Origin of the sequence: Bacteroides sp. An19 (assembly GCF_002160215.1) — a bacterium.
Classification (GTDB): Bacteria; Bacteroidota; Bacteroidia; order Bacteroidales; family Bacteroidaceae; genus Phocaeicola; species Phocaeicola intestinalis.
Map to the genome: position 1 here is coordinate 115,343 of NZ_NFKD01000004.1, position 44,242 is coordinate 159,584.

Consider the following 44,242-nt stretch of genomic DNA (forward strand, 5'->3'; position numbering starts at 1 on the left):
CCAGCCGGACATCTTCCGTGAATTTATCGGTACGTATGATGAAGAGCGCATCAAATTTATGGTAGCACAGAAAGTGGACGACGAACTGGAAGAAGGCATGAAGATTCTGCGGGACCTGTATGCCAAATGCAAGCAGGATATCCGCACCGATGTCCCACTCTCGGAACTGCGCGTAGGACTAAAATGTGGAGGCTCGGACGGATTCTCGGGCATTACAGCCAATCCGCTGCTGGGCATGTTCTCTGACTACCTCATCGCACAAGGCGGCACTTCTGTCCTGACCGAAGTACCGGAAATGTTCGGTGCCGAAACCATCCTGATGAACCGCTGTAAAACTCCGGAACTGTTCGAACAGACCGTACACCTGATAAATGACTTCAAAGAATACTTTTTGTCACACGGCGAACCTGTAGGCGAAAATCCATCTCCAGGAAACAAGGCTGGAGGCATTTCCACTCTGGAAGAAAAAGCTTTGGGATGCACACAAAAGTGCGGAAAGAGTTATGTGTCGGGGGTATTGCCTTACGGCGAACGCTTGCAGACGAAAGGCTTAAGCCTACTGTCGGCACCAGGCAACGACTTAGTAGCAGCTACAGCTCTGGCTTCATGCGGCTGCCACCTCGTACTCTTTACTACTGGACGCGGTACACCTTTCGGCACTTACGTCCCCACAATGAAAATATCCACCAATTCCCGCCTTGCTGCCCACAAGCCCGGATGGATTGACTTTAATGCTGGAGTAATCGTAGAAAACGAACCGATGGAAGTAACTTGCCGCCGTTTTACCGACTATGTCATCCAAGTGGCAAGCGGAGAATGGGTAAACAATGAAAAGAAAAACTACCGCGAAATAGCCATCTTCAAGACTGGAGTTACGCTATAAGGAATGAAAAATAAAGCAATGAAACAAATAACGGAGGGTGCAGAAGCATTGCTCCGTTATTTGTTTTGAATATCCGCAAACATCCCAATGGATGAAAAGGAGTTATGCCCGCTTCGCTCACAGGAGTTAAACGCCAATAGTCCTGCTATGGTTTCCATTAGTAAAAGTATTGGCTTCTAACTCCCTTTAACTCCCTGAAATAACTCCTTATTGGTGAAATGCGGACATTCATATAAAAATATTATCTTTGCACCAGCTTTCATTTTACAGATTTTTCGACTCATGGACTATAACAAACTGACTCCCATTGTAAACAAGCCGAACGGATGGGCACTGATGCCGCTCGTCGTTTTTCTGTGCCTGTACCTGATAACCTCCATCATCGTCAACGACTTTTACAAAGTTCCCATAACCGTGGCGTTCCTGGTAGCTTCGGTTTATGCCGTCGCCACAACCAAAGGGCTTTCGCTGAACGACCGCATCCTGCAATACTCTTCGGGAGCCGCCAATACCAACATCATGCTGATGATTTGGATATTTATCCTTGCCGGAGCCTTTGCCCAGTCGGCAAAAGCCATGGGGGCCATTGATGCTACCGTCAATCTTACCCTCTGGCTCCTTCCGGAAAACCTGTTGCTTGCCGGCGTATTTCTCGCCTCGTGCTTTATCTCGCTCTCCATCGGCACCTCGGTAGGCACCATTGTCGCCCTTGCTCCGGTAGCTGCAGGCATTGCCGCCAAGACCGACATCAGCATGGCGTTTATGACGGCAATCGTCGTTGGAGGGGCTTTCTTTGGTGACAATCTTTCTTTTATTTCCGATACCACCATTGCCGCGACACGCACCCAAGGCTGCGTGATGCGAGACAAGTTCCGTGTCAATTTTCTGATTGCTCTCCCGGCAGCCCTGCTGGTATTGATATACTACATTGTATACGGAATGCAAACCGAAGCCCATCCCGACATCTCTCCCATCGAATGGGTGAAAATCATCCCCTACCTTATCGTGCTGGGAACTTCCATCGCCGGAATGAATGTCACACTGGTATTGATCTTAGGCTTGCTGTCGACCGGCATCATCGGATGGGGATACGGCACATTCGACCTTTTCGGATGGTTTGGCGCAATGGGAGAAGGTGTACTGGGAATGGGGGAACTGATTATCATCACGCTGATGGCAGGTGGTATGCTGGAACTCATCCGGTTCAATGGAGGCATCGACTATATCCTGCACCGGCTGACCGAACGCATCAACAACAAACGGGGAGCCGAATTCAGCATTGCCGCCCTCGTCAGCCTTGCCAATTTCTGTACCGCCAACAATACGATTGCCATCATCACAGTGGGTCCACTCGCCAGCCGCATAGCGGAAGAATACCGGGTAGACAAGCGGAAAAGTGCCAGCATACTCGACACATTCTCGTGCGTAATACAGGGCATTATCCCCTATGGAGCACAGCTGCTGATTGCAGCCGGACTGACCCAATTGTCTCCACTCGACATTATTCCCTACCTTTATTATCCGATGGCATTAGGAATATTCGCCATCCTAAGCATCGCATTCCGTTTCCCGCGACGGTACTCCTGATGAAATATTATAAAAAGCACCACAGATTACACGGATATTCAATTTTTCGATTTACGAAGTACGATTTTAGAAGCTGTTTTGAATTTCTCCAAAAAGTTTTTCTTGGCTTGATGTATCCGTTTTCGTGTGTGCTTTGGGCGATTTTTTGGTCCTTTCCGCTCCTGTTCTTCGTCAGATAGCCCGCTATCTTCCTCATCACAAAAGCGAAAATGCCTCAAAAACTCATCCCAAATCATCGCACGATAAATTCAAAACAGCTTCTTAATATCAAAAATAGTAAATTATCAAATCGTAAATTGATTAATCTGTGTAATCTGTGGTGAAAAAGCGTCAACGCGCTGCCGTGGCATTGCTGAATGCACTGGTCACCTCATCGAAGAAAACCGGGTCGGGATTTGCCTGAAGCAACTGCATCATCAAATCATATACATCGGCATGGCTGTCCAATTTCATCGCCATCTGCAAATCGGCCAATGACTCTTCATACTTGCCGTTGTTCATATAAACTTCTGCACGTGCCTTATAGTTTTCCACATCCGAAGGAGTCAGGCGGATAGCCTCATCCAAATCGTCTTCCGCTTCGGCGTATGCCTTGGCATTCATCAGCAGCATGCCTCGCGTATAATACGCAAACGCACGATACTCGGTATCCGCTTCGGGTATAAAGCGTAAGCTTTCGTTTACTGCATGGAAAGCCAACTTGGCATCTCCGCAAAAATTACAGACCAAAGCCATATAGCAATGGGCATAGCCATTCTCCGGATTGGCGTTCAGTTCGTTAGTCAGATAAGTATAAGCCTGTTCGATATTACCTTCGTTCAAAGCCTCTACTCCTTTTTGATAATCGGCCGTAACCGGACGCTCGAAACCTTTTGCAAAAAGGGAATTTACCGCCAGCAGCCCGCAAATCAATGTTATAATCAGTGTCTTCATGATACCATTAGGTTGTTTTTGATTGTTGGCTGCGAAATTACAAGCTTTTCTCCGAACAACAAATACCTTTTTTTATGTTCTGCATCAGCTTTTTAACACTTTCCTGCTCAATGACCACAAACCTAAGAAGGTCAGCAGCCCGTTGAACATCAACATTTCATAACCGAAAGCATATCCTGCCAGGTAAAAACACAGGCGGTCGGTGGCATAACACACCAGCGGAGAGAGCAACGCCACATAAGGAACAAACCGGTCGCGAGGCAACCTGCGGGTAAACATTCCGAAAGCAAACATGCCCAACAGCGGCCCGTACGTATAGGCTGCCAGTACATAAATCGTATCGATAATACTCTGACTGCCTACCGCCTTGAACACCAACATACAGCCGATAAAAACAACAGAAATACCTATATGTACACACCGGCGGATGCGTTGTGCCTTACCCTCCGAAAACTGTCCTACCTCCAGAATGTCAATACAGAAACTGGTGGTCAATGCCGCCAATGCCGAATCGGCACTGGAAAAAGCCGCAGCGATTATGCCGATGGTAAAGAGCACCAGCACCACCGGACCTAAATATCCCTCGGCGGCAAACATCGGAAGAATATCATCCCCCTTGGCTGGCAAGTCTACCCCCAACCGGGAAGAAGCCAGCAACAACAATATCCCCAACACCAGAAACAGGAAATTGACCGGCAAAAACGAGAAACCGTAACAATACATATTCTTCTGCGCCTCCTTCAGGTTGCGGCACGAAAGGTTCTTCTGCATCATATCCTGATCCAGCCCTGTCATAACGATGGTAATGAAAATGCCGCTGAAGAACTGCTTGAAAAAGTTTTGCTTCGAATGCCAGTCGTCGAGCACAAAGATACGGCTGTGCGCATTATCCGCCACAGCACCGGCAACCGATGGCCAGTCGCCACCGAGCATCGCCACTACCTTGTATATAATAAGGACTAAAGCCGCCAGCAGGCAGAAGGTCTGCAGGCTATCGGTCCAGACAATGGTACGTATCCCGCTCTTATGCGTGTATAGCCAGATGAGGACTACCGTACCGATGGCAGTCAGCAAAAAAGGGACACCGTATGCTTCGAACACATAATGCTGCAAAATCAGACAGACCAAGTACAGACGCGCGGACGCTCCCAGCAATTTAGAGACCAGAAAAAAAGAAGCGCCCGTCTTATAAGAACAGACACCGAAACGTTCTTTCAAATAAGTATAAATGGAAATCAGGTTCAGCCGGTAATAAAGCGGAAGCAGCACATGGGCTATCAGCAGATAACCGACAAAAAAGCCCAGACAGGTCTGCATATACGTCATATCAATGCTCCGCACCATGCCGGGCACCGAAACAAACGTCACGCCCGAAAGCGAAGCCCCTATCATACCGAACGACACAATGTACCACGGTGACTGGCGGTTGCCCCGGAAAAAAGCATCGTTGTCGCTGCTGCGAACCGACGTGATATGCGCCACCAGCAAAAGGATGCCGAAATAAACCGCTATGGTAACAAGGATGAATATGCCGTTCATTGTCATTTCAATCTATTTAACCGAAGCAGTTCTTCGATTTCTTTCTTGCTGATAGAAGAACGCTCCGCCTTATTGTAAATGTAAAGCAAGTTGATTTCGCTCTCTTCCACCGCTACCACTACCGTAAAGGTAATAACCCGCGCGCCGCCGCTCTTGCCTTTCCCTTTCGAGGTGATAGCCATGCGAATCTTGCGCAATCCGCCGCCCAAGTCGGTACCGAGGTGCGGATTGGCTGAAATCTCAAGAAGCAGTTTCGCATAATCGTCAGCAATGGACGCATAACGTTTACCTAATCTTTTAATTTCCTTATCAAAAGATTTTGCCGTTTTTATCTTATAGTCCATTCCGAAGCTCCTCTAATAATTCTTCGGCAGGCCGTGTTCGTCCAGCCTTCATATCTTTCAGCCCCGCGTCAATCCCGGCAAGGATTTCCTCCTTGCTGATATACTCGGTTTCCTCTTCCTCCTTGCGGGTGCCTTCCAGCAATTTGTCGGCAAGCCATATACGGTTCCGCTCGCTAAGCGAAAGCGACTGGATATATTGCCAAAGACTTTCCATCGATGCTGATACTCTCATAGCGTATTCCTCCTTATATGATTAAGTGACAAGGCAAAGATAGCAAAATATCTTCAAACTCCGCTGCAAACGCACGAAAAAGACACTATTTGAAACGGGACGTATCCACTGCTTCCCGACGCTTCTCCTGATAGCCGCCGAACTTCCACGTAAACGACAAGCCTACGGAACGGTAGCACGAATAATCGTTCGTCACCCACTGGCGGGCAAGACGGATATACGGGTCGATGCCTGCGGTCTCGAAGATGTCCTTGCACCAAGCCGACAGGATGCAGTTCTTGCCGGCGAAAGCATAACGCAACGCGATGTCCACATTGCCGCTGGCTGGCAAATCATACGTGCCCTGATGCGCTTTGCTGCGCACAAACCCGTTCAGCGTCAGACGCAAGTCCGGACGGGTGGAAAGCATAACCGTATTGTTCCATACCGCCATGCCATAGCAGATGCGGCGGTCGAAAGGCATGTCGTAGAAATCGTTGTCTTTCTCGCGCATCCATACGCCTATCAGCGTGAGGCGCGAATCGAGCCATTTCTTTATCTTGAACGGAAGGGAAGCCTGAATGCCCGCCTGACGCTGGAAATCAAAATTCAGATAACGGTAAATCTCCACCAAGCGTTCGGGCGACTGGTAAAGCGTCTGCGTGGCATAATCTTCCGTATGGCTGAACCAGGCAGAAAAGATATACTTCGATTTCAAGACATACACCAACCTCACATCGTAATCTTTCGAAGGCTTCAGCAACGGATTGCCCTGCACTTCCGAATAACCTCCGCCCAGATAAGACACCGCGTCCTGCACCGCCCAATAATCGGGATAACGCTTGCCGCTGCTGAAAGAAAGCTGCACAAGATGGCTGGTAGAAGGTTTATACGTAGCCGTCAGATTCGGATACCAGTCCCATTCGTTCCACACCGGAGTCTGATAATGCTCGGCTGCCAGTGAGAAGTCTACCGACAAGTCTTCGCCGAACGACTTGCTGAAGCCCGCATATACATTCAGCGTCTGTTCCCTTCGCCGTGAAGCCATGTCCGAAGGCAATCCTTCATCCCCCGAATACCGCTGGTACGAATTATCCACACTCGTCGTATAAACCGCCCCGTAGTTCAGCCCCCAGCCGTGCTTCAGCTGATGCTCTTGCCCGAGATAAAACTTCCAGGCATTGATGCGCTGCGCGTCTTCGGTATAAAAGTCCATACCCGTCCCGTCCATTTCGCTGGCGAGGCGTTGGCTGCCCGGCGCATGATACCACGTAAACTCCGTGCCCGCCTTCAGCCCGAACGGAGCCTGATAGTCCAGCCGCCCGTTATGAAGCCACGATTCCTGATTGCCCAAGGTCGTCGCCGTCTGCGTGCCCGTGGTGTATTGGTTATAATGGCTCGTGTCGTAACTCCCGTTGTAAACAAAGCCCAACGTATGGTTCTCGGCAAAGCGGTAATCGGCGCCGAGGCGGAACGTATGCGTATGGTTCCGTCCGCGTCCCGTCTCGTGATTGCGGACGAGATAGGTTTCGTCCTCCGCCTCTTGCCAATGGCGGGCTTCTTTGTCGGTCGTGTTGTAACTCTTGCCGTGCGTATGCGAGTAAAGGAAATCCATCGAGAGTTTCCCTCCATTATATAATAAGGAGGCACGCTCCTCGAACGAAGCCTCGTGCTGCTGGTCGTACTTGGCAAACGCTTCGCCCTGCACCGAACCGGGGTCGCCGATGCGGTGGCGCAGGCGGACGTTTATCAGCGCGCCCCGCACCTGATAGCGTGCCGGAGCATTGTACATCACTTCCACCCGCTCGATGCGGCTGGCAGGCATCGACTTCAATAAGGAATAAAGCTGCTCGACACTCATATTCGTCACCTTTCCGTCCAAGATGACAGTGACGCCCCGTGCCCCCAACGTCAGTCCGCCGTTCATCTCCACCACGCCCGGAAGTTCCTTCAAGGCATCATATACATTGTCTATCGGTTTCTGTGCTATCATCCGCGGCAGGTCGTATTCCAACCGTCCGGGCAACGCCTTCACTACGGGACGCTCGCCCTCCACCATGACTTCGGGCAACGCCTGAAAGAGGCTGTCCGCCTGCACGTCTCCCGTCAGCAGGCTGTCTGCCCGCTCTTGCGCCGGAAGCTTTGCTACGAAAGCCGCCAGCCCTGCAATCAAAATCAGTTGTCTCATCGTTTTTCCGTTTTTTATATTGAACGCAGAGGCGCAAAAACACGGAGGAAATAAACTCTGCGATTCTGCGTCTCTGCGTTCCATTCCATTTTTCGTATCTACTTATAATCTGATGCGGCAAAGTTCGGCATTCGAAACGGAATCTGCCCTATCCTCCGGCTTACCGAGTGTTACCGAAAGTGTTATTTAGTCTTACCGTTTCCTCTCCCATTATATAAAAAGGTGTATCTTTGCCCTGCGAAAGCTTCCTGCAGCATGCAGCGAGAAATTGCAACCCTGCGAAAGTTTCCTGCACGTTGCAGCACGCAATCGCAAGGGAAAAAAACGAATCAAAAAAAGACTGACGCATGAAACTGCCCCTGAAATACATCGCCCTGCTGGTCATCCTCTCACTGACGGGCGTATTCGCCTACCAGACCTATTGGCTGACGAACCTTTACCGCACCCAGCGCAGCCAAATGGAAAGGAACATCCGCGAAGCCATGCGCATGAGCGATTACAACGAAATGATTGTGCGCGTCAGGCGGCTGCAGAACGACCCGTCGGTACAGACCGAAGTGACCGTCTCGACCGGATACGACAACGAGCGGGCGTTTACGAAGACGCATACCATCCGGAGCGTCAAGCAGGGCGACAGCACCCGCATCTCCATCTGGGAACGCGACGCCTCCGATACCACCCGTACCCCACAAGCCGCCCTGCAAGCCAATATGGCTTCCATCCTTTTCGAAAAGAAGAACTCGACCGCCGAGCTTGCCTCCAACTTCCAGCAAGGGCTGCACGCAGGCATGGACCTATTGAACGAGCCTGATTTCGCCGTTTTCGACAGCCTGCTGAGAAGGGAGCTTCACCGCATTGGCATCGATGCGCCCTACCGGCTGATGTACCTGCACCGGGGAAGCAGCGTTGATTCGAGCTATACGTTCACCGACACACTTGCCGTAGAAGGCACCGCCGGCTACCGCCCTTCCCCGCAAGCCGTCACCTACAGTTACAGCTACGACATGCACGGGCATTGGAACTACCTCCTCATCCTGGAGCCGACCGAAAGCCTCGTGCTCGCCCAAATGACAGGTATCCTGACTGCCTCGGCATTGATACTGGCCATTCTGGGACTGTCGTTCGGGTTTCTCATCCGCACCCTCCTGCGCCAAAAGACGCTGGAAGAAATGACAAGCGACTTCACCAACAACATCACCCACGAACTGAAGACCCCCATCGCCGTGGCATACGCCGCCAGCGATGCCCTGCTCAATTTCGGAACCGGAACCGACCCGGCTAAGCGGGAACGCTACCTGCGCATCTGCCAGGAACAGCTCTGGAGACTAAGCGGGCTGGTAGAGCAGATACTCGGCATGTCGATGGAACGCCGGAAGACCTTCCGCCTGCACGTAGAGACCTTCCCGCCCGAAGAAGTCATCACGCCCCTCATCGAGCAGCACAAGTTGAAGGCAGACAAACCCGTCGGCATCACCCTCCGCATCGAGCCGGAAGGACTCGCCGTATGTGCCGACCGCACCCATTTCGGCAACATCGTGAGCAACCTCATCGACAATGCCATTAAATATTCGCCCAGCGAGGCACGGGTCGAAATAAGATGCCGCACCGAAAACGGTTGGTTCATCCTCTCCGTCCGCGACCAAGGCATCGGCATCCCACACGACAAGCAACGCCACGTGTTCGACAAATTCTACCGTGTGCCTACCGGAAACCTGCACGACGTAAAGGGCTACGGGCTCGGGCTGTATTACGTGAAGACCATGACCGAAAAACACGGCGGAACGGTGGAAGTGAAAAGCGAACCGGGACGAGGAAGCGAATTCACGATTAAATTAAGAATGAAGAATTAAGAATGAAGAATAGAGAAGCAATAATCGATGTACTGCTGGTGGAAGACGAGGAGACACTCGCCCTTATCATCAAGGACACGCTGGAAGGGCAAGGCTTCGCTATCCGTTTGGCGGAAAACGGGGAAGAAGGAATCGAAAAGTTCTTCGGCCAAAAGCCGGACGTGGTAGTGGCAGACGTGATGATGCCCCGCATGGACGGATTTGAAATGGTGCGCCGCATCCGGCGCAAGGACAAGCAGACCCCCGTGCTCTTCCTTACCGCCCGTTCCGCCACGAACGACGTGGTAGAGGGCTTCGAATTAGGGGGAAACGATTACCTGAAGAAACCGTTCGGGATGCAGGAACTTATCGTGCGCATCAAAGCCCTCTTGGGACGGGCTTCCAACTATTCCGCCCCGGAAAAGCAAACGTCCGTAACAGAATTCGAAATAGGCAGGTACCGCTTCAACGCCATCACCCAACGCCTCTCCTACCTCGGAAACGAGACCGAACTTTCTTACCGCGAAAGCGAAATCTTGCGCCGCCTCTGTGAAAACCGGAACGAAGTGACCCTGATGCAAGACATCCTGATTGAGTTATGGGGCAACGATACGTTCTTCAACCAGCGCAGCCTGCACGTATTCATCACCAAACTCCGCCACAAGCTCTCGCGCGACGAGCGCATCCGCATCGTAAATGTCCGAGGCATCGGGTACAAACTCATCATCAACTGAAAAAGCCCACAATCACACAGACAACCAATCGCCACCCGCGAAACTTCCAGCCGCTTCAGGAGTTTCAACAGGTTGAAACTGCAGTTTTCACCGATTAAAACCATCGTTTCAGCCTGACAAAAGCCGCAAGGGCTGCGTTTGAAAGTTTTCCTTGCCGCATCGCTTAAAGAAGCCGGATTTTTCGTACATTTGCGCCCCAGAAACAGATAAGGAAATTAGAAACGATGAACCAACAATATCCGTCCGCATTACTCGAAAAGGCAGTAGACGAGTTTGCCAAGCTGCCCGGCATCGGCCGAAAGACCGCCATGAGACTGGTGCTCTACCTGCTGCGGCAGGACACGCAGGCAGTGGAATCATTCGGCAATGCGCTTATCCGCCTGAAACATGAAGTGAAGTATTGCAAGGTGTGCCACAACATTTCGGACACGGACGTCTGCCAGATTTGCTCCAATCCCTCGCGCGATGCCTCGACCATCTGCGTGGTAGAAAACATCCGCGACGTAATGGCAATCGAAAACACCCAGCAATACCGCGGACTGTACCACGTGCTGGGCGGAGTCATCTCGCCGATGGACGGCATCGGTCCCTCGGACCTGCAGATAGAAAGCCTGGTGGAACGCGTGAAGGCAGGCACCGTGTCGGAAGTCATCCTGGCGCTCAGCTCGACCATGGAGGGCGACACAACCAATTTTTACATCTTCCGCAAACTGGCACCCTACAACGTGAAACTGACCATCATCGCCCGGGGCATCTCCATCGGCGACGAGCTGGAATATACCGATGAGGTCACGCTAGGACGATCCATCGCCAACCGGATTGTGTTCACGGGCACCACGATTTGAATTTACGATTTAACGATTTACGATTTTACGATTTATGGAAAAAGAACTGAAACGCCTGATACGGATATTGAAAGCCGAATATGCCCTGATGTGGGTGCTGACTGTGTTGCTCGCCGCGCTATATGAATGCGACATCTTGCCTCAAGGGCTTTTTGCAGGCGATGCCCAAATGGAATACATCATGCAGGTAACCAGCATCCTGCTCACGATATGCCTCATCCCCCTGTCGCTGCGCCTCTTCAACCTGTCACTTACACGGCACATCGCTGCCCTTCCTCTCAAGAATGCCCTAAAGAGTTACCGCCGGTGGAGCGAAATACGCATCGCCCTGCTCACAGTAGCCTCTCTTGCAAGTCTGTCTGCTTACTATTGGACGATGGACACCACCGGATTGCTCTGCACCGGTATGACCGTAATAGCCTCACTGTTTTGCGTTCCAGGCAAAGAACGCCTGCTGAGTGAATTAAACCTCTCTGATACCTCTCTGTCCGAATGAACCCGTCCTTGCATTCCAGTAAAATCAGCCTACGCGCTCCAGAGCCTGAGGATATTGATGAAATGATGTTTTTCGAAAACGATGCCTCGTTTTGGGAAAACGGCCCTGCCACAGGTCCCTATTCGCGTTACCAGTTGAAAAAATACATCGCCGAAAACCAAAACGACCTGTTCGCCGACGGTCAACTCCGCCTCATGATTGAACATGCATCAGGAGAAGTGGCAGGCATTATAGATGTGTTCGCCTTTGACGCGCGTCACCGGCGCGCCGAGACAGGCATTGTTGTAAAACCTGCTTACCGCCGCCAAGGCATTGCCTTTGAGGCACTCTGCTTACTGGAACAACATTGTTTCGGGCTGTTGGGCATTCACCAGCTGTATGCCTACATCCGGAGTGACAATACAGCCAGTTTCCGCCTGTTCAAAAAGCTGGGCTACAGCCTCACCGGTACCCTGAAAGACTGGGTTCATACCGGGGAAGGCTATCGGGATGTATATTTGATGCAAAAATTGGCGACACAATCAGTCCAGTCATTCTAGAAGCTGTTTTGAATTTCTCCAAAAGTTTTTCTTGGCTTGATGTATCCGTTTTCGTGTGTGCTTTGGGCGATAAATTCAAAATAGCTTCTTAAGAAATATATCCCACGTATTTCCCGACAAACCTCCGGAAGGCTGGTATACGCGTCAAACCCTGCTCAAAAAGAAGAATCCCTAAAAGTGCACACAAGATACCTAACATCACATCTATCAGATAATGATGTCCGGAATAGACAGCCGTAAACCATATTCCGCACATGATAACGGTAAACGTCAACCGAAGCCAACAGGCACAATGCGCCCTGAAAGCATAAAACAGGGTAACTACCATATAGGCGGAATGCAAAGAAGGTACCGCAGCAAAGACATTGGCATTACGGCCGTACAACCCATGAAAGACCGTAAGTCCCGTCATCTCATCAAAGCGTCCCAACCCAGCCACATCGCCCGGTGTGTTGAGAACCGGTTCGAAACCATAATGCATGACATACCAGGGTGGAGCTGCAGGATGAATATAATAACCGACAAAACCCAACAGATTGACAAAGAGGAATACCAGTGCAAAATGAAGATAGACCCGGCGCTGGCGCGTAAAATAAAGTCCCAGCCCGAACAAGACCGGCACCGGCACCCAGCACAAATAAAACACTCCTGCCATAAAATCCATAACCGCACAATGGTGAACCGCAAAAAATTCATTAGGTGTCAGTATCCCTTGTGCAGTAGCAATGCCGAAGAGATGCTTCTCGGCTTCGTACAATCCTTTCACATCAATCGGATTAACCTCATAGTTAGGCACGATACGCATCCAGTCATACGATATGGCAAAAACGACAAACGGCAATAAGGCAATTGCCAGCTTACGTGTAAAAGAACCGGAAAAAAACAAAATTACCAGCAAAAGTGTCATTAACCAATGTTCGGGACGTATCCCTACAAACACAGCAGTAACACCCATCCACACCGCAAGTGCCGCCACAAGCGTAATGATTTCCCTGACAGAAGGGAAACCTGCCTTCAATTGTCTCTTAAAATCCATATCAAAATCACTTTATCAGCTGACGACGGCTATATTCGATACGTGCCAATGCTGTAATATTGGCAAAAACTGCAATAAATGCCATCGGTATAATCAGAATCAGCATGGCATCAAACGAAAGCCCGCGGGCACAAGTCGCCGTGATACCACATACCAGCAAAGCTACACTGGTCAGCACGACACGTTCGGGACGTTGCATAAACCCGATTTTACATTCCAGCCCCAATCCTTCGGCACGGGCACGCACGTAACTTACCATCAGCGAACCGATTAAAGCGGCAAAAGTTATAACGGCACCTGCCAGATAGCCATGCCCGATAAGACAAAAACAAATACCTCCCAATGTCACCAGTTCACTATACCGGTCAAGTACCGAATCGTACATGGCTCCGAAAGTAGATGCCATCTTCCCGATGCGTGCCACCTGCCCGTCCATCATGTCAAACAAAGAAGATACCAATATCACTCCACCTGCCCAGGCAATAAGCCGATAGGGCGTTTCGTCCGGATGAGCCCCTGCATAAATCAAAATACAGGCTCCTGCAAGGTTTCCCAGGAAACCGATAGTTGTCACCATATTAGGCGTAATACCTATCTTTATCATTCCATGAACCAGCGGGTCTATCACTTTATAAATAAACTGCTGTAATGCGTCCCGCATCTTTTTAGCTTGTTTTTTTATTTCCATGTCGGTGTTTGATTTGTTTTATTCTGTTTTTCAATCGATTATTTATTTGAGCATCTTTAAATACGAACATACGGTGCAGATTGTAATTCCAACACACAGCTACCGTTACCGAAGTAATAACCTTCGAAAGAATAAAAGCGGTAGAGTCTGTCAGATGCAGACGACTTTGTTGCATCGTCAGAAATTCGGTCAGCAGGTATGTGCCCCACAAATTAAGCCCAATACTTCCCAACCAGACCAGAAGATATTTAAACAACACATACATCGGACCGCAATCTTCAGTATGGAAAGTCCATTTATAATTAATGGCGCAATTCACCAATCCTCCGCTGACCGAGCCTGTCAAGGTAGCATAAACATAATAGATGCCGAATCCCTGATTCAGTACAATACTGACCAGAAAATCGACAACAGTCGCTACCTGTGCCGAAAGCTGGGCACGGATAAACATAAACAAACCTTTCCCCTGAGTGAAACCTATAAGCCAGTCCTTCACGTCACAATCCATCTATAAAAATAAATAACTATCAGCCCATAAATGCCCGACAATATATCATCTGCCATAATACCATATCCTCCCCGGAAACGCTCCATCTTCCGGATGCCTAACGGCTTGAGGATATCAAAAAAGCGGAATAACAGAAACGCCGCAACCATGTATCCCCAATGCCCATGAGCAGGCACAGCCAAGAGAGCGATCCAGGTTCCCACCATCTCATCAATGACTACCCGTGACGGGTCGGCTCCCCAATATTTCTCGGATACGCCAGCCGACCATACACCTAATACAGTAAAGACAACGACCAACGATGCTGTTATAACCTGTATAAATACATAATCGAGCAAAGACGCATATCCCCACCATACCAACATTGCCAAAAGGGCACCTGCCGTACCTGGAGCCACCGGACTGTATCCGCTACCGAATCCACTTGCTATCAACTGATGAAAAAAAGGTATCTTCTGCATACTCTTGTTTATTAACCGACAAGCTGTCACCTTGAAGTCTCTTCTGTAAGAGCCTACAAAAGTACGGTTTTTCTTTGAAATGTCTTTCCTTAAAATCTAAATTAATAATGGTTAATACTACATAAAAGTCGGTTTATTTATCAGTTTTCAACGTTCTTCATTTGTCAGAAACAAGAAAGTGGTGTAATTTCGCCTTCGTTTTCAAATTTAATAAAAAGCGTAGTAAGATTATTGATATGGTGAAACGATTACTCCTTATATTTATAGGTTGGTTCTGTATGATGGAGATTGCAGCCCAGATTCATGGGGTGGTTGTCGACGCAAATACAGGCGAACCTATTCCTTATTTAAATATATATTACGACGGGAAAGGAGTGGGAACTGTAACAAATAATGATGGCGAATATTCGATTGCATACCATGCAGGATGGACTAAACTGACTTTTTCCATGGTAGGATACGAAACACAAGAAATCATCGTATCAGCAAAAACAAGCGAACTGAACGTCAGCATGAAAGAAATAGACCAGATGCTTGACGAAATCATCATACGGCCTAAAAAAGAAAAATACTCCCGCAAGAACAATCCTGCCGTAGAAATGATAAAGAAAGTCATTGCTTCGAAGCGGAGAACAGACTTGAAGCAAAAGGACTTCTACCAATATTACAAATACCAGAAAATCATGTTTGCCAAAAACAACATCACGGCAGACACTTTACGCGAATCCTGGCTATTCAAGCAATATCCTTTCTTCCGCGACCAGGTAGAGGTATGCGACGTAACAGGCAAGAACATCCTTCCCCTTTCGGTCGACGAAACCGTCTATGAAAACGTATACCGTAAAGAACCGCATTCGGAAAAGACCTATGTACGTGGCATCAACTCTACGGGGGTGAACGAGCTGTTCAGTACCGGCGAAATGCTTACAACTGTCCTGAAAGACGTCTTTCAGGATATTGACATCTACCAAGACCGTTTCCGTTTTCTTCAATATCCGTTCGACAGCCCGATATCGGAAGCAGGTATCCGGTTTTACAAGTTCTATATCATGGATACCATTTATGTGGAGCGCGACAAGTGTTTCCGCCTCTCGTTCGTGCCCAACAACTCACAAGACTTCGGATTTACAGGAAGCCTGTATATCCTTGCCGACTCTACCTATCGTGTCAAACAATGCCAGTTGAACCTGCCAAAGAAAACCGATATCAACTTTGTCGACCACATGGTGATTGACCAGAAGTTCGGCGAACTGCCCACAGGAGAATGGACCTTGCTGGAAGATGATATGCTGTGCGAAATGTCTTACCTGAAAAAAGTACTGGGAAGCTTTCTAGTAAGACGGACCACCCGGTATTTCGACTTCAACTTTGACCCTTTACCCAACAGACTTTTCAAACAAAAAGGAAAAGAAATAAAGGATGTAAATGCCATGATGCGCGACAATGAATTCTGGAGCAAGTACAGGCAAGAAGACTTGACCCAATCGGAACAACGTATGGGCAGTTTTGTGGACGACCTGACCAAAATAAAAGGTTTCAAATACTTCATGTTTTTCTTAAAAGCACTTATCGAGAATTTTGTGGAAACCAGTACCCCCGACAGCAAGGTAGATATAGGTCCTATCAATACCATGATTACCTCTAACTACATTGACGGGTTACGCCTGCGTGCATCGGCACAAACTACAGCCAACTTGAATCCACACCTTTTCCTGAAAGGATATTATGCTTACGGATTCAAAGACAAGCGGTCGAAGTATATGGGTGAAGTGGAATATTCGTTCGACAAGAAAGAATACCTTCCGCGCGAATTTCCGAAACATTCGATGACGTTCACCTACCAGTATGACAACATGCTGCCTTCCGACAAATTTATCCATACCGACAAAGACAACGTGTTTACATCACTGAAAGTATGTACGGTAGACCAATACAATTACGAACGGAAAGCCACCATTAAATACGAACGCGAACGCGAATTCGGCTTCAAGACTACCGCCTTTGTACGCTATGCCAATTATGAGCCATGCGGAAAATTGTTCTACCGCACCATGGCTGGCGAATCGCAACTGCAATCTGCCATTGCAAACGGCAGGCTATCGGGTACGGAATGGGTACATTCACCATTCAACACACACGATATTACCGTTGCCGAAGCTTCGATAGCTTTCCGCTATGCACCGGGAGAAACATTTGTCAATACCAAACAACGCCGCCTGCCGGTAAATCTGGATGCACCGGTATTCTCCATTCAGCATACCCTTTCCGTGAAAGGTATACTGGGAAGTGACTATACATACAATATGACCGATTTCAGTGCCTACAAACGCTTTTGGCTCAACTCTTGGGGAAATATTGATGTATACCTGAAAGGCGGCATCCAGTGGAACAAGGTACCTTTCCCCCTCTTGATTATGCCGGCAGCCAACTTGTCGTACATCATTCAAGAAGAAACATTCAATCTTATCAATAACATGGAGTTTCTGAACGACCGCTATGCCTCGCTTGATGTATCGTGGAACATGCAAGGCAAGCTGTTCAACCGCATTCCTCTGCTCAAAAAGCTGAAATGGCGTGAATTTATCGGCGTGAAATGCCTTTGGGGAAAACTGACCGACAAAAACAATCCATTCCTGGAACAAAACCGCAACGATAACGTCTTAATGATGTTTCCAGGACATTACAATGCCGCCGGAGGATACGATTACTCCAGTTATGTGATGGATCCACATAAGCCGTATGTAGAAATCACAGCAGGTATACACAATATCTTCAAGTTACTGCATATAGAATATGTACGCCGGCTGAATTATAATAACCTGCCTACCGCCAATAAATGGGGCATCCGTTTCATGATTCGTACCGTATTCTAAAAAGGTGACCAGGCTCTTAACACCAAATAAAAAGCTGCCAAAATTGCTGGATATAACAAGATTTTTGTAATTTTGTCATATAAAGAAGTCACCCATATGAATAAGACAGAAATCCAAAGCGTAAAACTCAGGTTCGGCATCATCGGAAATACCGAGGGGCTGAACCGTGCCATTGATATAGCTATACAAGTAGCTCCTACCGACCTGTCGGTATTAGTAACCGGTGAAAGCGGTGTAGGTAAGGAAAGTTTTCCTCAAATCATCCATCAGTTCAGCCGCCGTAAACACGGCCCTTACATAGCCGTCAATTGTGGCGCCATCCCCGAAGGAACAATCGATTCCGAATTGTTCGGACACGAAAAAGGAGCCTTTACAGGTGCTATCAGCGACCGTAACGGATACTTTGCCGAAGCAAACGGAGGAACAATTTTTCTTGATGAAGTAGGCGAACTCCCCTTATCGACACAGGCACGCCTTCTCCGGGTACTCGAATCAGGCGAGTACATCAAGGTAGGTTCATCAAAAGTACAAAAAACAGATGTACGCATTGTAGCAGCGACCAATGTCAATTTCACCGATGCCATTGCCGAAGGAAGATTCCGTGAAGACCTTTACTATCGCCTGAACACAGTGCCTATCAAAGTCCCGCCTTTGCGGGAACGTACAGAAGATATTGTCTTGTTGTTCCGGAAATTTTCCTCAGACTTTGGCGAAAAATACCATATGCCCGCCATCCAACTTACGGAAGAAGCCAAGCAGCTTTTGGTTCACTATCCGTGGCCAGGCAATATCCGCCAGCTGAAGAACATCACCGAACAGATATCCATCCTGGAAACCAATCGGGATATCACTCCCGCCATATTGCAGAGCTACCTGCCTCCACAGCCAGAGTCACGCCTGCCTGTCTTATTAGGCATCCATGCATCTGAGAAAAAAGGATTCGAAAGCGAACGCGAAATCCTGTATCAGGTCTTGTTTGACATGCGCCGGGATGTAACCGAACTGAAAAAACTAGTTCATGACATTATGGCCGAACACCCCAGCTCTACCGTGTCACACCCCACTGAGGTGCCGGTACACTATCTGCAAAATACAGTAAATGTCATACCCGAATCGCCTGTGGTAGTCAAACCTGTATCTGCAACAGAGCACCCTATCAACGTCACCCCCGTAGAGCCTTCAGAGGTACAAGATGCCGAAGAATATGTAAAAGAAAACCTGGCATTGGAAGACGTGGAAAAAGAAATGATCCGCAAAGCTTTGGAGCGACATCATGGCAGACGCAAAAACGCTGCTGCCGACTTGAAAATATCAGAACGTACACTTTACCGAAAAATCAAAGAATATGGACTTGAATAAAAAACGCAGTAAACTTATAGGCATGTGTGCAGTCTTTGCCTGCATACTGACAGCTTGCTCCATCTCGTATAAGTTTAATGGAGCATCTATCAACTACGACAAAGTAAAAACCATTTCATTCGAAAACTTTCCCAACCGTTCGGCAGCCTTTGTCTGGGGTCCGATGGAATCGATGTTCAACACGGCTTTGCAAGACATCTATATGCGGCAAACCCGTTTAAAACAGGCACGTCAGGGAGGCGACCTGGAACTTTCGGGCGAAATAACCAATTACGACGCATATAATAAAGGTGTAGGTTCTGACGGTTATTCTACAATGGCAGAATTGCGCATGACCGTCAATGTGCGTTTTGTCAACAATACCAATCATGCCGAAGACTTTGAACAACAGTTCTCGGCAAGCCGTGAATACGATGCCAGCCAGCAGCTTTCTTCTGTGCAAGAAGGACTGGTGAGTGAAATGATTGATGAGATTGTAGACCAAATATTTAATGCTACTGTGGCTAACTGGTAAAAATGATACAAGAAAACCTACAACAGTGGATTTTACATCCCGAATCGTTATCGGAAGAAAGTCTGGAGCAACTACGCGAACTTTTGTCGCGCTATCCTTACTTTCAGACGGCACGTTTACTTTACCTCAAGAACCTGTATCTGCTACAAAGCCCCGACTTTAAAGCCGAGTTACAGAAAAGCGCACTCTACATTGCCGACCTGAGTGTACTTTTCTACTTCATCGAAGGTGAACGTCTTTCCATCAAACAGCATACGAACGACAAGAAAACACCAGCAAATGCTTCTGATACAGACCGCACCCTCGACCTCATCGACCGTTTCTTATCTGGCACACCCGAATCCTTGGGAAATGACCTGCCCCTTCCTGCAGAAGCCAACATGGACTATGCAACCATACTGCTGAAGGAAGGAACAAAGCCTGAAAAAGCCACTCCAATGAAGGGCCAGGAACTGATAGACCGTTTTATCGAAAATACACAGTCGCACGAAACGCCCGCCGCTCCATCCCTACAGGAAGAAAACGAACCGGATGATGAAGAAGCACAGACAGAAACCGAAAACGATGAAAACTATTTTACCGAAACTTTGGCTAAAATATACGTCAAACAGCACCGTTATGAGAAAGCTCTTGAAATTATCAAGAAATTAAATTTGAAATATCCAAAAAAAAATGCTTACTTTGCAGACCAAATGAGATTTTTGGAAAAATTGATTATTAACGCTAAATCAAAATAAAAGAAAATGTACTTATTATTAGTTGGATTAATCGTACTGGCATCTGTATTAATGTGCTTTGTGGTATTGATACAGAATTCAAAAGGAGGAGGATTGGCTTCCAGCTTTGCTTCTTCCAATCAGATTATGGGTGTAAGAAAAACAACAGATTTCATTGAAAAACTGACATGGGGACTGGCTGTTTTCATGGTAGTTTTAAGTGTTGCAGCTGCTTATGTATTGCCAAGTGCCACTCAAGGTTCGTCTGTAATCATGGATCAGGCTGTTCAGGAACAGAAAACAAATCCGTTAAATGCCCCCGAAGGCTTTGCTGCACCCCAGACCGAACAGGCTACCACACCGGCAGCAACAGACTCAACAGCCCAATAACCTACCCCTCATATTCTTAAAAAACGAGACGCAGATATACATACACAGCAAGGTTTGTCGAGAATTTCCCAAACCGCTGTCCCAATGTATATCTGCATCTTTTTTATTCCCCCGATATTTCCTTAATTTATGCTAAATGCATGCAGTATTCAAACTCTTTCCGTCTTTACTTATTGAATAGTAAAACCACACAAATATGAAAAGATTATTGAAATACGCAATGGGTCTCTGTGCACTGACAACAGGCATGCTTCAAACCTCATGCGATGACGGAGACGGATATTCTATCGGTGATATTGCCTACGACTGGGTGACCATACATGTAGAGAGTGATGGAATCTATACTTTTACAGGCGACACATGGGGAACCATGTATCCCGCTGCTTCGGGAATATGGGGGTATCAGATAACAGAAGGTACACGCGGACTGTTGGTCTTCAACCCGTTATATGACAATTATTACGGATACGATGTGGGAATCAAGCCAGAACAGCTACGCACTTTCCTGACCAAAACGGTAGAAGACCTGACTAATGAAAACGAGAACGAATATGCCAACGACCCAGCCTATGTACGTGAAGCATGGATAGCAGGAGGATACATGAACATGCTGTTCGATATGAAAATGCCACTGGAGAAAAAGCACCGGGTCAGCCTGATAAGACATGCAGATGAACAAGAGATAGGAGAAGACGGATATATCCATCTGGAATACCGCTACAACACATATGGAGACACGACAGACGTGTTCAATCCCGGAACGGAAGTGGTATGCTATAATCTCAACACACTCCCGATTGACCGTGCCAAAGGCATCAAGATGGAGGTCAACCATGCCGTTTACGGAAAACAAACACTCGTATTCGAAAACATGAATGAACCGACACCCGAACAGGCAAAATCCGTCCAGACACCTTCATCAGAACAAGATATTTACTAAGAAGCTGTTTTGAATTTCTCCAAAAAGTTTTTCTTGGCTTGATGTATCCGTTTTCGTGCGTGCTTTGGGCGATTTTTTGGTCCTTTTCGCTCCTGTTCTTCGTCAGATAGCCCGCTATCTTCCTCATCACAGAAGCGGAAATGCCTCAAAAACTCATCCCAAATCATCGCACGATAAATTCAAAACAGCTTCTAATATGATTATCCGCATTTTGCCCAATTTGATAAATGTCCGCAACTTGCTCTGGATGCAAATAACGCAGTAGTACTACCTTTGCCAATGCAGTATATATTCATCAGCAGATGCAGTATATATTCATCAGCAGTTGCAGTATATATTCATCAGCGGTTGCAGTATATATTCGTTTTCATAAGATACGTCCGACTCACTTATGTTCATCCAAAAGCATGCTTGGCGTGTTCTACAACTTCATCACCTCCTGCTCAAAATCTTCTTTATTTACTTTCACCTTATTGCGGATACGGCTGCGGTAATTATATACCGTAGCAAGCGAATAGCCTAAGAAATGAGCTATACGGGCTGTATCAGTTACCCCCAAGCGGATCAGGGCAAAAATACGCAACTCCGTACTCAAAAGCTCTCCTTTTTTGGGGTATATTTTCCCGTCGTCCGTTAGCAATGCATTGAAATCATCAATAAAATTAGGAAAGAGTTCAAGGAAAGACTTGTCGAATTCCATATAAAAATTCTTTCGTTCATCGCGCAAAAACTGGTCGGAACGGATAGTCTTGAACAAATCATCGATGCGTGAAGCCATTGCCAGTTTTTCCAACAAACGCCGGTATTGCTCCAGTTTGTCGAGATAACTTACGCATTTATCCAAATATCTGGCAATATACACTTCCTTTATTTTACCAGTTTGCGCCAACTTTTCGTTCACCGTCTTCAGTTCTTCGTTAGCCGCCGAAAGATTCACCCGCATGAGCGATAATTTCTTGTTCCATGAATACAGGCGTAACGCTACGATGACGAGCAGCAGCGCTATCACCGCCAACGTAAAGAAAAAGATATTCATCATACGCCGTTCGTTCGCTACACTGTCAGAGTAGCCATCGTTGACGATGGGAAACACTTCAGTCACTTCTAAAAAACGCAAACGGGCGTTGCATGCAACAGCATCTTCCATTGAACAACGAAGGTAGCGGTAAGCCCGTTCGATATCTCCCTGCCGGTAAAGAACCCATGCCAGCCGCTGGAGGGAAGCGTATTCACGCACTGCCATGGTGAGGTCGATAATGGCGGTCTGGGCCAAATAATAAATCTGCATTTCGACATCGCCTTTCGCTTCATAGACTGATGCCAGTGTATAGTTGACGTATGCCTTTTCTTGCATGCTCATCGGAGCGGACAAGGTTTTGTTCAGTACTGGAATGGCGGCATCGAATTGCGATTCGAGCAACATCTTTTCAGCCAGCGAAATGCTCCGTCCGGGACCTTCGGGCACCAGCATCAGCACCGAATCACGGTAGCAGGCGGTCTTGCGGATGTATTTTTCCTTTTCCGAAAGGATAATGGTGTAATCCGCCATCCAGCCGTAATAGGTACGCATGGCGTAGTAATACTTCAACCGCACGTCCGGAGTCACCAGGTTGCGGTCTATCTGCTCTAAAGTCTGTAAGGCTTCGTTATATGCTCCCATAACACCCATCGCATCGGCACGGTTGATAATCACGTCGGCTTCCGCTCTCTGTGGCTTTGCCGAACCGACATACCGTTCCATCTCATCGACATAATGCAAGGCGGAATCCGCCTGATAATGCAAGTATTGAGTGAACAGTTCACTACAGATTGTGTATCTTTGTGCATTATCGTATTCGTTGGCAAGGCGTTGCTTCAGTTGGGCTATCGTTCTTTCCCGTTCTTCGCAGTGCTCTTTTTTCTTCCCGATTACTTCGTCCAATTCTTTCAGAATCCGTTCGTTTGAAGACTGCCCCATGCAAGCAAATGCAAGAACATGCGACAATACAATTAATATAATAGTTTTTTTCATACAATCTGATTTATATTTTTCACCTTTAAATTTAAGATAACTATCTTATTCTCATTGATTTTATAACATACCACACTTATATTCCGCTTCCAAATGTACGAAATATTCCTCTATTTTCCTATTTTTGTTTAAAAGAAAAGTAAATAGTTCCAACGGGCTATGCACACACTTGCATCAGCCTACGCATATACTTGCATTGGCTTACGCCGATATATGCATCAAGGCATGATGGCATTAACATTAATTCATACTATCATAAAACAATTATTATCATGAAAAAACTATGGCTTACCCTGCTTGCCGCTTTTGCTTTCTTGGGATTCAGCAAAGCGGCTCCGGTAATGGAAATCGACCGGATAGCCCCTAACTTCTGGTGGTCAGGAATGAAAAATCCCGAGCTTCAAATCATGCTTTATGGCAAGAACATCGCTACATCTGCGGTTTCGGTTACAGGCAAGAACATCGTCTTGAAAGAAACCGTAAGGCAAGACAGCCCGAATTATCTTTTTCTTTATCTTGACCTGACGGATGCTCCCGCACAGACATTCAATATCGTCCTGACTCAAGGGAAAAAGAAAACGGCTGTCCCTTACGAATTGAAGCAACGTGTGCGCAAGGGGAGCGACATACAAGGATTCACTTCCGAAGACGTGCTTTACCTGATTATGCCCGACCGCTTTGCCAACGGCAATCCGGAAAACGACATTGTAGAAGGCATGAAAGAGAACAAGGTAGACCGCAATGACCCGTTCGCGCGTCATGGAGGTGACTTGGCAGGTATTGCCAACCATTTAGACTACATTGCCGACCTGGGCGTAACGGCCATCTGGCTCAACCCCACACAAGAGAACGATATGCCCAGCGGCTCATACCACGGTTATGCCATCACGGATTATTATCAGATAGACCGCCGTTTCGGAACAAACGAAGAGTTCAAGACTTTGGTTGACCAGGCACACAGCAAAGGACTGAAAGTCGTTATGGACATGATATTCAACCATTGCGGAAGCGAAAACTACCTGTTCCGCGACAAGCCATCGAAAGAATGGTTCAACTTCCATTCCGAATACGTACAAACCTCATTCAAGACGGCAAGTGTAATGGACGTACATGCCAGCCAGTATGAGAAGAAAATCGCCACCGACGGATGGTTCACCCAAGTGATGCCCGACCTGAACCAGCGCAACCGCCACGTGGCACGCTATCTTATCCAAAGCAGCATCTGGTGGATAGAATATGCAGGCATCAACGGTATCCGTCAGGACACTCATCCGTATGCCGATTACGATTTCATGAGTCAATGGTGTAAGGAAGTATTGGACGAGTATCCTTATTTTAATATAGTAGGCGAGACCTGGTTGAACAGCAACGTGTTGGTATCCTATTGGCAAAAAGACAGCAAACTGGCTGCTCCGAAGAATTCTAATCTGCCTACCGTAATGGACTTCCCCTTGCAGGGGCTGATGAACCAGGCTTTCGATGAAGAAACGACCGAATGGGCAGGAGGATTATACAAGCTGTATGATTATCAGACACAAGACTTGGTATATGCCAATCCGATGAGCCTGCTGACATTCTTCGATAATCACGATACCGCCCGCTTTACTACCGATGACGAAAAAGCGCAAAACATCAACCGCTATAAGCAGGCTCTGGCCTTTCTACTTACCACACGAGGCATTCCGCAAATCTATTACGGAACTGAAATCTTGATGACGGGTGACAAGGCGAAAGGAGACGGTGACTTGCGCAAAGACTTCCCCGGAGGCTGGACAGGGGACGCTACGGACAGCTTTACTCCCGAAGGACGCAAAGGCTTGCAAAAAGAAGCCTTCGACTTTACCCGTAAGCTTTTGAACTGGCGCAAGGGAAATGACGTATTGGGAAAAGGTTCGTTGAAGCATTATTCCATTCAAAGCGGAACGTATGTGTACGAACGCAAGTACGACGGACGTTCGGTGGTGGTAATGATGAACGGAACCGGTCAGGCTCAGACGCTCAATCTCACTCCGTACCGTGAAATCCTGCCTCAAGCGGAAGCCAAAGATTTTCTAAGCGGACGTACCGTAACATTGGGCGAGACATTGGAATTGCAACCGAGGGAAATCCTCTTGCTGGAGTTCAATTAAATGAAGAATGAAGAATTAAGAATGAAGAATACCTTTATGTCTTATTCTTCATTCTTAATTCTTCATTCTTCATTTAAATCCCGTTTCTATTTTATCACTTATAAATAACGCTTAGCGTACTAATTACCAATAAATTACACTTTATACATCTTTATATTTTCCGTCATACGGGAAGAAATCGTTTGAAAGACACATAATTTTGCTTTCAGAAAATTGTAACGCAAATTTCATTAACTTTTAATACCTGATAACGTATGAACATCAAGAAAAGTTTTGCCCTCATGGCAATGTGTGGCTTCGCCTTTTGTGCAAGCGCGCAAAAGTTGACTTCGCCGGACGGAAATCTGGTGATGAACTTCAGCCTCAATGAGCAAGGCGCACCTGTGTACGACCTTACCTTTAAAGAAAAAACAGTCATTAAGCCCAGTACATTGGGATTGGAACTGAAACGGGAAGACCCCGAAAAGAAAACCGACTTCGAATGGACCGAAATGAAAGACAAAGCCGGAGTAGACAAACGGGCTAATCTGATGACCGGATTTAAAATCAAAGACACACGCACCTCTACATTCGATGAAACGTGGCGTCCGGTATGGGGCGAAGAAAGCGAAATACGCAACCACTACAATGAGCTGGAAGTTACCCTCGACCAGCCTATGAACAACCGTTACATCGTTATCCGCTTCCGCCTCTTTAATGACGGACTGGGATTCCGTTATGAATTTCCACAACAACAAAACCTAAACTATTTCGTTATAAAGGAAGAGCATTCGCAATTCGCTATGAGTGGCGACCACACTGCTTTCTGGATTCCGGGCGATTATGACACGCAGGAATATGACTACACGACTTCGCGCCTGTCAGAAATCCGTAGCAAGATGAAAGAAGCAGTTACCCCCAACTCATCGCAATATGTATTCTCTCCTACCGGCGTACAGACTGCACTGATGATGAAGACCGATGACGGACTTTACATCAACCTGCACGAAGCGGCATTGGTAGATTATTCGTGCATGAGCCTGAACCTGGATGACAAGAATATGGTATTTGAATCCTGGTTGACTCCTGATGCCAAAGGGGATAAGGGCTACATGCAGACTCCATGCAATTCGCCTTGGCGTACCGTTATCGTAAGTGATGATGCACGCGACATTCTTGCTTCACGCATCACCTTAAACTTAAACGAACCCTGCAAGATAGCCGACACGTCATGGATTCACCCCGTAAAATACGTAGGCGTATGGTGGGATATGATTACCGGACGCGGCACATGGGCTTATACCGATGATGTATACAGTGTGAAATTGGGCGAAACCGATTATTTGCAGACCAAACCGAACGGCAAGCACTCTGCCAACACCGAAAACGTAAAACGCTACATCGACTTTGCAGCCAAGCATGGATTCGATGCCGTATTGGTGGAAGGTTGGAACCAAGGCTGGGAAGACTGGTTCGGAAAGAGCAAGGATTATGTATTCGACTTTGTAACCCCTTATCCCGACTTCGATGTACAGGAAATCCACCGTTATGCAGCTGGTAAAGGCATCGAGATGATGATGCACCACGAAACTTCCTCATCGGTACGCAACTATGAACGCCACATGGACAAGGCATACCAGTTTATGGTAGACAATGGCTACAGTTCGGTAAAGAGCGGTTATGTAGGCGACATCATTCCGCGGGGCGAGCATCACTACGGACAATGGATGGTAAACCATTATCTCTACGCCGTGACCAAAGCGGCAGACTATAAGATTATGGTCAATGCCCACGAGGCAGTGCGTCCTACCGGCTTGTGCCGTACGTATCCGAATCTTATTGGTAACGAATCAGCCCGCGGAACGGAATACGAATCTTTCGGCGGAAGCAATGTGAACCATACGACTATCCTTCCGTTTACCCGTCTGGTAGGGGGACCGATGGATTACACACCGGGCATTTTCGAAACAGATTGCAGCAAAATGAATCCGACCAATACGTCGCGTGTACGTTCTACCCTTGTGCGCCAGCTTGCTTTGTATGTCACGATGTACAGTCCGCTCCAAATGGCTGCCGATGTGCCGGAAAACTACGAGCGTTTCATGGATGCTTTCCAGTTCATCAAAGACGTGCCTGTAGATTGGCAAAGGACTGAATACCTGGAAGCTGAACCGGGAGAGTATGTCACCATAGCCCGTAAAGACAAGCATTCGAACGACTGGTATGTAGGATGTTCGGCAGGATATAACGGACACGAGTCGAAGCTTACGCTCGACTTCCTCGATCCGGACAAAAAATATGAGGCAACTATCTATGCCGATGCAAAAGGCACCGCATGGGACAATAACCCGCAGGCATATACCATTACCAAAAAGAAAGTGACCGCCAAGACCAAGCTGAATTTGAAAGCCGGCATCGGCGGAGGATACGCGATATCGATAAAGGAAATAAAAGATTGATTTTTTCAGGATTAGTTGGATGATTTTTTGAACACAGAGACACCGGGACACAGAGTCTTTTTATAGTTAAACTAAAGGCATAATCACAAGAGATAAAAATAAATCTCTGTGCCTTTGTGTCTCTGTATTCAAATTAAAGAAAGAAACATACAGTTCTCAATAGGTAAATACATAAACAAACGCATCCGCAAGTCCCCTCCTCTGGGAGGGGATTTAGAGGAGGCTACAGAAAGAGAGAACCAATTTTATTATTCATACTTAAACTAATAAACATGAAAATGAAAGATTTGAAAAGACGAAACAAGCTCCTGCTGCTATGGCTGGCGGGAATGCTGTTCTCCGTACAAGCCTTTGCGCAAAGCATTACGGTCAACGGAGTAGTGAAAGACAAAACAGGCGAAACCGTCATCGGAGCCAGTGTAGTGGTAAAAGGTACCACCAATGGAACGATTACCGATTTCGACGGTAATTTTACCCTTAATGCCCAAAAAGGTGACATTATCGTCATCTCATTTATCGGATATAAAACCCAGGAACTTCCTGCAGCGGCTAACATGAACGTAGTAATGGAAGACGATAGCCAAATGCTGGAAGACGTGGTAGTCATTGGTTATGGTTCGGTAAAGAAAAGTGACTTGAGTGGTTCTGTTGTAGCCATCGAAGCTGAAGAAATCAACCGCGGTGCGGTTACTTCTCCTCAAGAATTAATGCAAGGAAAAGTGCCGGGACTTTCTGTTACCAGCGGTGATGGTGGTCCAGGTTCAGGTTCTACTATCCGTATCCGTAGCGGCGCCTCATTGAACGCCAGCAACGACCCGCTGATTGTCATCGACGGTATTCCTGTTTCTAACGATGCTGCTCCGGGCACGCCGAATGCCTTGGCAACCGTAAACCCGAACGATATTGCTACGTTCACCGTATTGAAAGACGCTTCGGCTACAGCTATCTACGGTTCGCGCGCATCAAACGGTGTCATCATCATCACCACTAAGAAGGGAGCGGAAGGAAAGATTAAAGTGACTTATAACAGCACGTATTCTTATAAAGATCCGTACAACCGCGTGAACGTGATGAACGGCGACGAATTCCGCCAAACAATGCTGAACCAATATGCCGGACAAGACGTGTACAACACCATCGAAGCCAATTTAGGCATGTATCCCAACGTAAACACCGACTGGCAAGATGAAATTTTCCAAGGAGGCTTAAGCACCGACCAAAACATTGCAGTTGCAGGTAAGGCAGGTTTCCTTCCTTTCCGTGTATCGTTCGGTTATAACAAAGAACGTGGTACACTAAAGACATCTGACTATGAGCGTTATACAGCAGCCGTAAACTTAAGCCCGAAGTTTTTTGATGACCATTTAAGTATAGACATCAACGTAAAAGGGACTATCAATAACAACCGTTTTGCAGATTCTGGTGCAGTAGGTGCAGCTATTTCATACGACCCGACCAAGCCCGTCTATGCAGAAGGAAACTATACAGAAGGTCTTAACGGTTACAACGGCTTCTATAACCATACAAACACACAGGCTGATGGCACTTACATGCCAGATGTGAACGCTACGACCAACCCTTTGTCTCTGCTCCTCGATGTAAACAACCAAGGTACTACAAAACGTAGTTTGGGCAACATCCAGCTGGATTACAAGATTCACGGGTTCGAAGACCTGCGCCTGAACCTGAACTTAGGTTATGACGTTGCCAAAACCACAGGAGACAACTTTGTGAATCCCTACTCATTCCAAGCAACAAAAGATACCGACTTCCCCATGCTGGGACAAGGAGGTTCATGGAGCAATCTGCGCCGAAACCACTTGCTGGATTTCTATGCCAACTATGTACACTACTTCGAACCTATTAAAAGCAATGTAGACTTGATGGTAGGTTACTCTTGGCAGCACTTCTACTACAATGACTTTACACAGCAAAAATCCAATCCGGCTGTAGGAGATTTCGCAGGCATCAGTGCCCCCACAGGCTGGACATGGAACGAAAGCGAACAACGTTATTTACGTGATGATAGCCGCCATAATCCGTGGGAAAATTACTTAGTATCTTTCTTCGGACGTTTGAACTATAACTTAATGGACCGCTACTTATTAACAGCAACCTTACGCCGCGATGGTTCTTCACGATTCAGTGAAAACAACCGTTGGGGTCTGTTCCCTTCTGTAGCTTTGGCATGGAGCATCATTAACGAAAATTTCATGGAAAATACCCGTGATGTATTGTCCAACTTAAAACTCCGTTTAGGTTATGGTGTAACAGGACAGCAAGACATCGGTGACTATATGTATCTTACCAAATACGCTATCAGCAGCAACACCAATACAATGTATAACGGCACTTTCCTATTAAAGCCCGATGGCTATAGCCCAGACTTGAAATGGGAAGAAACACATACATATAATGTAGCTGTTGACTATGGATTCCTGAACGGACGTATCAGCGGTAGCTTGGAATTCTACATCAAGAAGACCAAAGACTTGCTGAATACGGTTAGCGCACCTGCTGGAACTAACTTCACTAACCAGATTACCGCAAACGTGGGTGAAATGGAGAATAAAGGTGTCGAATTCAATGTCAACGCCGTAGCTATCCAAACAAAAGACTTCTCTTGGAACATTGGTTATAACGTAACATGGAATGATAGTAAAATAACCAAACTGACTGCAGGGTTCAACCCTGACTATGAAGGTATTGTAGCTGCAACAGCACCTTTTGGTACAAACACACCATTATCGAGACATCAAGTAGGATACGCTCCCTATACATTCTGGACTTACCAACAAGTGTATGACGAGAATGGCAACCCTATCCAAAATGCGATTGTAGACCGTAACGGTAACGGTACGATTGACGATGGTGACCGTTATTTCACGAACAAGAGCCCGTTAGCTGACGTATATATGGGATTCAGTTCACAATTCCAATGGAAAAACTGGGATTTGGGCTTTAACTTGCGTGCCAGCATCGGCAACTACGCATTTAATGCTCAAGCAGCCGACAATGGTTCATACAACAATTATGGAGGTTTGGGAACTTTGTCCAACATCAACAAAGATGCCGTAGAATACACCAATGGGTTCAAGTACACCAGCAGCACTGAAGGTAAATTGACCGACCTTTATTTGGAAAACGCTTCTTATTTGAAGATGGATAATATCACATTGGGATACACTTTCGACAAGTTCTTTACTGATAAGATTTCAGGACGCATCAGTGCATCCGTACAGAATGTGTTCACCATTTCGAAATATTCAGGACTTGATCCAGAAATACCTGGTGTAAACGGTATCGACGGTACGATATGGCCACGTCCGCGCACATTCACTTTAGGACTCAATCTTAACTTTTAATACCATTAGATAATTATGAAACTGAAATATATCACAACATCCTTACTTGCAGCTGGTTTATTTTCTTTTACAAGCTGCGTAAACGATCTTGACGTATTCCCGTTGGATCCCAATGTGGTAACTTCCAATGTTGCATACGACAGTGCTGAAAGCTATACGATGGCTTTAAATAAAATCTATTCAGTATGGGCGCTATCCGGACAAAACGGTGCAGGCGATTCTGACATTGCCGGACTGGATCCAGGTAATACGGTATTGCTCCGCTGCTGGTTTACCCTGCAGACTACCCCTACTGACGAAACCAAGAACGCATGGCCTGATGCTTGGGTTTCTTCCATGAACTCCATTACATGGACTACGGCACAAGTTGAACCTATTGAAGGAGCTTACCAGCGCGCCATGTACATTGTAGCTTTGGTGAACGACTTCATGAAGAACATCGGCAACGCACCCACTGAAATCAATCAAGCCCAATATGCAGCCGAAGCCCGTTTCTGTCGTGCATTGGCATATTATTCATTGATGGATTTATTTGGACGTCCGCCTTTCATCACTGAATCCAACTATTCATTGACACCCACACAGTTATCACGTGCTGAATTATTCAATTGGATTGAAAGTGAATTGATTGCCATCTATGATGCTTTACCAGTGAAAGCTGATTATGGACGCGCTGGAAAAGCAGCGGTAGACGCTTTGTTATCCCGCATGTACCTCAATGCAGAAGTGTACACCGGTACAGAACGCTATACCGACTGCATCATCCGTTGTAATAATGTGATCAATGCAGGATACAGTCTTGCTGATAACTATGCCGAACTATTCATGGCAGACAACGGTGAAAATACAGCAGCCAATAAGGAAATCATTTTCCCCATTATGGCAGACGGCGAAACCGCACAATCATACGGTATCGGAGCAATTATCCTTGGAACACGAGGAAGTAACCAAGGTGCAGAAAGCGGCATTAGTGGCGGATGGGCAGGATTCCGCGGTACAGGCAATTTGGTGCGTGTATTCGAGTTCCCCAGCAGCGATGAATCTACTTGGACTGCCGACAACATCACCGACAAGCGAGGCATATTCTATAGCGAAGGAAAAAGTGTAGATATTACCACATCGAACCTTACTTTTGATACGCAGGGATGGTCTGTGTTCAAGTTCACCAACCTTGACAGTAACGGGAATCCAGGCAAGAACGCCACCTTCCCCGACACTGACTTCCCTTTCTTCCGCTTGGGTGAAATCTACCTGAACTATGCCGAAGCCGTAGCACGTGGCGGACAAGGTGGAAATTTAGAAACGGCTGTAGGATATATCAATGCCCTTCGCCTACGAGGCGGAGCTTCTACTATCGGCAGCAGTTGGCTGACCGCTAACGCCAATGTGGGTGGCACTAGTACCAGTGTACAATACGGCAACTTGTTGAATGAACGTCAACGCGAAATGTACTTCGAATGTACACGCCGTACAGATCTTATCCGTTATGGATTATTTACTTCGAATAACTATTTGTGGGTTGAAAAAGGAGGGACACCGACTGGTGTAGGCGTAGACAACCATTACAATCTTTATCCTATTCCAACCACAGATTTGAGCGTCAACGCTAGTCTGACACAAAATGAGGGTTATTAATTTACCGTTTAACTTTAAAGTAGAACAGAACATGAAAAAGCTACTCAACTATATATCTGTATTAGGAATAGCCCTAGCCTTCACCGCTTGTGAAAACGACTTGGAAAAAGTTACCTACAATGTGGAAAGCACAAAAGCTGCCGTTTTGGCTACTCCTGCAACAACCAGCTATGTACTGGAATCACGCTATTCGGAAAATACGGCGTTTACCTTGGAATGGACAGCACCAGACTTTGGATATGATGCCATTGTCACTACAACCATTGATTTTGACTTAGCGGGTAATGATTTTGCTAATGCCATACAATTAGCATCTGTATCAACCGCTACATCACAAGAAATAACCATAGGTACCCTAAATGCTAACATTCTCACATTGCTACGTACATACGGCATTGAAGAAGATTTTAGCGCACGCGATTTTGAAATCCGTTTGTCATCTTCTATTTCTGAAGCTGCAAACCCACTTCTTTCAAATGTACTGACGCTAAATATCACCCCATACAGTGCCGACATCCAATACCCTGAAGTGTACGCCGTCGGTGATTACAGCGGATGGGGATGGGATACCGCACAATCACTCTTCAGTTTCAGTGAGGATGCTGTTAACTTTGAAGGCATCATCGACTTTGGAGAAAACAAAGGCAAAGGCTTCAAGCTGACAGGAGACACTAATTGGGATAATGGAAACTGGGGACTTGACGGAAGTGCGGCTGCACCCGAAGCCGAAGCACCCAGCATACAACTGATTAACGATGGAGGATCGGGAAATATCGCTTGCTATAGCCACCGCTACTACCGCTTCCAGTTCAATAACTCAACGCTGTTGCTGACCAACAACCTCAGCTTCGATGCCTTGTTCTTGGTAGGCAGCGCGTCAGGGCTGACTTGGGATACATCCAAACCCGAAAATGAAATGCAATTCGATCCGGAACGCCAACGTTTCTATATTGACTACACATTTGCGGCAAACGATGAAATCAAATTTCTGACCGACAACGGTACATGGTTCGGAGGTACAAGCGACGGTGGATTGAACACGCAAGACAATATTAAGATCGCTACTGCGGGCAGCTATCGTATCTACGTTAACTTGAACAACTCAAGCAACATGACCTACGAACTTAATGATGAAGATTACGGAGCAGAATGATGAGCCGTTAAATGGCATATTCCGAATATTACTCAAAAAGTAATAGTTAAACTTACACTCAAGACAAAGCCCCCGGCTGCAAAGAGCGGTCGGGGGCTTTTGTTATCCAGAAATGCGTATCTTTTCTCTAAAAAATGTTTTCTTTATCCTGCCAGTGTAGAATCTTACAAATTTGTATTATCCATATATGACATCTGTCATACGTAACAGGCAAGTGAGCATTTTTCCCCACATGCAGTGTGGGTTGTGTCCAATATAGCATCAATCCAAATGCATAATTTCATATCGCGCAAAGGATAACAACAAATTTCTACATCCAATTTTCCCAAAAACTGGATGCCTTTTCGTACCTTTGCACAGCAAACACCTCGAATTATGAGAAAAGCAATCTTTTTATTAACCCTGATAGCCTGCAGCATCGCCTGCACGGGCAATCGCAAAACGAACAAATTTATGACAAACGGAGACGAAACTTTGGTATGTCTGGAAACCACAATGGGCGACATTACCGTAAAGCTATACAATGAAACCCCGAAACACCGCGACAATTTCATCAAGCTGGTGAAAGAGGGCGTGTATGACGGCACACTATTCCACCGCGTTATCAAAAACTTCATGATTCAGGCAGGAGACCCCACCAGCAAAACCGCCAACGATACGGCTTCATTGGGAAGCGGAGACGTGGGTTACACTATACCGGCCGAATTTGTCGACACACGCTACCACAAGCGTGGTGCACTGGCTGCCGCACGCCAGCCCGACAACGTCAATCCTGAACGCGCCTCATCGGGATGCCAATTTTATATCGTGACAGGTAACGTGTTCAGTGAAGGCCAGCTTATCCAAATGGAAAAAAACATCAACCAAGGACGTCTGGACACCATCTTCCAGAACCTCGCCCGCAAGCACATGAAGGAAATCTACAAGATGCGCAAGGCTAACGATATGGCTGGCCTGCTTGCCCTTCAGGATACCTTGGAAGCGCAAGCCAAGGCACAACAACTGCAAGAAGGCATCCGCAGATTCACACCCGAACAAATCAAGATTTACACAACGGAAGGCGGAGCACCCCATTTGGATGGTGACTATACCGTATTCGGTGAAGTAGTGGAAGGAATGGATGCCGTGGCACGAATCGAGGCAGCCAAAACCAACAAGGCAGACCGCCCGACGGAAAACATCCGTATCACCAAAGCAAGCATTATTAATTAATGAAGAATGAGGAATGAAGAATTTTCCATGCAGGCGAAGCGGTTCTTCATTCTTCATTCTTAATTCTTCACTTATATGATAAAGGTAAACCATTATACATTGGAAAACGGACTGCGTATTGTGCATAACGAAAACCGCTCCACCCAAATGGTAGCGCTCAATATCCTGTACAATGTAGGGTCGCGTGACGAAGACCCCGACCATACAGGATTCGCACATCTGTTCGAACACCTGATGTTCGGAGGTTCAGCAAACATCCCCGACTACGACACTCCCGTACAAAATGCCGGAGGCGAAAACAACGCCTGGACCAATACCGACATCACCAACTACTACATTACACTCCCCTACCAGAACGTAGAGACCGGCTTTTGGCTGGAGAGCGACCGTATGCTGAGCCTAGACTTCAGTCCTCAAAGCCTGGAAGTGCAACGGCAAGTGGTAATAGAAGAATTCAAACAGCGCAACCTGAACCAACCTTATGGAGATGCCTCACACCTGCTTCGCGAAATGGCTTATCAGGATCATCCTTACCGCTGGCCCACCATCGGGAAAGAAATCAGCCATATCGCCAATGCCACACTGGAAGAAGTGAAAGACTTTTTCTACCGTTTTTATGCGCCCAACAATGCCATCTTATCCGTAACAGGACACATCCCGTTTGAAGACACCGTGCGTCTGGCACAAAAATGGTTCGGTCCCATACCGGCACGCGAAATACCCGAACGCCACCTACCCACCGAACGGAAGCAAACCTCCGTCCGCCGGCTTACCGTAACGCGCAAAGTACCTATCGATGCCCTATATATGGCATTCCATATATGCAACCGGTTCCAACCCGAATATTACGTGTACGACCTCATCACCGACCTCTTGTCGAACGGCAGGTCATCGCGTTTTATCCAAAACCTGGTACAAGAAAAGAAACTTTTCGCATCCATTGATGCCTACATATCAGGAAGCCTTGACGAAGGATTGCTGCACATTACCGGCAAGCCTGCCGCAGGCATATCTCTGGAAGAAGCCGAAAAAGCCGTGTGGGAAGAACTGGACAAACTGAAAACGCCATCCGTCTCTGAAGCTGAGCTGGAAAAAGTGAAAAACCGCTACGAAAGCGAACAGATATTCAACAACCTGAATTACCTGAACGTAGCCACCAACCTGGCTTATTTCGAACTGATAGGCAAGGCAGAAGACATCAACCGCGAAGTAGACAAGTACCGGGCCATCACCACCGGACAAGTACAGGAAACTGCCCGGAAAACATTCGTGCCCGAAAATTGCAGCATTCTTTATTATAAAGCCAAAAACACATGAACACACACTACCGTGCCCTGCTTGGCTTAGGGCTTCCCATCGTTATCGGCCAGATAGGTGTCATTGTGCTGGGCTTTGCCGACACAATTATGGTGGGACACCATAGCTCGGTAGAGCTTGCCGCCGCCAGTTTTGTCAATAATATGTTCAATCTTGCCATCATCTTCAGCACCGGGTTTGCTTACGGACTAACACCGGTGGTGGGACGGCTTTTCGGAGAAAAAAAAACATTCGAGACTGGACAAGTGCTAAAAAACAGCCTGCTGGCAAACACCGTGCTGGCGGCACTGGTATGTGCCCTGCTACTGGCACTCTACCTCAATCTTGACCGGCTGGGGCAACCCGATGAACTGATTCCCTATATGCGTCCGTACTTTATGGTGCTGTTCGTCTCATTGCCGTTCGTGCTGTGGTTCAATGCCTTCAAACAATTCTCCGATGGTATCACCGACACGAAAGTGTCAATGTGGATCCTGCTGGGCGGAAACCTGCTGAACATCATCGGCAACTATATTCTCATCTATGGCAAACTGGGTCTTCCTGAAATGGGACTGACCGGTGCCGGACTTTCCACCCTCATCTCCCGCATCCTGATGGTAGTGGCATACGTGGTTTTGTTTTTCTTCACCAACCGCTACCGGCATTTCCGCAAAGGTTTCTCCACAGGCAAGATCAATCGGGCCGACTTCACTCTGCTCAACCGGCTGGGATGGCCCATTGCTGCACAGATGGGTATGGAAACGGCCTCTTTCAGCCTCAGTGCCATTATGGTGGGCTGGCTGGGAAGTACCGAACTTGCCACTTACCAAGTAATGATAGCCGTGTCGCAAATCTGCTTTATGATGTATTATGGCATGGGAGCAGCCGTATCAGTACGCATCAGCAATTTCTTGGGGCAACGTGATTTTTACAACGTGAACCGTACGGCTAATACAGGTTTCCATATCATTCTGGTAATGATAATCTGTACCTCCGTACCCATCTATCTGCTACGTCACCATATCGGCGGATGGTTTACCGATGATGCCTCTGTCAGCCTGATGGTGGCACAAGTCATTGTGCCATTCCTGCTCTACCAGTTCGGCGACGGACTTCAAATCAACTTCGCCAATGCCCTGCGAGGGATAGCCGATGTACGTCCAATGATGTTGTTCTCTTTCATTGCCTACTTTGTCATCTCACTCCCCCTTGGCTATATCTTCGGATTTACCCTCAATTGGGGCATCACGGGTATCTGGATGGCATTCCCGTTCGGACTCACCAGTGCAGGAATCATGTACTACCTCCGCTTCCGATATAAAGTAAAGACACTGGGCAATACCCGTTATTAATTGTAAGCGATGTGAATCAGGAGTTAAAAGCCTAGAGTCTTGCTGATGAAACCGGTGCAAAAGGGTATCGGCACCTGACTACAACTTGATGTTAATTGCTAATTGTTAATTATTAATTGATAATTGTTAATTACAAAAATGTTTTCCACTTCCACTAAAATAGCATTCGGATTTATCCTGCTGACCGCCCTGCTTTTCGGTGCTATCGGCTACATCTACCGCCAAATGAACTTACTTACTGCCCCTACAGGCATTGAGGAAACCATCAGTGCACGCCGGAAAACAACCCATCAGATAGTAACCAAGCTCTACGATGCCGAGATTATCGGACAGACACTGCGCGCAGGCAGCCTGGACGAATATCCGCGCTACAGAAAAACAATGAAAGAAACCGGCGTACTCATCGACTCACTCCGCAACCTGCTGACCGACACCCTCCAGCAAGCACGTCTGGACACCGTAAGCTTACTTCTGAAACAAAAAGAATGGAACATGTTGCGCGTACTGGAAGTAATACGCGAAAGCCCTACCGATGAACTTTACCGCCAGCAGATAGACAGCCTCATCCTGCAACAAGACTCTATCCTGAGCGGCACACATGTGCAGCGCCGTATCGTAACACACCGCAATACCTACACCATCCATCATAAACCCAAGAAATTCTTCCGCCGGCTAGCCGACCTCTTTGCTCCGGGAAAGCCCGACTCTACCCAAGTGAACAACGTTGTGCAAGAGGTATATACCGATACCATCGATGAAGCATACAATCCTGTCGATACCATCGCCAGTATGCTCACCACCATTCAACACAAGGTGTTCCAAAGCCGGCAAGAACAACAACGCACCCTTGACGTACGCATCAACCAGCTCCGCATAGCCGGAAACATGCTAAGCAAACGGGTAAACCAATTACTGGATACCATTGAAGCCGATGAACAGGCAGCCATGGAGCGCCGCGTAATGCACGAACACGACATCCGCCAGCAAGCCGCACATACAATGGCTACCATAGCCATCCTTGCCGTACTGTTGGCACTGGTGTTTTTCATCATCATCTGGCGCGACATCACCCGAAGCAACCACTATCGTCACGAACTGGAAAAATCGAAGCAATATGCCGAAAACCTCCTTCTGGCACGCGAAAAACTGATGCTCACCATTACACACGACATCAAGGCACCCGCCGGTTCCATTATCGGATACATAGACCTGCTCATCCGCCTGGTGAACGACCGGCGCCAGCTGTTCTACCTGCACAATATGCAAAACTCGGCACGCCACCTGCTCGACCTTGTCACATCCTTGCTCGATTACCACCGGCTGGAAGCAGGCAAAATGGACCTGCATCCTGTCAGCTTCAATCCTCACGAACTGTTCGATAATATTTACCACAGCTTTTTACCTATTGCCGAAAAAAAACAACTTGCTTTCATATTCGATGAACATGTAACTCCATCCCTGAACCTGGAAGGTGACCCCTTCCGTATCCGGCAAATAGCAGAAAACCTGCTGTCGAACGCGCTGAAATTCACAGAAAAAGGTTCTATTACCCTAAGCATCAGCTATAGAAATAACTCTTTCCAGTTCAGTGTGAAAGATACTGGATGCGGTATGACTTCCGAAGAACAGGCACGCATATTCCATGAATTCACCCGCCTGCGCAGCGCACAAGGGCAGGAAGGTTTCGGACTAGGCCTGTCCATTACACGCAAACTGGTGGAACTGCTGAAGGGAGACATCCACATCCAGAGCAGCCCCGGAAAAGGCAGCGTGTTCCACATATCGTTTCCCCTTCCCCTAGCCCAGACAATACGTCCGGAAACGACCGACCCCATCAGACTACATGCCGACAGGCAGGCACACATCCTGCTTATCGACGACGATCGTATCCAGCTGAATCTCACCGAAGCTATGTTCCGCAACCTCTTCGCACACCTTCCAGCAAGCCAAATCCCTTTCATACACTGCTGTACCCGTCCCGAAGAATTGTTCCGCCTGCTACAGTCGGAACCTGTCGACCTCATCCTGACCGATATCCAGATGCCAGTCATGAACGGTTTCGAACTGCTGAAGGAAATACGTAAGCAAGACACACCACAAGCACACACCGTGCCCGTTATCGCCATCACTGCACGAAGCGACATGAGCGAAACGGACTTCCACACGCAAGGATTTGCAGGATGTCTTTACAAACCTTTCAACCAACAGGAACTGCTGAAGATATGCCAGCACACGCTGCATACCGACTGGCAAACCACTCCGGTTCCGACCAAACAATTGCCCGACACATCTATAGAAAAACGGTTCAACTTCAACCCTCTGACTGCTTTCTCGGAAGATGATCCAGAGGCTGCCCGCCAAATTATGAACACCTTTCTTGCCGAAACACAGAAAAACCGCGAACACATCCTACAAATACTGGAAAACGGCACCGTACGCCAGTTGGGTGAAATTGCCCATAAAATGCTGCCCACTTTCACAATGATAGAAGCCCGGCATGCACTCCCTTCGTTACTATGGTTGGAAACACACCGTGGAGATACCACCTGGAGCGAAGAAACGCGCACACATGCCGACAACCTATTGAAGTGTATCGATGAAGTGATGGAAGAAGCAAAACGGTTTACAACCTGAGAAAACTGTTTCAGAGGCAGAAGATGGAATATTTTCCAATGAATCCGCAAACAGCCAATTTGGCAAAATGAGGATATTCTTTAAAAGAATAATATATAAAATTCACCACAGAAGGCACACAGAGTCTTTTCTATTTACGAGTTGACAATTTACTATTCCGACATGAAATCGTACATCGCAAAATCGGATAACAGCAAACAGATATTCCCCAGTGTCCTCTCTGTGGTGAATTGTTTTATCATTTACCGCAAAGATATACTTTTTAAGCCATAATCAAACTATCCGGCAAAAATAATCACCCACCTGCCTACAGTTTCATCTGCTTCAGCCTCATCAATGCTTCAATGTAATAATAATCGGCATAGATGATTGCCGCATCGATTTCGGAATGACTCGGATAATTTCCGGTGGAATGCAACAGGAAAGCCGGCTTGCTTTTCCCGCTACGGTATTTGTCCGAACTCAGGCTTTCCAGCATACAGACTGCAGCCTTCTTGTATTCCTGCCCCTTTTCCGGTGATACATATCCGGATAATTCAAGCAATGCCGAAGCTACTACACAGGCAGCCGAAGCATCGCGGGGCGCGTATGGAATGGCAGGGTCATTAAAATCCCAATAAGGAACATAATCATCGGGCAAATGTTCCAGATACACGTCTGCCACCTTTTGCACGAAATCGAGGAAACGCGGCTCTTTCGTTTCGCGATATACCACCGTATAGCCATAAATAGCCCATGCCTGCCCACGTGCCCACATGCTGTTATCGTCATATCCCTGATGGGTGACTCCCTTGACAAACTCGCCCGTCAAGGTATCATATACGGCCACGTGATACGATGTATAGTCTGGACGGAAATGATATTTCATCGTGGTATCGGCGTGGGACACCGCCATATCATACAGCTTTTTATCGCCTCCGTTCTTTGCCGCCCAAAACAACATCTCCAGGTTTATCATATTGTCCATTATGGTATTATGCCCACCAAACATGGCTACATTACGGGGCCACGAAAGCATGGTACCCACCTTCGGATTGAACAATGCCGAAAGGGCTTCGGCACTGCGCAAGATAGCTTGCCGATAAGATTCATTACGTGTCAGGCGGTAGCCGTTCCCATAACTGCAAAACATCAGGAATCCCAAATCGTGGTCGTATGCAGGCTCATAGGTGAGATATTCTAACGAAGCGGTAAACTCCTCTGCCTCCTGCCGGATGGCAGGGTCGTTCGTATACTCATAATCATACCACAGGATACCAGGCCAGAAGCCGGCACACCACTCATCCTTTGTCACTTTGCTGCAGTACCAATGCGAGGCACTGTCGGCTATGTTCCGGGGCATCATCGTATAATCCACTCCCCCATCGCGTTGAGCCAGCTCGTCTAACGTGCGGCGCACCTGAGCATCACAATATGCCAATGCTTCGTCTGCATCAAACCGCCCGGACACATCGCCAGATTTTGTATCTGCACAAGCCGTCAGACAAACTAACCCGATTCCAATCAACCAATTTCTTGTTTTCATATTTTCCTTCTATTGTATGTTATAATAATTGTCCTTGATAAGATTCCACTTTTCTGTCATCCTGGTCCGACACGGGAACCAGGCGAACCGCCGCCCCTCCGCGTGGCTTCAAGGCAAAGCGCAACGCCTGTTTGCCATCAACCAACCATTCGGAACATTTCACTTGCGTACGCGTGCCTGTCTCTTCTCCACCATCGGCATACACATAGGCAATGTATGTCTGCCCTTCATCAAGAAAAGACAAGTCAATCTGCCGGGAAGAAGCTTCGTTGTTACCCAACAGCCCTACGAACCAAGTCTTTCCGCTGCGGCGGGCTATGCTCACATACTTGCCCGGCTCCCCTCCCAAGACTTTCGTGTCATCAAACACCGTCTGCAACTGCTCGAACCACGTTATTTCGGGTTCGCCTCCATAGAAGGAAGGCTTATCATACCAGAACAGTGTCTGCAACGGGCTGTAAAATACCAGCGATGCAGCCAATTGATGAGCGTGGGTGGTTTTCAGACGCTTGTCGTAATAACAGATGGTATAGTCTGCCGCCCCGTTTATCATACGGGTAAAAGGCAGAATGGTATTATGCGTGGCATCGGGAAACTCCTCGTTGCCATGGATGCCTTCCTGCGTCAGCAAGTTGGGATAGGTACGGCTGAAACCCGACGGACGGAACTCGTCGTGGATATTTATCATCAGCCGGTTCTCGGCAGCATAGCGCACCATGTCGTGCAACCATACCGCCCAACGGTGGGAAGCATATTGCACAAAACCCGACTTCACGCCCACTACGCCCCATTTGCGCAGCAGCGGGAACAGCTCACGCATCTGCTTCTGCAAGGCGTGCTGGTTGACGTAAAGCCATACCCCTACACCTTTCTTCTTCCCGTATGCTATCACCTTAGGCAAGTCGAGTTTGGACACCACCTGCGTGGCATCTCCGTCGAATGAAGTACAGGGCATATACCATTGCCAGTCGAACAACATATAAGGAATCTTGTGCGCCGCGCAAAAATCAATTGTCTCCATTGCCCCAGCCGTGGTAAGCGTGGTCTCGCGCATAATCTTGCCGGGCTTTATCCACGAGACATCGGCTATCTCGCACGGAGGGTTCAGATTTTGGATGATATCGTTATGCTCCAGCAATTCACCGGGCTTGTCCGCCACCATAATCACTTTCCACGGCGAAGCGAAGTAGGTCACGGCATCCACCGGACTGTACATCACCGACGTCAAGGTATTCGGCTTCTCCTGAGAGGCGAGAAACTTGGTCAGGCACCAGTCGTCTACATCGGCATCAGCCAATGCCATCCACGTTCCGCCGGGAAGTTCCAGCGTCAATGCACGCTCCACCGGCTGCTTGAGCGCATTCACATCCTCGTGCTCGAACGGAGCCTGCGCCCACTGCTCCGCCCATGCCTTCGTGCCTTCGGGCAGCGTATATTCTGTCAAGTCACCCACGACCTTATGGAAGATGGCCTGCGGATGCTCAGGGAAGAAATAGCGGAAGGCGATGCCCTCATCATACGCACGTACCTCGATGTTCATCCGGTAACCCGAACCGTCCTTGCGCGACAGGTACAGCGTACCACTATTGTGGCGGTCGCGCACCGTGCCCCGTTCGCCATACAGCGGATGCCATGTCTCGTCACAACTCCCGTACGACACCGAGTCAGCCTCCATCGTATCCATCCAGCAGTCGGGCTGGGGAAGGCTGCGCTTGCCCAACGCCATCTCCCATACCCGGTTGTCCAACTCCAGTCCTGCACGCCCACCGTCAAGTTAGAAGTGCAACTCCTCCACCGCCTTCCTCCGTCCTTGGAGCGTAGCGGAAAGGGCGGAGGAAGGCGGTGGAAGCCGGGCTTCGGGTCATCCGGCAATACAAAA

The 44,242-nt window shown here is 47.5% G+C and carries 35 protein-coding genes and 1 pseudogene (1 of these 36 only partly in view); 22 read left to right on the forward strand and 14 right to left on the reverse strand.

Annotated elements, in window-relative coordinates; all coding sequences use genetic code 11:
* Positions 1-883, forward strand: the 3' portion of a protein-coding gene (locus B5F25_RS02855) for an altronate dehydratase family protein (RefSeq protein ID WP_087247441.1). Its footprint begins 608 nt before the window's first position; the window shows 883 of its 1,491 coding nt (coding positions 609-1,491); the start codon falls outside the window, past its left edge; the stop codon is at positions 881-883.
* A gap of 282 nt (positions 884-1,165) precedes the next feature.
* The gene (locus tag B5F25_RS02860) at positions 1,166-2,470 is read left to right on the forward strand and encodes a Na+/H+ antiporter NhaC family protein (RefSeq protein WP_087247490.1); all 1,305 of its coding nucleotides are present in this window, start codon (positions 1,166-1,168) and stop codon (positions 2,468-2,470) included.
* A gap of 38 nt (positions 2,471-2,508) precedes the next feature.
* On the opposite strand, the gene B5F25_RS02865 is transcribed toward B5F25_RS02860, so the two are convergent.
* The 6 genes from B5F25_RS02865 to B5F25_RS02890 all read right to left on the reverse strand — a co-directional run bounded on the left by B5F25_RS02865 (position 2,509) and on the right by B5F25_RS02890 (position 7,685).
* Positions 2,509-2,706 (reverse strand): hypothetical protein, encoded by a 198-nt coding sequence (locus B5F25_RS02865; protein WP_162614347.1) that lies wholly within the window; start codon positions 2,704-2,706, stop codon positions 2,509-2,511.
* A 94-nt stretch (positions 2,707-2,800) separates the two neighbouring features.
* Complete coding sequence (locus B5F25_RS02870; protein WP_087247445.1) at positions 2,801-3,403, reverse strand: tetratricopeptide repeat protein; 603 nt, start codon at positions 3,401-3,403, stop codon at positions 2,801-2,803.
* A gap of 84 nt (positions 3,404-3,487) precedes the next feature.
* The gene (locus B5F25_RS02875; RefSeq protein ID WP_162614348.1) at positions 3,488-4,942 is read right to left on the reverse strand and encodes a sodium:solute symporter; all 1,455 of its coding nucleotides are present in this window, start codon (positions 4,940-4,942) and stop codon (positions 3,488-3,490) included.
* Positions 4,943-4,944: 2 nt separating this feature from the next.
* Positions 4,945-5,286: a type II toxin-antitoxin system RelE/ParE family toxin gene (locus B5F25_RS02880; RefSeq protein WP_087247449.1), complete on the reverse strand. Its 342-nt coding sequence runs from the start codon at positions 5,284-5,286 to the stop codon at positions 4,945-4,947.
* Positions 5,276-5,518, reverse strand: coding sequence for a hypothetical protein (locus B5F25_RS02885; RefSeq protein WP_022038978.1), 243 nt, complete (start codon positions 5,516-5,518; stop codon positions 5,276-5,278). Before B5F25_RS02885 ends, B5F25_RS02880 begins: the two co-directional genes overlap by 11 nt.
* 85 nt (positions 5,519-5,603) lie before the next feature.
* A complete protein-coding gene (locus tag B5F25_RS02890; protein ID WP_087247492.1) occupies positions 5,604-7,685 on the reverse strand; it encodes a TonB-dependent receptor in 2,082 nt (693 codons plus the stop codon).
* A gap of 347 nt (positions 7,686-8,032) precedes the next feature.
* Here B5F25_RS02890 and B5F25_RS02895 point away from each other — a divergent pair, with 347 nt between their 5' ends.
* From B5F25_RS02895 to B5F25_RS02915, 5 genes are all read left to right on the forward strand, one after another.
* Positions 8,033-9,535 carry a HAMP domain-containing sensor histidine kinase gene (locus B5F25_RS02895; RefSeq protein ID WP_087247451.1) on the forward strand — a complete coding sequence of 501 codons (1,503 nt, stop codon included), beginning with the start codon at positions 8,033-8,035 and terminating at the stop codon, positions 9,533-9,535.
* Positions 9,536-9,537: 2 nt separating this feature from the next.
* Entirely contained in the window at positions 9,538-10,248 is a 711-nt protein-coding gene (locus B5F25_RS02900) for a response regulator transcription factor (protein ID WP_087247453.1), read from the forward strand.
* 224 nt (positions 10,249-10,472) lie between these two features.
* Positions 10,473-11,093 (forward strand): recombination mediator RecR, encoded by a 621-nt coding sequence (recR, locus tag B5F25_RS02905; protein WP_013617063.1) that lies wholly within the window; start codon positions 10,473-10,475, stop codon positions 11,091-11,093.
* A gap of 34 nt (positions 11,094-11,127) precedes the next feature.
* On the forward strand, positions 11,128-11,589 hold the full coding sequence (locus tag B5F25_RS02910) for a hypothetical protein (protein WP_022039251.1): 462 nt from the start codon (positions 11,128-11,130) through the stop codon (positions 11,587-11,589).
* Positions 11,586-12,128, forward strand: a complete 543-nt coding sequence (locus B5F25_RS02915) for a GNAT family N-acetyltransferase (protein WP_022039252.1) — start codon at positions 11,586-11,588, stop codon at positions 12,126-12,128. The genes B5F25_RS02910 and B5F25_RS02915 overlap by 4 nt, the downstream gene beginning before the upstream one ends.
* An 88-nt stretch (positions 12,129-12,216) precedes the next feature.
* On the opposite strand, the gene B5F25_RS02920 is transcribed toward B5F25_RS02915, so the two are convergent.
* The 4 genes from B5F25_RS02920 to B5F25_RS02935 are packed head-to-tail and all read right to left on the reverse strand — an operon-like array spanning position 12,217 to position 14,821.
* A complete protein-coding gene (locus B5F25_RS02920) occupies positions 12,217-13,164 on the reverse strand; it encodes a phosphatase PAP2 family protein (RefSeq protein WP_087247455.1) in 948 nt (315 codons plus the stop codon).
* A gap of 7 nt (positions 13,165-13,171) precedes the next feature.
* A complete protein-coding gene (locus tag B5F25_RS02925; protein WP_087208616.1) occupies positions 13,172-13,852 on the reverse strand; it encodes a CDP-alcohol phosphatidyltransferase family protein in 681 nt (226 codons plus the stop codon).
* Positions 13,830-14,303, reverse strand: coding sequence for a GtrA family protein (locus tag B5F25_RS02930; protein WP_225226186.1), 474 nt, complete (start codon positions 14,301-14,303; stop codon positions 13,830-13,832). Before B5F25_RS02930 ends, B5F25_RS02925 begins: the two co-directional genes overlap by 23 nt.
* 41 nt (positions 14,304-14,344) lie before the next feature.
* The gene (locus tag B5F25_RS02935) at positions 14,345-14,821 is read right to left on the reverse strand and encodes a phosphatidylglycerophosphatase A (RefSeq protein WP_022039256.1); all 477 of its coding nucleotides are present in this window, start codon (positions 14,819-14,821) and stop codon (positions 14,345-14,347) included.
* Between the two features lie 236 nt (positions 14,822-15,057).
* On the opposite strand from B5F25_RS02935, the gene B5F25_RS02940 reads away from it, so the two are divergent.
* The 6 genes from B5F25_RS02940 to B5F25_RS02965 all read left to right on the forward strand — a co-directional run bounded on the left by B5F25_RS02940 (position 15,058) and on the right by B5F25_RS02965 (position 21,613).
* Positions 15,058-17,694: a DUF5686 and carboxypeptidase-like regulatory domain-containing protein gene (locus tag B5F25_RS02940; protein WP_022039257.1), complete on the forward strand. Its 2,637-nt coding sequence runs from the start codon at positions 15,058-15,060 to the stop codon at positions 17,692-17,694.
* Between the two features lie 96 nt (positions 17,695-17,790).
* On the forward strand, positions 17,791-19,053 hold the full coding sequence (locus B5F25_RS02945; RefSeq protein ID WP_087247457.1) for a sigma-54 dependent transcriptional regulator: 1,263 nt from the start codon (positions 17,791-17,793) through the stop codon (positions 19,051-19,053).
* Positions 19,040-19,567 (forward strand): LptE family protein, encoded by a 528-nt coding sequence (locus tag B5F25_RS02950; protein ID WP_022039259.1) that lies wholly within the window; start codon positions 19,040-19,042, stop codon positions 19,565-19,567. The genes B5F25_RS02945 and B5F25_RS02950 overlap by 14 nt, the downstream gene beginning before the upstream one ends.
* Before the next feature lie 2 nt (positions 19,568-19,569).
* Positions 19,570-20,304 carry a hypothetical protein gene (locus tag B5F25_RS02955; protein WP_087247459.1) on the forward strand — a complete coding sequence of 245 codons (735 nt, stop codon included), beginning with the start codon at positions 19,570-19,572 and terminating at the stop codon, positions 20,302-20,304.
* A 6-nt stretch (positions 20,305-20,310) separates the two neighbouring features.
* Complete coding sequence (gene secG / locus B5F25_RS02960) at positions 20,311-20,673, forward strand: preprotein translocase subunit SecG (protein ID WP_087208620.1); 363 nt, start codon at positions 20,311-20,313, stop codon at positions 20,671-20,673.
* 196 nt (positions 20,674-20,869) lie between these two features.
* Positions 20,870-21,613 (forward strand): NigD-like protein, encoded by a 744-nt coding sequence (locus tag B5F25_RS02965; RefSeq protein WP_087247461.1) that lies wholly within the window; start codon positions 20,870-20,872, stop codon positions 21,611-21,613.
* Here B5F25_RS02965 and B5F25_RS21515 read toward each other — a convergent pair.
* Positions 21,610-21,780 carry a hypothetical protein gene (locus B5F25_RS21515; protein WP_158098050.1) on the reverse strand — a complete coding sequence of 57 codons (171 nt, stop codon included), beginning with the start codon at positions 21,778-21,780 and terminating at the stop codon, positions 21,610-21,612. The genes B5F25_RS02965 and B5F25_RS21515 overlap by 4 nt on opposite strands.
* A gap of 254 nt (positions 21,781-22,034) precedes the next feature.
* Positions 22,035-23,624 (reverse strand): DUF6377 domain-containing protein, encoded by a 1,590-nt coding sequence (locus B5F25_RS02975; protein ID WP_087247464.1) that lies wholly within the window; start codon positions 23,622-23,624, stop codon positions 22,035-22,037.
* A 341-nt stretch (positions 23,625-23,965) separates the two neighbouring features.
* Here B5F25_RS02975 and B5F25_RS02980 point away from each other — a divergent pair, with 341 nt between their 5' ends.
* The 9 genes from B5F25_RS02980 (at position 23,966) to B5F25_RS03020 (ending at position 40,838) form a co-directional block, all read left to right on the forward strand.
* Complete coding sequence (locus B5F25_RS02980; RefSeq protein ID WP_241148342.1) at positions 23,966-25,753, forward strand: glycoside hydrolase family 13 protein; 1,788 nt, start codon at positions 23,966-23,968, stop codon at positions 25,751-25,753.
* Positions 25,754-26,007: 254 nt separating this feature from the next.
* A complete protein-coding gene (locus B5F25_RS02985; RefSeq protein ID WP_087247468.1) occupies positions 26,008-28,191 on the forward strand; it encodes a glycoside hydrolase family 97 protein in 2,184 nt (727 codons plus the stop codon).
* 272 nt (positions 28,192-28,463) lie between these two features.
* On the forward strand, positions 28,464-31,556 hold the full coding sequence (locus B5F25_RS02990; protein WP_087247470.1) for a TonB-dependent receptor: 3,093 nt from the start codon (positions 28,464-28,466) through the stop codon (positions 31,554-31,556).
* 15 nt (positions 31,557-31,571) lie between these two features.
* A complete protein-coding gene (locus B5F25_RS02995; RefSeq protein ID WP_087247472.1) occupies positions 31,572-33,191 on the forward strand; it encodes a RagB/SusD family nutrient uptake outer membrane protein in 1,620 nt (539 codons plus the stop codon).
* Between the two features lie 31 nt (positions 33,192-33,222).
* Complete coding sequence (locus B5F25_RS03000) at positions 33,223-34,344, forward strand: SusE domain-containing protein (protein ID WP_158100098.1); 1,122 nt, start codon at positions 33,223-33,225, stop codon at positions 34,342-34,344.
* A 453-nt stretch (positions 34,345-34,797) separates the two neighbouring features.
* On the forward strand, positions 34,798-35,556 hold the full coding sequence (locus tag B5F25_RS03005; RefSeq protein WP_241148343.1) for a peptidylprolyl isomerase: 759 nt from the start codon (positions 34,798-34,800) through the stop codon (positions 35,554-35,556).
* A gap of 75 nt (positions 35,557-35,631) precedes the next feature.
* Positions 35,632-36,873, forward strand: a complete 1,242-nt coding sequence (locus B5F25_RS03010) for a pitrilysin family protein (protein ID WP_087247478.1) — start codon at positions 35,632-35,634, stop codon at positions 36,871-36,873.
* Complete coding sequence (locus tag B5F25_RS03015; protein ID WP_022040069.1) at positions 36,870-38,204, forward strand: MATE family efflux transporter; 1,335 nt, start codon at positions 36,870-36,872, stop codon at positions 38,202-38,204. The genes B5F25_RS03010 and B5F25_RS03015 overlap by 4 nt, the downstream gene beginning before the upstream one ends.
* Before the next feature lie 138 nt (positions 38,205-38,342).
* Positions 38,343-40,838: a hybrid sensor histidine kinase/response regulator gene (locus B5F25_RS03020; protein ID WP_022040070.1), complete on the forward strand. Its 2,496-nt coding sequence runs from the start codon at positions 38,343-38,345 to the stop codon at positions 40,836-40,838.
* 307 nt (positions 40,839-41,145) lie between these two features.
* Here the strand turns inward: B5F25_RS03020 and B5F25_RS03025 are convergent, their stop codons facing one another.
* Both B5F25_RS03025 and B5F25_RS03030 read right to left on the reverse strand, forming a co-directional pair.
* Positions 41,146-42,363, reverse strand: a complete 1,218-nt coding sequence (locus tag B5F25_RS03025; RefSeq protein ID WP_087247480.1) for a glycoside hydrolase family 88 protein — start codon at positions 42,361-42,363, stop codon at positions 41,146-41,148.
* 19 nt (positions 42,364-42,382) lie between these two features.
* A pseudogene (locus B5F25_RS03030) lies at positions 42,383-44,125 on the reverse strand (glycoside hydrolase family 97 catalytic domain-containing protein); the annotation flags it as partial.
* Between the last annotated feature and the right edge of the window lie 117 nt (positions 44,126-44,242).

Bases quoted from the DNA above. Each gene is read 5' to 3' on its own strand.
- B5F25_RS02860 (WP_087247490.1), top strand. From the start codon at position 1,166: ATGGACTATAACAAACTGACTCCCATTGTAAACAAGCCGAACGGATGG.
- B5F25_RS02865 (WP_162614347.1), bottom strand. From the start codon at position 2,706: ATGATTTGGGATGAGTTTTTGAGGCATTTTCGCTTTTGTGATGAGGAA.
- B5F25_RS02870 (WP_087247445.1), bottom strand. From the start codon at position 3,403: ATGAAGACACTGATTATAACATTGATTTGCGGGCTGCTGGCGGTAAAT.
- B5F25_RS02875 (WP_162614348.1), bottom strand. From the start codon at position 4,942: ATGAACGGCATATTCATCCTTGTTACCATAGCGGTTTATTTCGGCATC.
- B5F25_RS02880 (WP_087247449.1), bottom strand. From the start codon at position 5,286: ATGGACTATAAGATAAAAACGGCAAAATCTTTTGATAAGGAAATTAAA.
- B5F25_RS02885 (WP_022038978.1), bottom strand. From the start codon at position 5,518: ATGAGAGTATCAGCATCGATGGAAAGTCTTTGGCAATATATCCAGTCG.
- B5F25_RS02890 (WP_087247492.1), bottom strand. From the start codon at position 7,685: ATGAGACAACTGATTTTGATTGCAGGGCTGGCGGCTTTCGTAGCAAAG.
- B5F25_RS02895 (WP_087247451.1), top strand. From the start codon at position 8,033: ATGAAACTGCCCCTGAAATACATCGCCCTGCTGGTCATCCTCTCACTG.
- B5F25_RS02900 (WP_087247453.1), top strand. From the start codon at position 9,538: ATGAAGAATAGAGAAGCAATAATCGATGTACTGCTGGTGGAAGACGAG.
- recR (WP_013617063.1), top strand. From the start codon at position 10,473: ATGAACCAACAATATCCGTCCGCATTACTCGAAAAGGCAGTAGACGAG.
- B5F25_RS02910 (WP_022039251.1), top strand. From the start codon at position 11,128: ATGGAAAAAGAACTGAAACGCCTGATACGGATATTGAAAGCCGAATAT.
- B5F25_RS02915 (WP_022039252.1), top strand. From the start codon at position 11,586: ATGAACCCGTCCTTGCATTCCAGTAAAATCAGCCTACGCGCTCCAGAG.
- B5F25_RS02920 (WP_087247455.1), bottom strand. From the start codon at position 13,164: ATGGATTTTAAGAGACAATTGAAGGCAGGTTTCCCTTCTGTCAGGGAA.
- B5F25_RS02925 (WP_087208616.1), bottom strand. From the start codon at position 13,852: ATGGAAATAAAAAAACAAGCTAAAAAGATGCGGGACGCATTACAGCAG.
- B5F25_RS02930 (WP_225226186.1), bottom strand. From the start codon at position 14,303: ATGTTTATCCGTGCCCAGCTTTCGGCACAGGTAGCGACTGTTGTCGAT.
- B5F25_RS02935 (WP_022039256.1), bottom strand. From the start codon at position 14,821: ATGCAGAAGATACCTTTTTTTCATCAGTTGATAGCAAGTGGATTCGGT.
- B5F25_RS02940 (WP_022039257.1), top strand. From the start codon at position 15,058: ATGGTGAAACGATTACTCCTTATATTTATAGGTTGGTTCTGTATGATG.
- B5F25_RS02945 (WP_087247457.1), top strand. From the start codon at position 17,791: ATGAATAAGACAGAAATCCAAAGCGTAAAACTCAGGTTCGGCATCATC.
- B5F25_RS02950 (WP_022039259.1), top strand. From the start codon at position 19,040: ATGGACTTGAATAAAAAACGCAGTAAACTTATAGGCATGTGTGCAGTC.
- B5F25_RS02955 (WP_087247459.1), top strand. From the start codon at position 19,570: ATGATACAAGAAAACCTACAACAGTGGATTTTACATCCCGAATCGTTA.
- secG (WP_087208620.1), top strand. From the start codon at position 20,311: ATGTACTTATTATTAGTTGGATTAATCGTACTGGCATCTGTATTAATG.
- B5F25_RS02965 (WP_087247461.1), top strand. From the start codon at position 20,870: ATGAAAAGATTATTGAAATACGCAATGGGTCTCTGTGCACTGACAACA.
- B5F25_RS21515 (WP_158098050.1), bottom strand. From the start codon at position 21,780: ATGATTTGGGATGAGTTTTTGAGGCATTTCCGCTTCTGTGATGAGGAA.
- B5F25_RS02975 (WP_087247464.1), bottom strand. From the start codon at position 23,624: ATGAAAAAAACTATTATATTAATTGTATTGTCGCATGTTCTTGCATTT.
- B5F25_RS02980 (WP_241148342.1), top strand. From the start codon at position 23,966: ATGGAAATCGACCGGATAGCCCCTAACTTCTGGTGGTCAGGAATGAAA.
- B5F25_RS02985 (WP_087247468.1), top strand. From the start codon at position 26,008: ATGAACATCAAGAAAAGTTTTGCCCTCATGGCAATGTGTGGCTTCGCC.
- B5F25_RS02990 (WP_087247470.1), top strand. From the start codon at position 28,464: ATGAAAATGAAAGATTTGAAAAGACGAAACAAGCTCCTGCTGCTATGG.
- B5F25_RS02995 (WP_087247472.1), top strand. From the start codon at position 31,572: ATGAAACTGAAATATATCACAACATCCTTACTTGCAGCTGGTTTATTT.
- B5F25_RS03000 (WP_158100098.1), top strand. From the start codon at position 33,223: ATGAAAAAGCTACTCAACTATATATCTGTATTAGGAATAGCCCTAGCC.
- B5F25_RS03005 (WP_241148343.1), top strand. From the start codon at position 34,798: ATGACAAACGGAGACGAAACTTTGGTATGTCTGGAAACCACAATGGGC.
- B5F25_RS03010 (WP_087247478.1), top strand. From the start codon at position 35,632: ATGATAAAGGTAAACCATTATACATTGGAAAACGGACTGCGTATTGTG.
- B5F25_RS03015 (WP_022040069.1), top strand. From the start codon at position 36,870: ATGAACACACACTACCGTGCCCTGCTTGGCTTAGGGCTTCCCATCGTT.
- B5F25_RS03020 (WP_022040070.1), top strand. From the start codon at position 38,343: ATGTTTTCCACTTCCACTAAAATAGCATTCGGATTTATCCTGCTGACC.
- B5F25_RS03025 (WP_087247480.1), bottom strand. From the start codon at position 42,363: ATGAAAACAAGAAATTGGTTGATTGGAATCGGGTTAGTTTGTCTGACG.